General features: G+C 64.3%; 54 protein-coding genes and 1 pseudogene (1 of these 55 running past the window's edge). 34 read left to right on the plus strand and 21 right to left on the minus strand.

Translation table 11 applies throughout. The features are described from left to right. The coding region (locus F3J20_RS03880; protein ID WP_205299211.1) for a dihydroxy-acid dehydratase at positions 1-309 on the plus strand (309 nt) is incomplete at its 5' end. A 243-nt stretch (positions 310-552) separates the two neighbouring features. Continuing rightward, positions 553-933: a c-type cytochrome gene (locus tag F3J20_RS03885; protein ID WP_167036542.1), complete on the plus strand. Its 381-nt coding sequence runs from the start codon at positions 553-555 to the stop codon at positions 931-933. Positions 934-1,020: 87 nt separating this feature from the next. Here F3J20_RS03885 and F3J20_RS03890 read toward each other — a convergent pair. From F3J20_RS03890 to F3J20_RS03900, 3 genes and pseudogenes are all read right to left on the minus strand, one after another. After that, positions 1,021-1,398 (minus strand): annotated as a pseudogene (locus F3J20_RS03890) (DUF2486 family protein); the annotation flags it as partial. Between the two features lie 134 nt (positions 1,399-1,532). Next, positions 1,533-1,949 carry a DNA polymerase III subunit chi gene (locus F3J20_RS03895; RefSeq protein ID WP_167036539.1) on the minus strand — a complete coding sequence of 139 codons (417 nt, stop codon included), beginning with the start codon at positions 1,947-1,949 and terminating at the stop codon, positions 1,533-1,535. Positions 1,950-2,001: 52 nt separating this feature from the next. Then, a complete protein-coding gene (locus F3J20_RS03900; protein ID WP_167036537.1) occupies positions 2,002-3,513 on the minus strand; it encodes a leucyl aminopeptidase in 1,512 nt (503 codons plus the stop codon). Between the two features lie 136 nt (positions 3,514-3,649). On the opposite strand from F3J20_RS03900, the gene lptF reads away from it, so the two are divergent. Genes lptF through F3J20_RS03915 form a run of 3 tightly spaced genes read left to right on the plus strand, consistent with a single transcriptional unit; the run spans position 3,650 to position 6,327 of the window. Continuing rightward, the gene (gene lptF / locus F3J20_RS03905; RefSeq protein ID WP_167036534.1) at positions 3,650-4,747 is read left to right on the plus strand and encodes an LPS export ABC transporter permease LptF; all 1,098 of its coding nucleotides are present in this window, start codon (positions 3,650-3,652) and stop codon (positions 4,745-4,747) included. 3 nt (positions 4,748-4,750) lie between these two features. After that, entirely contained in the window at positions 4,751-5,899 is a 1,149-nt protein-coding gene (lptG, locus tag F3J20_RS03910) for an LPS export ABC transporter permease LptG (protein ID WP_167282067.1), read from the plus strand. Positions 5,900-5,946: 47 nt separating this feature from the next. Next, entirely contained in the window at positions 5,947-6,327 is a 381-nt protein-coding gene (locus F3J20_RS03915; RefSeq protein ID WP_167282069.1) for a CbiX/SirB N-terminal domain-containing protein, read from the plus strand. 164 nt (positions 6,328-6,491) lie between these two features. On the opposite strand, the gene cobA is transcribed toward F3J20_RS03915, so the two are convergent. The 6 genes from cobA to F3J20_RS03945 all read right to left on the minus strand — a co-directional run bounded on the left by cobA (position 6,492) and on the right by F3J20_RS03945 (position 12,818). Continuing rightward, complete coding sequence (gene cobA / locus F3J20_RS03920; protein ID WP_167036952.1) at positions 6,492-7,253, minus strand: uroporphyrinogen-III C-methyltransferase; 762 nt, start codon at positions 7,251-7,253, stop codon at positions 6,492-6,494. 114 nt (positions 7,254-7,367) lie between these two features. Beyond that, entirely contained in the window at positions 7,368-8,684 is a 1,317-nt protein-coding gene (locus tag F3J20_RS03925) for a GTP-binding protein (protein WP_167036525.1), read from the minus strand. 66 nt (positions 8,685-8,750) lie between these two features. Then, positions 8,751-9,713 (minus strand): sulfate adenylyltransferase subunit CysD, encoded by a 963-nt coding sequence (gene cysD / locus F3J20_RS03930; protein ID WP_167036522.1) that lies wholly within the window; start codon positions 9,711-9,713, stop codon positions 8,751-8,753. A gap of 112 nt (positions 9,714-9,825) precedes the next feature. Further along, positions 9,826-10,575: a phosphoadenylyl-sulfate reductase gene (locus tag F3J20_RS03935; protein WP_167282071.1), complete on the minus strand. Its 750-nt coding sequence runs from the start codon at positions 10,573-10,575 to the stop codon at positions 9,826-9,828. Then, on the minus strand, positions 10,572-11,117 hold the full coding sequence (locus F3J20_RS03940; protein ID WP_167282073.1) for a DUF934 domain-containing protein: 546 nt from the start codon (positions 11,115-11,117) through the stop codon (positions 10,572-10,574). Before F3J20_RS03940 ends, F3J20_RS03935 begins: the two co-directional genes overlap by 4 nt. 21 nt (positions 11,118-11,138) lie before the next feature. Next, positions 11,139-12,818, minus strand: coding sequence for a nitrite/sulfite reductase (locus F3J20_RS03945; RefSeq protein WP_167282075.1), 1,680 nt, complete (start codon positions 12,816-12,818; stop codon positions 11,139-11,141). Between the two features lie 228 nt (positions 12,819-13,046). On the opposite strand from F3J20_RS03945, the gene F3J20_RS03950 reads away from it, so the two are divergent. Further along, positions 13,047-13,988, plus strand: coding sequence for a CysB family HTH-type transcriptional regulator (locus tag F3J20_RS03950; protein ID WP_167036511.1), 942 nt, complete (start codon positions 13,047-13,049; stop codon positions 13,986-13,988). 124 nt (positions 13,989-14,112) lie between these two features. After that, entirely contained in the window at positions 14,113-15,285 is a 1,173-nt protein-coding gene (locus F3J20_RS03955) for an ABC transporter substrate-binding protein (RefSeq protein WP_167036508.1), read from the plus strand. A 201-nt stretch (positions 15,286-15,486) separates the two neighbouring features. Here F3J20_RS03955 and F3J20_RS03960 read toward each other — a convergent pair whose 3' ends face one another. Next, positions 15,487-16,170: a methyltransferase domain-containing protein gene (locus F3J20_RS03960; protein ID WP_167282077.1), complete on the minus strand. Its 684-nt coding sequence runs from the start codon at positions 16,168-16,170 to the stop codon at positions 15,487-15,489. 302 nt (positions 16,171-16,472) lie between these two features. Between F3J20_RS03960 and F3J20_RS03965 the strand changes: the two genes are divergently transcribed. From F3J20_RS03965 to F3J20_RS03990, 6 genes are all read left to right on the plus strand, one after another. Continuing rightward, complete coding sequence (locus F3J20_RS03965; RefSeq protein WP_167282079.1) at positions 16,473-16,676, plus strand: hypothetical protein; 204 nt, start codon at positions 16,473-16,475, stop codon at positions 16,674-16,676. Positions 16,677-16,705: 29 nt separating this feature from the next. Continuing rightward, positions 16,706-17,218, plus strand: coding sequence for a hypothetical protein (locus F3J20_RS03970; protein ID WP_167282081.1), 513 nt, complete (start codon positions 16,706-16,708; stop codon positions 17,216-17,218). Between the two features lies 1 nt (position 17,219). Beyond that, positions 17,220-17,537, plus strand: coding sequence for a hypothetical protein (locus tag F3J20_RS03975; protein ID WP_167282083.1), 318 nt, complete (start codon positions 17,220-17,222; stop codon positions 17,535-17,537). Positions 17,538-17,666: 129 nt separating this feature from the next. Beyond that, positions 17,667-17,942 (plus strand): hypothetical protein, encoded by a 276-nt coding sequence (locus F3J20_RS03980; RefSeq protein ID WP_167036496.1) that lies wholly within the window; start codon positions 17,667-17,669, stop codon positions 17,940-17,942. Between the two features lie 152 nt (positions 17,943-18,094). Continuing rightward, a complete protein-coding gene (locus F3J20_RS03985) occupies positions 18,095-18,460 on the plus strand; it encodes a hypothetical protein (protein ID WP_167282085.1) in 366 nt (121 codons plus the stop codon). A 111-nt stretch (positions 18,461-18,571) separates the two neighbouring features. Next, positions 18,572-18,832 carry a hypothetical protein gene (locus F3J20_RS03990; RefSeq protein WP_167036493.1) on the plus strand — a complete coding sequence of 87 codons (261 nt, stop codon included), beginning with the start codon at positions 18,572-18,574 and terminating at the stop codon, positions 18,830-18,832. A gap of 165 nt (positions 18,833-18,997) precedes the next feature. Here the strand turns inward: F3J20_RS03990 and F3J20_RS03995 are convergent, their stop codons facing one another. From F3J20_RS03995 to F3J20_RS04020, 6 genes are all read right to left on the minus strand, one after another. Continuing rightward, positions 18,998-20,149, minus strand: coding sequence for a Gfo/Idh/MocA family oxidoreductase (locus tag F3J20_RS03995; protein ID WP_167282087.1), 1,152 nt, complete (start codon positions 20,147-20,149; stop codon positions 18,998-19,000). A gap of 251 nt (positions 20,150-20,400) precedes the next feature. Next, the gene (locus F3J20_RS04000) at positions 20,401-21,450 is read right to left on the minus strand and encodes a sugar phosphate isomerase/epimerase family protein (RefSeq protein ID WP_167282089.1); all 1,050 of its coding nucleotides are present in this window, start codon (positions 21,448-21,450) and stop codon (positions 20,401-20,403) included. A 158-nt stretch (positions 21,451-21,608) separates the two neighbouring features. Then, positions 21,609-22,571 (minus strand): substrate-binding domain-containing protein, encoded by a 963-nt coding sequence (locus F3J20_RS04005; RefSeq protein WP_167282091.1) that lies wholly within the window; start codon positions 22,569-22,571, stop codon positions 21,609-21,611. A gap of 249 nt (positions 22,572-22,820) precedes the next feature. Further along, positions 22,821-23,834 (minus strand): ABC transporter permease, encoded by a 1,014-nt coding sequence (locus tag F3J20_RS04010; RefSeq protein WP_167282093.1) that lies wholly within the window; start codon positions 23,832-23,834, stop codon positions 22,821-22,823. Then, positions 23,815-25,302 carry a sugar ABC transporter ATP-binding protein gene (locus tag F3J20_RS04015; RefSeq protein WP_167282094.1) on the minus strand — a complete coding sequence of 496 codons (1,488 nt, stop codon included), beginning with the start codon at positions 25,300-25,302 and terminating at the stop codon, positions 23,815-23,817. Before F3J20_RS04015 ends, F3J20_RS04010 begins: the two co-directional genes overlap by 20 nt. 3 nt (positions 25,303-25,305) lie before the next feature. Next, on the minus strand, positions 25,306-26,391 hold the full coding sequence (locus F3J20_RS04020; protein ID WP_167036475.1) for a LacI family DNA-binding transcriptional regulator: 1,086 nt from the start codon (positions 26,389-26,391) through the stop codon (positions 25,306-25,308). A 381-nt stretch (positions 26,392-26,772) separates the two neighbouring features. Here F3J20_RS04020 and F3J20_RS04025 point away from each other — a divergent pair, with 381 nt between their 5' ends. The 14 genes from F3J20_RS04025 (at position 26,773) to ureG (ending at position 40,416) form a co-directional block, all read left to right on the plus strand. Continuing rightward, complete coding sequence (locus F3J20_RS04025) at positions 26,773-27,426, plus strand: protein-L-isoaspartate O-methyltransferase (RefSeq protein ID WP_167036472.1); 654 nt, start codon at positions 26,773-26,775, stop codon at positions 27,424-27,426. 75 nt (positions 27,427-27,501) lie between these two features. Then, a complete protein-coding gene (locus tag F3J20_RS04030; protein WP_013088667.1) occupies positions 27,502-27,825 on the plus strand; it encodes a rhodanese-like domain-containing protein in 324 nt (107 codons plus the stop codon). A gap of 607 nt (positions 27,826-28,432) precedes the next feature. After that, a complete protein-coding gene (urtA, locus tag F3J20_RS04035; RefSeq protein ID WP_167282096.1) occupies positions 28,433-29,731 on the plus strand; it encodes an urea ABC transporter substrate-binding protein in 1,299 nt (432 codons plus the stop codon). A 147-nt stretch (positions 29,732-29,878) separates the two neighbouring features. Continuing rightward, complete coding sequence (gene urtB, locus F3J20_RS04040) at positions 29,879-31,558, plus strand: urea ABC transporter permease subunit UrtB (protein ID WP_167036949.1); 1,680 nt, start codon at positions 29,879-29,881, stop codon at positions 31,556-31,558. 1 nt (position 31,559) lies between these two features. Then, entirely contained in the window at positions 31,560-32,840 is a 1,281-nt protein-coding gene (urtC, locus tag F3J20_RS04045) for an urea ABC transporter permease subunit UrtC (RefSeq protein ID WP_167282098.1), read from the plus strand. After that, complete coding sequence (urtD, locus tag F3J20_RS04050; protein ID WP_167036946.1) at positions 32,840-33,703, plus strand: urea ABC transporter ATP-binding protein UrtD; 864 nt, start codon at positions 32,840-32,842, stop codon at positions 33,701-33,703. The genes urtC and urtD overlap by 1 nt, the downstream gene beginning before the upstream one ends. 27 nt (positions 33,704-33,730) lie before the next feature. Beyond that, the gene (gene urtE, locus F3J20_RS04055; RefSeq protein WP_167282100.1) at positions 33,731-34,423 is read left to right on the plus strand and encodes an urea ABC transporter ATP-binding subunit UrtE; all 693 of its coding nucleotides are present in this window, start codon (positions 33,731-33,733) and stop codon (positions 34,421-34,423) included. A 55-nt stretch (positions 34,424-34,478) separates the two neighbouring features. Continuing rightward, complete coding sequence (locus F3J20_RS04060) at positions 34,479-35,396, plus strand: urease accessory protein UreD (RefSeq protein ID WP_167282102.1); 918 nt, start codon at positions 34,479-34,481, stop codon at positions 35,394-35,396. A 381-nt stretch (positions 35,397-35,777) separates the two neighbouring features. Then, on the plus strand, positions 35,778-36,080 hold the full coding sequence (ureA, locus tag F3J20_RS04065; RefSeq protein ID WP_167036458.1) for an urease subunit gamma: 303 nt from the start codon (positions 35,778-35,780) through the stop codon (positions 36,078-36,080). 37 nt (positions 36,081-36,117) lie between these two features. Further along, a complete protein-coding gene (locus tag F3J20_RS04070; RefSeq protein ID WP_167036942.1) occupies positions 36,118-36,423 on the plus strand; it encodes an urease subunit beta in 306 nt (101 codons plus the stop codon). A gap of 203 nt (positions 36,424-36,626) precedes the next feature. Further along, positions 36,627-38,333, plus strand: a complete 1,707-nt coding sequence (gene ureC, locus F3J20_RS04075) for an urease subunit alpha (protein WP_167036455.1) — start codon at positions 36,627-36,629, stop codon at positions 38,331-38,333. A 2-nt stretch (positions 38,334-38,335) separates the two neighbouring features. Further along, on the plus strand, positions 38,336-39,073 hold the full coding sequence (ureE, locus tag F3J20_RS04080) for an urease accessory protein UreE (protein WP_167282104.1): 738 nt from the start codon (positions 38,336-38,338) through the stop codon (positions 39,071-39,073). Further along, the gene (locus tag F3J20_RS04085) at positions 39,060-39,740 is read left to right on the plus strand and encodes an urease accessory UreF family protein (RefSeq protein WP_167036450.1); all 681 of its coding nucleotides are present in this window, start codon (positions 39,060-39,062) and stop codon (positions 39,738-39,740) included. The genes ureE and F3J20_RS04085 overlap by 14 nt, the downstream gene beginning before the upstream one ends. A gap of 19 nt (positions 39,741-39,759) precedes the next feature. Further along, entirely contained in the window at positions 39,760-40,416 is a 657-nt protein-coding gene (ureG, locus tag F3J20_RS04090) for an urease accessory protein UreG (protein ID WP_167036447.1), read from the plus strand. 2 nt (positions 40,417-40,418) lie between these two features. Here the strand turns inward: ureG and F3J20_RS04095 are convergent, their stop codons facing one another. The 5 genes from F3J20_RS04095 to F3J20_RS04115 form a co-directional block, all read right to left on the minus strand. After that, a complete protein-coding gene (locus F3J20_RS04095) occupies positions 40,419-40,790 on the minus strand; it encodes a hypothetical protein (protein ID WP_167036444.1) in 372 nt (123 codons plus the stop codon). Beyond that, positions 40,787-42,100: a lipid IV(A) 3-deoxy-D-manno-octulosonic acid transferase gene (gene waaA, locus F3J20_RS04100; RefSeq protein ID WP_167036442.1), complete on the minus strand. Its 1,314-nt coding sequence runs from the start codon at positions 42,098-42,100 to the stop codon at positions 40,787-40,789. Before waaA ends, F3J20_RS04095 begins: the two co-directional genes overlap by 4 nt. A 232-nt stretch (positions 42,101-42,332) precedes the next feature. Continuing rightward, positions 42,333-43,217, minus strand: coding sequence for a Kdo hydroxylase family protein (locus F3J20_RS04105; protein WP_167036439.1), 885 nt, complete (start codon positions 43,215-43,217; stop codon positions 42,333-42,335). A gap of 88 nt (positions 43,218-43,305) precedes the next feature. Then, positions 43,306-44,307, minus strand: a complete 1,002-nt coding sequence (waaC, locus tag F3J20_RS04110) for a lipopolysaccharide heptosyltransferase I (protein ID WP_167036437.1) — start codon at positions 44,305-44,307, stop codon at positions 43,306-43,308. A 266-nt stretch (positions 44,308-44,573) separates the two neighbouring features. Continuing rightward, positions 44,574-45,968, minus strand: coding sequence for a phosphomannomutase/phosphoglucomutase (locus F3J20_RS04115; protein ID WP_167036434.1), 1,395 nt, complete (start codon positions 45,966-45,968; stop codon positions 44,574-44,576). Between the two features lie 293 nt (positions 45,969-46,261). Between F3J20_RS04115 and F3J20_RS04120 the strand changes: the two genes are divergently transcribed. The 7 genes from F3J20_RS04120 to F3J20_RS04150 form a co-directional block, all read left to right on the plus strand. Next, the gene (locus tag F3J20_RS04120) at positions 46,262-47,524 is read left to right on the plus strand and encodes an oligosaccharide flippase family protein (RefSeq protein ID WP_167036431.1); all 1,263 of its coding nucleotides are present in this window, start codon (positions 46,262-46,264) and stop codon (positions 47,522-47,524) included. Further along, positions 47,521-48,351 (plus strand): glycosyltransferase, encoded by an 831-nt coding sequence (locus tag F3J20_RS04125; protein ID WP_167036428.1) that lies wholly within the window; start codon positions 47,521-47,523, stop codon positions 48,349-48,351. The genes F3J20_RS04120 and F3J20_RS04125 overlap by 4 nt, the downstream gene beginning before the upstream one ends. An 87-nt stretch (positions 48,352-48,438) precedes the next feature. Then, the gene (locus F3J20_RS04130) at positions 48,439-49,587 is read left to right on the plus strand and encodes a glycosyltransferase family 4 protein (RefSeq protein WP_167036425.1); all 1,149 of its coding nucleotides are present in this window, start codon (positions 48,439-48,441) and stop codon (positions 49,585-49,587) included. A 12-nt stretch (positions 49,588-49,599) separates the two neighbouring features. Beyond that, positions 49,600-50,622, plus strand: coding sequence for a UDP-glucose 4-epimerase GalE (gene galE, locus F3J20_RS04135; RefSeq protein WP_167036422.1), 1,023 nt, complete (start codon positions 49,600-49,602; stop codon positions 50,620-50,622). 1,843 nt (positions 50,623-52,465) lie between these two features. Further along, positions 52,466-53,656, plus strand: coding sequence for a hypothetical protein (locus F3J20_RS04140; RefSeq protein ID WP_167036419.1), 1,191 nt, complete (start codon positions 52,466-52,468; stop codon positions 53,654-53,656). A gap of 634 nt (positions 53,657-54,290) precedes the next feature. Then, the gene (locus F3J20_RS04145; protein ID WP_167282106.1) at positions 54,291-55,673 is read left to right on the plus strand and encodes a hypothetical protein; all 1,383 of its coding nucleotides are present in this window, start codon (positions 54,291-54,293) and stop codon (positions 55,671-55,673) included. A 679-nt stretch (positions 55,674-56,352) separates the two neighbouring features. Further along, on the plus strand, positions 56,353-56,414 hold the start of the coding sequence (locus tag F3J20_RS04150; protein ID WP_167282107.1) for a glycosyltransferase. 1,147 nt of this gene lie beyond the right edge of the window; only the first 62 of its 1,209 coding nucleotides appear in the window; the start codon lies at positions 56,353-56,355; its stop codon lies off the right edge, out of view.

Consider the following 56,414-nt stretch of genomic DNA (forward strand, 5'->3'; position numbering starts at 1 on the left):
ATCGGCAAGGGGCTCGGCGAATCGGTCGGGCTCATCACCGACGGCCGCTTCTCGGGCGGCACGTGGGGCATGGTAGTCGGGCACGTTGCGCCAGAAGCGTTCGTCGGCGGCACGATCGCGCTCGTGCGGGAAGGCGATTCGATCACGATCGACGCGCACCAGCTGCTGCTGCAACTGAACATCGACGACGCCGAACTGGCGCGCCGCCGCGCCGCATGGCAGGCGCCGAAGCCGCGCTACACACGCGGCGTGATGGCGAAGTATTTCGCGCTGGCACAGCCGGCGAATCGCGGTGCGGTGACGGGGTGACGGAGTAACGATGGCCGCGCGTTGCTGAGCGGCCGCGCGCGTGAGCACGTATAAGTGCGTATGAAGGGCGTAATTCGACGCCCAAGCCACGCGCTACCGCCCGCTTCGCCATGCCGCACACGACAGGCCCGGCCCGCCGCCGCACGGCGCAAAAAATGCCAAGGGGCGCACGGAAAATCGTGCGCCCCTTGCTCTTATAATGCGTGCACCACAAGCCGGGCATCCGAACCGGCGGAGACCACCATGAAATCAATGTCGTATGCAGCCGTAGCAGCCGCTGTTGCGCTCGCCGTCACATTGAGCAGCGCCAGTCCGGCCGCGCATGCCGAAGCTGCGACGGGCCTCGCGCTGGCCCAACAGCAGAACTGCATGAGCTGTCACTCGGTCACGCGCACCTTCATGGGCCCGGCGCTGCGCGACGTCGCGGCAAAGTATGCGGAACGCGCCGACGCGGCGACCTATCTGAAGCACAAGATTCTCGACGGCAGCACCGGCATATGGGGACCCGTGCCGATGCCCGCGAACACCCAGCTCACGCCCGATCAGGCCGCCGCGCTCGCGACCTGGGTGCTGACGCTCAAAGATGAGCCGCCGCTCAAGCCGGCACCTCATTCGACGCCATGAACGAAACATGCCCGCTATGCGTGGCGCCTGATCTGAATACGGCGCACTATCGCCTCACGCCATCGCAATAGACGTGACGCCGTAGCCTCACGCGCGGCCCGAGCGCCGCGCCAGCTCCTCTTGCACCGCCTCGCGTACCCAGCCGGTCATTTCGGCTTCGAGCGTCCGCGCGACTTCGCGCGTGATCTGAGTGACGAGCAGACTCGCGTGCTGCTGCAACGCATCGCGGCAACGCGCCTCGATCACGCTGCGCCCCTCTCCCGACAGAAAGCCCGCGAAGCGTCCGCGCAGACGCTCGGCGATCAGATCGGCATCGGGTTGCGAAGACTGTGCGGCGGCTTCGTGCCCGAGATCCGGCGGCACGGTCGCGCCGGCCTCGGCAGGCGGCAACGGCTCGACGCGGTCGAACACGCCCGGCGCCGCGGATTCAGACGCCGGCTGGACGGCCGGCGCCTCGTGCGGCCGCGGCGCGCGGCCCGGCATCAGTATTTCGTGCAGGACCGGAATCGAATTGTCGTTGGGATCGGACACGTGCACTCTCCGCGTTGAACGCCCGGGAAGCGACGCGCGCCATGCGCGCGAAGCGGACGGAATGAAACCTAGCTGCCTTGCTTGTAGTTGTTCAAAGCATAGCCGCGATCGCGATAGAAACGATAGCGTTCGCGGCCGGCAACGAGTTCGTCGTGTGCGTTACCGACCACTTCGAGCAATCTTTCGAAGCGCGCGAACTGGGCAGGCACCGTCGCGCCGAGATTGAGCAGCACCTGGTGATGCGGCGCGTCGTCGAGATTCGCGGCCAGCACGACAGGCGTCTGGGCCGCAAGCGGCGTGCCCGCCATGCAGTGCGGCACGAAGTCGAGCGGCGAGAACGTCCAGAGCTTTTCGTCGAAGGCCCGCAGGCGCGCGGGCTCGGCCAGCACCACGAGCGGCTGGCCGGCCAGATACGCCTTGCGCACGAGCCGGCATGCGTACAGCAGCGAATCGCCGACGTTCGAGTGAAAGTCGATTCTCGTCATCGGCCGCTCCGCCCTGCTCGCGGCGCGGCCGCCGCGCGCTTGCCGCAATGCGTCATTGCGCGGCGCGGTCGATCAGGAACTGCGCGAGCAGCGGCACCGGACGGCCCGTTGCGCCCTTCGCCGCGCCGCTCTTCCACGCAGTGCCCGCGATGTCGAGATGCGCCCACGGATAGGCGTCGGTGAAGCGCGACAGGAAGCACGCGGCCGTCACGCTGCCGGCCGGACGTCCGCCGATGTTCGCGACGTCGGCGAAATTCGACTTCAGCTGGTCCTGATACTCGTCGTCGAGCGGCAGGCGCCATGCCGGGTCGGAGGCTTCGCGCGAGGCGTCGAGCAGTTCACCCGCGAGCGCGTCGTCCTTCGAGAACAGGCCGCTGTTGTGATGGCCGAGCGCGATGATGCAGGCGCCCGTCAGCGTGGCGATGTCGATCACGGCGGCCGGCTTGAAGCGCTCGGCGTAGGTGAGCGCGTCGCACAGGATCAGGCGGCCCTCGGCGTCGGTGTTGAGCACCTCGATCGTGAGGCCCTTCATGCTCGTGACGATGTCGCCCGGCTTGGTGGCCGTGCCCGACGGCATGTTCTCGACGGCCGGGATAATGCCGACCACGTTGATCTTCAGGCCCATCTCGGCGACCGCGCGCAGCGTGCCCAATACCGAGCCCGCGCCGCACATGTCGTACTTCATCTCGTCCATGCCCTCGCCCGGCTTCAGCGAGATGCCGCCCGTGTCGAACGTGACGCCCTTGCCGACCAGCACCACCGGCGCGGCCTTGGCGCCGCCGCCCTGGTACTGCAGCACGATGAACTGTGCCGGTTCGACCGCGCCCGCCGTGACCGACAGGAACGAGCCCATCTTGAGCGCCTCGCACTGCTTCTCGCCGAGCACTTCGACCTTCAGCTTCCAGTCTTTCGCGAGCTTCTTCGCGGTGTTGGCGAGATAGGTCGGCGTGCAGACGTTGCTCGGCAGATTGCCGAGGTCACGCGTGAGGTCCATGCCGTTGGCGAGCGCGGCGCCCTGCTTCGCGGCAAGCTTGGTGGCCTTCTCGTCGCCGGTAGCGACGCTGAAGACAATGCGTTTCAGCGCGCGCGGCGTGTTGTCCGGCTTGCTCTTCATCTGCGTGAAGCGGTAGGTCAGCTCGCGCAGCGCGAGGATCGCGGCGCGCACGCACCAGTCGGACGTGCGTTCGAGCACCGGCAGTTGTGCGAGCGTGAACGTTACCTGCACGATCTTCGTGCCGAGCAGTGCGCGCCACGCGGCGCGCACGGCTTCGCCGTAGGCCTTCTGGCCGAAAGCGTCCTGCTTGCCGAGTCCGACGAGCAGGACACGCGAGGCGCCGATGCCCGATACTTCGTGCAGAAACAGCGTCGTGCCCGCCTTGCCGTCCATGTCGCCGGCCTTGATGATGCGCGTCAGCAGGCCCCGCGTGGCTTCATCGATCTCAAGCGCAGCGCCCGAGAGCGTTTGCGACTCGAACACGCCGATTACGATGCAGTCGGATTTCCCGGTCAGGAAACCGTTTGACGAGCCTTTGGTCCAATCACAGGCTTTTATGCTAAAGTCCATCGCGCTTGTCCTCGGATAAAATCTGGGCTTAGGATGAAAGCCGCAATTATCCGCTATTTTTCCCGCGGCGGCTGCACCGGAGGCGTGACGGAACGAACCCGCGCGTTGCCGTGAGCGCCCCCTCTCGTCATCACTAATGATCTTCGAACGCTCCCTTCAGCGCGAACTCGCGTACACGGCGGGTGCCGTGTTCATGGTTCTCCTCACGCTCGTGCTGACGACGATGATGATCCGCATCGTCGGCTTCGCGGCGTCGGGCGAGATCGACCCGCGCGACGTGCTGGTCCTGATCGGCCTCACCGTGATCGGCTATCTGGCCATCATGCTCGTCGCCACGCTGTTCGTCTCGATCCTGTTCGTGCTCACGCGCTGGTACAAGGACTCCGAGATGGTCGTGTGGCTGTCCTCGGGCGTGAGCCTCACGCAGTTCATCAAGCCGATCGGCCTGTTCGCCACGCCGATCATCATTCTCATCATGTTCTTCGTGTTCGTCGGCTGGCCGTGGTCGAACCAGCAGAGCAAGCTGATCCGCGCGCGCTTCCAGCAGCGCGACGAAGTCTCGCTGCTCGCGCCGGGCCAGTTCCGCGAATCGCCGACCACGCACCGCGTGTTCTTCATCGAGAAGATGTCGCCCGACCAGGGTCATGTCGAAAACGTGTTCGTGACAAGCACCGAAGGCGGCAAGGTCAACGTGGTGGTGTCGAAGAACGGCCACGTCGAGACGCACAAGAACGGCGACCGCTTCGTCGTGCTCGAAAACGGCCGCCGCTACGACGGCGAGCCGGGCCACCCCGATTTCCGCATCATGGAGTTCGAGCGCTACGGCGTGAAGATCCAGAGCCAGCCGGTCGTCAATACGCCGACCACTACCGGCTTGCCGACGCTTACGCTGCTGCGCAATCCGAGCAACGACAACCTCGCCGAATTCGCATGGCGCGCGGGGCTGCCGCTGATCGCGATCAACCTGATGCTGCTCGCGATCCCTCTCGCGCACCAGAACCCGCGGCGCAGCCGCACGATCAACCTCGTGATGGCCGTGCTGATCTATCTCACGTACTCGAATCTGCTGAACGTGGTGCAGTCGTGGATCGAGCAGGGCAAGATGTCGTTCGGCGTGGGACTCGTGATCCTGCATGTCATCGTAGCGGCAATCGTCGCGTTCATCTTCTGGCTGCGCGTGCGCAACCGGCCGCTCTTCACGTGGGCGATGTTCAGCCGTTCGAAGGGAGCCTGACCGATGCGCATCTATGAACGGTATTTCGCGCGTCAGATCTATCTCACGTTCGTCTTCATCCTGTTTGCGTTTTCGGGTCTGTTCTTCTTTTTCGACCTGATCAACGAACTGAATTCGGTCGGCCACGGCAACTACAAATTCCAGTACGCGGTGCTGCGCGTCGCGCTGCAAACGCCGTCGCGCTTCTACGAAATCATTCCGGTCGCGGCGCTGATCAGCGCGATCTACGTGTTCGCGCAGATGGCCGCGAATTCCGAATACACGATCTTCCGCGTGTCGGGTCTCGCGACCAACCGGGCGCTGCGCTCGCTGCTGAAGATCGGCATTCCGCTCGTGATCGTCACCTATCTGATCGGCGAAGTGGTCGGCCCGTACACGGATCAGCTCTCCGAGCGCGTGCGGCTCGAAGCGCTCGGCTCCTCGGTGTCGAGCAACTTCCAGTCGGGCGTGTGGGTCAAGGACACGCTCACCGAGCGCGCCGACGGCGAGCAGGTCACGCGCTTCGTCAACGTCGGCGAGCTGATGCCCGACGCGACGATCAGCAACGTGCGCATCTACGAGTTCGATTCGAAGTTCCGGCTCTCGAACGTGCGTATCGCGCAAAGCGGCCGCTATCAGCCGCCCGGCCACTGGCTGCTGACCGGCGTGACCGACACGCAGCTGATCGACGTGCCGCCCGCGCCGGGCACGCCGGCCGATGCGCTCAATCCGGTCTATCGCGCGAACCAGGTCTCGCTGCCCGAGTACTCGCTGCGCTCGGAGCTGACGCCGCAGATTCTGTCGGTGCTGCTGGTGTCGCCCGACCGCATGTCGATGTTCAATCTGTTCCGTTATATCCAGCATCTGACCGAGAATCATCAGGACACGCAACGTTATGAAATCGCGCTGTGGCGCAAGATTCTGTACCCGTTCGCGGTGTTCGTGATGCTCGTGCTGTCGCTGCCGTTCGCGTATCTGCATACGCGCGCCGGCGTGGTCGGCGTGAAGGTGTTCGGCGGCATCATGCTCGGCATGAGCTTCCAGTTGTTCAACACGCTGTTCTCGCATATCGGCACGCTCAATACGTGGCCCGCGCCGCTCACGGCGGCGACGCCGGGGCTCGTGTACCTCGTGCTCGGCCTCGTCGGCCTGAAGTGGGTCGACCGGCACTAGTGCCGGTGCGGCCGGTGCGCTGAGAGACATCGTCGGGAGTCGACGCGATGGCGATGCATGGACTGATTCTGTTTGGCCACGGCGCGCGCGATGCGCGCTGGCGCGAGCCGTTCGAACGGCTCGCTGGCAAGCTGCGCGCGGCGCGTGCCGCAACGGGCGGCGCACAGGCCGTCACGCTCGCGTTTCTGGAATTGATGGAGCCCGATCTGCCGACGGCGGTGACGCAACTCGTCGGCGAGGGGTGCGACGCGATCACGGTCGTGCCGGTGTTCTTCGGCCAGGGCGGCCACGTCAGACAGGACCTGCCCGCGCTGATCGACCGGTGCCGCGCCGCTCATCCGGCCGTCGAGATTCGCTGCGCGGTCGCGGTCGGCGAGGATGAAGCGGTACTGGATGCGCTCGCGCAGTACTGTTTGCAACAGATTTGAGGCTCGCCCGGCAGCGTGCGCTGCGCTGGCGTAGATGGGCCTGACTCGGGGCCATGATTCGGGCCCATGACGCGAGCCTGATCTGAACCTGGCCAGAAAATGAAATCGGCCGACGCATCACGCGACGGCCGACCGGAAAAACCTCGCAGCGAAGACCGAAAACCTCAGGCGGCGACCCGAATACCCTTAGCAGACTGCCCCGCATCGGTTTGCCGCTCCCGCTCCGCGAACGCCTCGCCGATCATCAGCAGACTCGGCTGCGAAGCATCGACCCAGCGCTGCGCGTCACCGGCGGCCAACTCCTCGAGAGTCAGCGTCAGCATGCGCTCGCGCGGCGTGCTGCATGCTTCGACGATCGCAACCGGCGTCGTCGCCGGCTTGCCTGCATCGATCAACTGCTGCGCGATCTCGACGCCGCTGTCGCGCCCCATGTAGAACACGAGCGAATCGGCATTGACCTGCTCGCGGATTTCCTCGGAGCCCGGCGCGCGGCTGAACGTCGCCAGCGCGACGCTGCGTGATACGCCGCGCAAGGTCAGCGAGCGTTGCAGCGATGCCGCGCTCGCGAGCGCGGCGGTAATGCCCGGCACCACTTCATACTCGATGCCGGCCGCTTCGAGCGCGCGCATTTCCTCGTCCGCGCGGCCGAACAGCATCGGATCGCCGCCCTTCAGACGCACGACCACGTCGTGCTCCAAAGCCGCGTCGACGATCTGCTTGTTGATGAACTGCTGGGCCGTCGAGAGCTGTCCGCAGCGCTTGCCGACCGCAATGCGCTTCGCGCTGGCGGGTGCGTAGTCGAGCATCGCCGGCTCGACGAGCGCGTCGTGCAGCACCACGTCGGCGGTGCCGAGCAGCCGCGCGCCGCGCACCGTAATCAGGTCCGCGGCACCGGGTCCCGCGCCGATCAGATAAACCTTACCCATGGACATCAACCTGTTCGTTGCAGCGTAGGCAGGCGGCGCCGTGCACCGCCCGCGTAGCCCTTTTGCGTCGCTCCTGCCGCGTCATCGCGCATATCGCGCGTTCAGGCGTCTCGCTCAGGCCGAAAATGCCCGGATCATACCAGCCGCGACGGTATGGTTCGTCGCTTCGTCGATCAGCACGAACGCGCCCGTGCCTTGATGCGAATCGTACGCGTCGCACACGAGCGGCTTCTGCAAGGTCAGTGCGACACGGCCGATGTCGTTCATCGCGAGTTCCTTGCGATCGATGGCTTGCGACAGCGTATGCACGTCGAGCACTTCCTGGATCGCGCCGATCTTCGCGAACACCGTGTTGGTGGTTTGCTTGAGCAGATACTTGCGCTGCGTCGAGAGCGGCGTGTCGTCGAACCAGCAAAGGTCCGCTTCGAGCTTCTTCGCCGGCTCCGGCGCCGCTGCGCGCAGCACGAAGGTATCGCCGCGCGACACGTCGACGTCTTCCGCGAGACGGATCGTGACCGTTTGACCCGCGAACGCGCGATCCACCTGCGCGGTGCCGCCGACCACCGGCGCGATGATCTCGGCCACGGTCGCTTCGCGATTGGCCGGCAGCACGACGATCGTGTCGCCGAGCTTCACTTCGCCCGATTCGATACGGCCCATGTAGCCGCGGAAATCGTCGGCCTGGCTGCCGTCCTGGCGCGCGACCCACTGCACCGGGAAGCGCAGCGCCTCGCCGCTCGCGGTTTCGACCGGCAGCGCTTCGAGCACGTCGAGCAGCGGCTCGCCCGCGTACCACGGCATGCGCTCGCTTGCCGTGACGATGTTGTCGCCCTTCAGCGCCGACACCGGCACGAAGCGCACGTCTTCGAGACCGAGGTGGCGCGCGAGTTCGACGTAGGCGTCGCGAATCTCGTTGAAGCGCGCTTCGCTGTAGTCGACGAGGTCCATCTTGTTGATCGCGACGATCGCGTGCTGCAGGCCGAGCAGCTTGACGATCGCGCTATGGCGCTTGGTTTGCGGCAGCAGTTGCGCAACGCCGTTCTCGAACGTGACGCGCGTCGCGTCGACGAGGATGATCGCCGCGTGCGCGGTCGAGGCACCCGTCACCATGTTGCGCGTGTACTGCTCGTGGCCCGGCGTATCGGCGATGATGAACTTGCGCTTGGCGGTCGCGAAGTAGCGGTACGCGACGTCGATCGTGATGCCCTGCTCGCGTTCGGCTTCGAGGCCGTCGGTCAGGAGCGACAGATCGATTTCGTCGCCCACGGTGCGCTTGTTTTTCGCGCGCGACAGCGCCGAAAGCTGGTCGCTCAAGACCGCCTTGCTGTCGTACAGCAGGCGGCCGATCAGCGTGCTCTTGCCGTCGTCGACGCTGCCCGCGGTGATGAAACGCAGCACGCCGAGGTCTTCTGGTTGATGAATACTGCTCATGATTTTCCTTGTCCCTCTGTCGACCGGAGTTCGCGCTTTAGCGCGCTACGCCGGTCCCATGTGTGCTTAGAAATAACCCTGCTTCTTGCGCTGTTCCATCGCGGCTTCCGACACCTGATCGTCCATCCGCGTCGCGCCGCGCTCCGTGATTTCGGTCACGGCCGTCTCGGCGATGATCTTCTCGATATCGTCCGCGTCGCTTTCGACCGGGCACGTGCAGCTGATGTCGCCCACGGTACGGAAGCGCACGAGCGTCTGTTCGCTGGTCTCGCCCTCGCGCATCGGCGTGAGCGGCGTGACCGGCACGAGCAGGCCGTTGCGGCGCACGATCTCGCGCTGGTGCGCGTAATAGATCGACGGCAGTTCGAGCTGTTCGCGCGCGATGTACTGCCACACGTCGAGTTCGGTCCAGTTCGAGATCGGGAACACGCGCAGGTGTTCTCCGTTGTGCAGACGCGCGTTGTAGAGGCTCCACAGTTCCGGGCGCTGCGCCTTCGGGTCCCACTGGCCGAATTCGTCGCGGAACGAGAAGATGCGCTCTTTCGCGCGGGCCTTTTCTTCGTCGCGGCGCGCGCCGCCGATCATCGCGGTATAGCCGTATTGCTCGATCGTTTCGAGCAGCGTGACCGCCTGCGCGGCGTTGCGCGAATCCGTTTCGCGGCGCAGACGCACGGTGCCGCGCTTGATCGAATCTTCAACGTGGCCAACCACGAGTTCGGCGCCGATTTCCTGTGCGCGGCGATCGCGGAAGTCGATCACTTCGTCGTAGTTGTGTCCCGTGTCGATATGCACGAGCGGGAACGGCAGCTGCGTCTTGCGGTTCGCACCGAGGCCAAAGGCCTTCAGGGCGAGCGCGAGCACCACGACGGAATCCTTGCCGCCCGAAAACAGCAGCGCCGGCTTGCTGCATTCGGCGACCAGTTCGCGCAGGATGTGGATCGACTCGGCTTCGAGCCAATCGAGGTGATCCATACGGTTCGCCGTGTTGATAAGCGGAGCGTTCACAGTGGAATCGAGCGTGGTGCTCATGTTGGGTCCTTCGTTGATTGGCCCGGCGAGCGGTCGCCCGCCCGAGCACAAGTATTCAGTTCGATTGATGCGGCGCTCGGACCGGGAGCCAGGCTCCCAGTGTAGCGAGATATCAGGCCGATGCGTTTTCGCTCGGCTCGACCGCGATCGGCGTAATCGCCGTGATGTGCAAGCCGCATTCCTTCGTGTCGCGCGACTCCCACCACCAGCGCCCCGCCCGGCTGTCCTCGCCGGGGCGGATCGCGCGCGTACAGGGCTCGCAGCCGATGCTCGGATACCCGCGCGCGTGCAGCGGATTGACCGGCACGTCGAACGCCTTCAGGTAATCCCACACTTCGGCCTCGCTCCAGTCCGCGAGCGGATTGAACTTGGCGATGCCGCGCGCGCCGTCGTGCTCTTCCTCGTGCAGCTCGGCCCGCGTGACCGACTGCTCGCGGCGCTGCCCGGTCACCCAGGCGCTGACGTCGGCGAGCGCGCGATTGAGCGGCTCGACCTTGCGGATCTCGCAGCAGCGCTTGCGCAGCTCGACGCTTTCGTAAAACGCGTTCAGGCCGTGCTCGCTCGCGTACTGCTCGACCGCGGCCACCTGCGGATGAAACTGCTCGATGTCGTAGCCGTAGCGCTCTTTCACGCGCTCGAGCATGCCGAGCGTTTCCGCGTGCAGACGGCCCGTGTTCAGCGAGAAGATGCCGATCTTCACGCCGCGCGAGAGGATCGCGTGCGTGAGCAGCATGTCTTCGGCCGCGAGGCTGCTCGCGAGCTTCACGTTGGCGTGACGCGCGGCGATCGAATCGAGCAGCGTGTCGAGGCGCTCAACTTTCGCGGCAAGCTCCGGGCCCAGCGTTTGCGCGGCGGTGTTCATGCCGGCACCTTGCCGGCGCCGGCCTGTGCCGCGCGGCGGCGGAACAGCGGCGACGGGTTATCGACGGCGCCCTGGTACTGCACGCTGAATTCGTCGAACGCCTTCAGCGCGTCGTCGAAGTCCTTGTCGGCGCGCAGCGCGTAGGCGTCGAAGCCACAGCGGAACATGAACGTAATCTGGTCGCGCAGCACGTCGCCGATCGCACGCAGCTCGCCCTTGTAGCCATAGCGCTCGCGCAGCAGGCGGCCGATGCTGTAGCCGCGGCCGTCGCGGAACACCGGGAAGTCCACCGCGATCAATGCCAGCTTGTCGAAATCGCCGACGATATCCGCCGGTTCGCTGTCCGGCGCGAGCCACACGCCGAGTTCCGCCATGCCGCGCGCGGCGACGAGCGCGTCGCGCCCGGCCTGCCACAGCGCCAGCGGCACGATCACCTTGCCGGCCGGCAGTTCGCTCGCCGCCGGCAAAGCGCCGTCTTCCGCGGGGCGCACGACCGTCCAGTCGTCGTTGACGATCGCGCGGTTCTTGATGATAGAAGCCATCTGTTCAGTATCCTTTCGCGATTACGCGTGAGCCGGTTGACGCGCGGCATACACGCGCTCCTTGAACGGGGTGATGCCGATACGGCTGTACGTATCGATGAAACGCTCGCCTTCCTGGCGGTTTTCCACGAAGGTGTCGATCACCTTCGTCATCACGTCCGGCATTTCCTCAGCCGAGAACGACGGGCCGATCACGCGGCCAAGGTGAGCGCCGGTCGCGCCCGTGCCCTGCTCGCCGCCGAGCGTCACCTGGTACCACTCCGAGCCGTCCTTGTCGACGCCCAGAATGCCGATGTTGCCGACGTGGTGATGCCCGCACGCGTTGATGCAGCCCGAGATGTTCAGCGACACGTCGCCGAGGTCGTACACGTAGTCGAGATCGCTGAAGCGTTCCTGGATCGCGAGCGCGATCGGGATCGACTTCGCATTCGCGAGCGAGCAGAAGTCGCCGCCCGGGCACGCGATGATGTCGGTCAAGAGACCGACGTTCGGCGTCGCGAAGCCTTGCGCCTTGGCCTTTTCCCAGACCGCGAACAGGTCGCGCTTCTTGACGTCGGCGAGAATCAGGTTCTGTTCGTGCGACACGCGAATCTTGCCGAACGAGTATTCGTCGGCCCAATCGGCGACCGCTTCCATCTGCGCGTCGGTCGCGTCGCCCGGGGCGATCGTGGTCGGCTTCAGCGACAGCGTCACCGAGGCGTAGCCCGCCACCTTGTGCGGACGCACGTTACGCTCGACCCAGCGCGCGAACGCGCGGTTTTCGAGCAGATGCTTCTCGAACGATGCGTCGGTGTCGGCCAGCTTCTCGTAGGCGGGCGGTACGAAGTATTGCGCCACGCGATCCACTTCGGCCTGCGTCAGCGTCGACGGACCGTCCTTCAGGTGCTGCCATTCTTCCTCGACCTGCGCCGAGAATTTCTCCGGCGAGAGCGCCTTCACGAGAATCTTGATGCGCGCCTTGTACATGTTGTCGCGGCGGCCGTAGCGGTTGTAGACGCGCAGCACGGCTTCGCAGTAGGTCAGCAGATGCTGCCACGGCAGGTCGCGGCGGATGATCGCGCCGACGATCGGCGTACGGCCCAGGCCGCCACCGGCCAGAATATCGGCCACCACGTCGCCCTGCTCGTTCTTCTTCAGATACACGCCCATGTCGTGAATCTGCACGGCCGCGCGGTCTTCCTTCGAACCCGACACGGCGATCTTGAACTTGCGCGGCAGCCACGCGAATTCGGGGTGGAACGTCGACCATTGACGCAGGATTTCGGCCCACGGACGCGGGTCGATCACTTCGTCGGGCGCGACGCCGGCGAATTGATCGGCGGTGATGTTGCGAATGCAGTTGCCCGAGGTCTGGATGCCGTGCATCTGCACGCTGGCGAGCTTGCGCAGGATTTCCGGCGTTTCCTCGAGCTTGATCCAGTTGTACTGGATGTTCGAGCGCGTCGAGAAATGGCCGTAGCCGCGGTCGTGTTCGCGCGCGATCTGCGCGAGCACGCGCATCTGGTCGCTGCGCAGGTTGCCGTACGGAATCGCGATACGGTGCATGTACGCGTGGCGCTGGTAGTACAGGCCGTTCTGCAGGCGCAGCGGACGGAACTCCTCTTCGCTCAATTCGCCCGACAAGCGGCGGCGAACCTGATCGGCGTATTGCGCGACCCGTTCATCGACGATGGTCTGGTCGTACTGATCGTATTGGTACATTCGGGGACCCCAATTTTTCGAAACTTTGCGTGACACACGGCGGTCCGGTTTCCGCCGCGGCTCGAATACCGGTGTTTGTCAGCTGCCGCAAGCAAGGGTTTAGACCCATCGCTTATTTGCTTATGACAAATACAGATATCCATATTGAAAAAGTTGGACAGATCGTAATAAACTCGCCTTATATTTCAAACGACTAAAAAATTCTTTTTATATGCGCAGGGGTTATATATGAATCTGCACCAATTCCGCTTCGTCCGCGAGGCAGTGCGGCAGAACTTCAACCTCACCGAAGCCGCCAAGGCGCTGTTCACAAGCCAGCCGGGCGTCTCGAAGGCGATCATCGAGCTCGAAGACGAGCTCGGCGTCGAAATCTTCACGCGCCACGGCAAACGCGTGCGCTCGTTGACCGAGCCGGGCCGCATCATATTGCAATCGATCGAAAAAATCCTCCAGGAAGTGGAAAGCCTCAAGCGCGTCGGCAAGGATTACGCGGCGCAGGACCAGGGCAACCTGACGATCGCCGCGACCCACACCCAGGCGCGCTACTCGCTGCCGGGCGCGATCGCCGAGTTCAAGCGGCGCTTCCCGAAGGTCCACCTTTCGATTCTGCAAGGCAGCCCGACCCAGGTCGCCGAGATGGTGCTGCACGACCAGGCCGACCTCGCGATCGCGACCGAGGCGATCTCCAACTACAAGGATCTGGTCTCGCTGCCGTGCTTCCAGTGGCACCACCTCGCGGTGATGCAGCCGGACCATCCGCTGATCGAGCGCAAGCTGCTCTCGCTCGACGATCTGACCCAGTACCCGCTGATTACCTACGACAACGCGTTCGCCGGCCGCTCGAAGATCAACGAGGCGTTCCGCCTGCGCGGGCTGCATCCCGACATCGTGCTCGAAGCGATCGACGCCGACGTGATCAAGACCTACGTCGAACTCGGGCTCGGCGTCGGCATCATGGCCGACATCGCGTTCAACGCCGAGCGCGACCGCCATCTGCGCGCGATGCCGGTCGGCCATCTGTTCGGCAGCAACGTGACGCGCGTCGCGCTGAAACAGGGCGCGTATCTGCGCAGCTACGTGTACACGCTCGTCGAACTGCTGTCGCCGAGCCTGAACCGCAAGCTGATCGAGCAGGCGCTCAAGGGCGAGCACGAAACCTACGAACTTTGATGGCGGCGGGAACCGCGCTGATTGCGCCCTGCTTTCCGGTTCCCGCTTTCTAATTTCCGCTTCTATCTGATTCCCGCTTCCCGATTCCGTTTGAATCCCGCTTTCCGCTACGGAGACCTTTCTCATGACGTTGCATAACAACACGCTTCGAAACATGTTGCGCGGCCTCGCCGCCGCCGGTGCGCTGCTCGCCGCGAGCGCCGCGCACGCCGACCTCAAGGTCGGCATCGACCTGTCGAACACGGGGCCGGCCGCCGTGATCGGCATCACGAGCAAGGACGCGATGCTGATGTGGCCGCAGACGATCGCCGGCCAGAAAGCCGACTACATCTTCCTCGACGACGCCTCCGACCCCGGCGTCGCCGTGCGCAACATCCGCAAGCTCATCAACGAGGACCACGTCGACGTGATCGTCGGGCCGAACATCACGCCGGCCGCGATGGCCGCGCTCGATCCGGTCGCCGAAAGCCAGACGCCGATGATTACGCTGATCGGCTCGGCCAGCGTGGTCGAGCCGCAGGAAGGCAAGAAGGTCTGGGCCTACAAGATGGCGCAGACCGACAGCGCGATGGCCGACGTGATGACGCGCTACATGTCGAACCACAACGTGAAGACAGTCGGCTTCATCGGGTTCGCCGATGCCTACGGCGAAAGCTGGCTCAACGAGTTCAGCAAGTTCGCGGCGCTGCGCCATATTCAACTGGTCGCGACCGAGCGCTACAACCGTACCGACGCGAGCGTGACCGGCCAGATTCTCAAGCTGATGGCCGCGAAGCCCGACGCGATCCTGATCGCCGGCGCGGGCACGCCGACCGTGCTGCCGCAGCGCACGCTGATCGAGCGCGGCTACAAGGGGCCGATCTATCAGACGCACGGCATCGCCACGCCCGAATTCATCAAGCTCGGCGGCAAGGACGTGGAAGGCACGCTGTTCCCGACGCAGCCGGTCGTGGTCGCGCGCTCGCTGCCGGCCGATCATCCGTCGAAGAAAGCGGCGCTCGCGTTCGTCGACGCGTACGAGGCGAAGTACGGCCCGGGCAGCGTGACGCAGTTCGCCGGCGATGCGGCCGGTGTGTATCCGCGCTTGCAGGATGCGGTCGCGCGCGCGTTGAAGACCGCGCAGCCGGGCACGCCGGCGTTTCGCGTCGCGCTGCGCGAGGAACTCGAACACGCGCATGAACTCGTGGTGCCGAACGGCGTCGTCAATACGAGCCCGCAGGACCACGTCGGGCTCGATCAGCGCGCGAGCGTGATGGGCATCATCAGGGACGGCAAGTTCGTTTATCTGAGCCAGTGACCGCGCGGCTTATGTGTTGAGGGGTGTGCGGTTGATGGGGGCTATGGTCTGTCCGGATGCCGCCGCCCCGCCTGGTACTGTTCGGTGCTATTGGGTGCGCTTCCCGCCATCGTCAAACGTGAAGACATCGAACGGCCCGGGCTTGCTCGCAAGCGGGAGCGCCTTGCAGCCGCGCCCTACCCTACGCCCGGCACTCGCCAGCTATTCCCGCACCTGAGCGCGAAAAATCACCGAGGCCGGCTTGCCGGTGCGCGGATGCACCGGCTCCCGCATCTCCCGCAGCAACAGCCCGCTCGCCGCCATCAGTTCGAGCCACGTCTGCAAGGTCCGGAAATACCACGGCGGCGCGTCGGTGAATGCGTCGCCGAACCCCGCCCACGAACCCGGCCGCCAGCCGTCGACGTACGGCAAGTCGCCGCATGCGACGAGCGGATGCAGCGTCTGCACGATCAGGCTTGCGCCGGGAGCGAGCAGCATCGGCACGGCGCGCAGCAGCCCGTCGACCGATTCCTTGCCGAGCAGCGAAAAATTGCAGACCACGACGTCGGCACGCATGGCGAGCCGGCCCGCCGCGATCTCTTCGTACGACAGGATTCTGCCGTCGAGCACGCCGGCGGCGGTCGCGGCATGCACCAGTCCGGCGATCGCATCCACCGCCGTCACGCCGATTCCGCGGCGTTGCAGCGCAAGCGCGAGCCAGCCTTCGCCGCAGCCCAGATCGAGGACGGTGGCCGGTTCGCACGCCAGTACGGCATCGAGCACGGCCTGATCGGTGACAAGGCGCCGGCTTTCGATTTCGCCCGCGCGCACCGCATTCATCCACGGCGACGCGTTGCGCTGCCAGGAAGCGATGATCTTGTCGTCGCTGAGAGGGTCGAGGTTCATCGCCGGTTTCGCTCCATGGTGCGCCGCGACCTCGGGCGTCTCGGGCCTCGGTCGTCGGCAATGCCGCCGATTGTCGGCGATTCGAACCTTCCGGTCGAGCGCGGCGGGCTGATCTCGGTCTGCTTTCGTTGACAGTTGTCCACGATGTTGCGAGATGCTCTCACTCGCGGCATAGCGTGTTCCTGCGGCTGCCAGCCAGTATTGCGGGGTGCGCAGTGGTTTCAGGGATTCATTCTTTTGTCATACGTGATTCGACGCCATGATAGGTTTGCCCGCTGATCTGACTTGGGTATGGACGGCGGATGGCGATCGAATTCAAGGTTGGAACTCATCGAAGCTGCACGCTTTATACGCGGCACGAATATCGCGGCAATACTTTCAGCGATGAGGCACGTGCCGGCCGCCAGCTCATTACTTCGGCAAGCTCAGGGAAACTGACGCACGACACGCACCAATTGGCACGGCTCGTCGCGTTCATGCGCAAAGCGCCCGCTGCGCATACGTGAGCGGTGCTGCACCGGCTCAACTCGCCCGGATGCTGCAGACCGCCGTCGAGCGCGGCGATGTGATTGCCGTCGCGGCGAAGCCGCATGCCTCGGGTGGACGCAGTGTGCGTATCGAACAGCCGCCCCGGCCATCGCATGAAACCTTCTCGCCGTCGCAACTATTCCGGCCCGAGCAACGCCTGGCGCGTACCGCTCGTTCATTCGAGCGCCCGCGATTGCCACGGCTAGCATCCGATGATGACCTCGCGATCTGGTTTTCCCGCCCCGGCGACGTACTGCCCGATGGAACCATCGCCGTACCGGTATCGACGCCACTCGGCAATGCGCAGCCGTTCGAATACAAAGAGGATGCTTCGCTCGGCGATCTACAGGAGTTAGCTGCGCGTGGCGTCAGTGAGGCCAACGAAGAAGAGTGTCACGTGATATACGAAACCGAAATGGAAGAATGCTCTTTTGCTCGCGCCATGTACCGGGACAACCGAACCTATGCCCTTTGCTCTCAGCGAGCTTTCGTCAACTATCAAACTTGCAGAGGCTATTAACATGAAAAAACCACCACGCGCCAGCATCATTTTTTATGACGAAGACGCGCAGCAACTCATGATATGCAACGTGTTCCGGCGGGACGTGCAAGGTGTCATTGATAACGCACTGGCACGCACAGGCGGGATGCGAGTTCCTCCCGACGAAGCCGATCACAGCATGCGCCCACTCACCGACGAAGACGCGCGTAAGCTCGGCGGCCTGGCGATACTCGTACAGGCTGGCGTCCACCCGGAATTGCGTGAGCGTTTGCAGATAACGACAGCAGAGCCCGTCAACTGGAAAAACGATGGCTTAGCAACCAGGACCGGGGAGTAAGCGTCCAAGGGGAATGCTCAGAAATGCCATCATCGTTCCCGCGTTGCGCCGTGCCATAGGCAACGCTCGCGGCCAGGTTCTGTGCGAGCAGAATGCGTTTGATCGTTACCAACAATGCAGGGGATATTGATGGCCAGCCACACGCCATATTCAGTGATATTGACTTGCGCCGAAGATCAACAAAGATTCATCGTTCATGCCGTCGATCAAACCAGGATCGCCACGGTAACTGCCGGTCAACTCGAAATGCCCATCCTTCTGGACAGTTTCGATTACCGGCTCGATGATGAATTTGCTCGCCGGCTTGGCGTCGCCATGCTCAACCTGATTGCTCTCGGGCAACCCGACATCAGGCAGTACATCCCGGTTACGCAAGAGCCCATCGACAAGCCGTTACAGACATAACCTGCCGCTCACGCACCGCGCGTCATGGCCCATGACGATGGGGTCACCCGTCCGCCTCTGCGACGTGCTGCCCGATGGAACCATCGCCATGCCGGGACGGCAAGGTCCGAGACCTCGGCAACCCTGTACCGATCCTTCCGTGGTGACAACGCATGGACAAGCTGAACGCCTTCAATCACTTCCACGACTGGTATATGGACACCCTCCATGTGTCGACGGAGCGCGAAACGCTCACACTGAGCCTGTATTTGCAGAATCGGCGTGCGTCGCTTTCATTCGTCGGAATGAGTCGGTGCATTGTCGAGAATCTCGGTCTTCAAAACATCGTTTACGCAATCGACATGCTGGAAGAGGGAACAGAGCGTTACGAGAAAGCACAACGAAGGTTAGCCACAGCCGAACGATGGACCGATAACCAACCCGGCAAACTCGCGCAACTTTTCTCGACATGCGTGGCGGAGCTTATCGTCGAGTTTGACTCGCTTGAAATTGAGACCTCTTCGGAATCGTTAGATTGACATCGTCACCTTCACGCAGCCACCCAGCGCCCTATCCGCACAAACGCGCACAAACGCGGAAGGTCCGCGAAATTGTTAAAGTAGCAGTCTTTTCCCACTCAGCAGTCCATCATGCGCACCACCCGAGCCATCCATGCCGTCGAGCGGCTGAAAACGCGCAGCGGCAATCCCCGCTTTGCCGCGATCAGCCTGTCTGGCGGCCTGTTCTATCTGGTCGATAAAGCGAGCGGCGTCGATAAAAAGGTCTCCGAGCCGCTCGCGCTCGACGACTTCGTCAAATTCGTCGACGCGTTCGGTCCGCAGAAACCGCGCAAGGCCAGCAAGCTCGACGTCGCGTTCGAAGCGCAGATCAAAAAGAGCAAGGGCGAGTAACGCGGCAGCGGTGTCACGCAGGCGCCGCGCAACGCATTGGCGACATCACGCGACATCACAAAGCATCGCGCCACATCGCGGCCTTGCGGCCCAATGCCAGCGCCATCGCCAGCGACGAGGCAAGGCAAGCCAACCCACCCCACTCGCCCCCAACCACCACCCCACTCACCCCGCCGCGATCTCCTGCCACTGCCCATCCGCCGCGCTGCTCGCGAGCACGGCCTCGATAAAGCGCAAACCGGCCACGCCATCGTCGACCGTCGTCAGCAGCCGGCTTTCGGGCGGCGGCTCGCGGCCCTCGTTCAACGCGTCGATCTGCAAGGCCGCGTCCTTGTACAACTGCGCAAACGCTTCGAGATACCCTTCCGGATGCCCCTGCGGCACGCGCGTCGCATGCGCGGCCACCGCGCTGTTCACGCGCCCGCGCGTCAGTCGCTCGGCCGTGCCGCCGAGCGGCGTGAACCACAATTCGTTAGGCTGCTCCTGATCGAACGCAAGACCCGCCTTCGTGCCATAGACACGCAACCGCAACGCGTTCTCCGCGCCGCTCGCCACCTGGCTCGCCCACAGCATGCCGCGCGCGCCGTTCGCGTAGCGCAGCAGCGCCTGCACATGATCGTCGACACGGCGACCCGGCACGAAGGTATGCAGCTCGGCGGAAAGTTCGCGCGGCAGCATCCTCGTGACGAAGACGGCGAGGTGATACGCGTGCGTGCCGATGTCGCCGAGACAGCCCGCCGGTCCCGCGAGCGCCGGGTCCGTGCGCCAGCCGGCCTGCCTGTTCGTGCCGGTCGCCTCGATCGGTTCGGCGAGCCAGTCCTGCGCGTATTCGACCTGCACGACGCGTATCTCGCCCAACTCGCCGCGCTCGACCAGTTCGCGCGCATGGCGCACGAGCGGATAGCCCGAATACGTATGCGTGAGCGCGAACAGCCGCTGCCTCGCGCGCGCGAGTTGCGCGAGGGCCTCGCCTTCGGCGAGCGACACCGCGAGCGGCTTGTCGCATATCACGTGGATGCCCGCTTCGAGAAACGCCGTCGCGACTGGCGCATGTAGATGATTCGGCGTGACGATCGCCACCGCGTCAATGCCGTCATCGCGCGCGGCTTCGGCGCGCGCCATCTCGCGCCAGTCCGCATAGCTGCGCGCGATGCCGGCTTCGAGTGCGCTCGTCCGCGCGCGCTCGGGATCGGACGACAACACGCCCGCAACGAGTTCGAAGCGATCGTCGAGCCGCGCGGCGATCCGGTGCACCGCGCCGATGAACGCGCCCTGCCCGCCGCCGACCATGCCGAGCCTGAGCTTTTTTTGTGGCATCGGATTTCCTCTCCTTCCTTTGTCTTTGTGTTTGGACGGCGCGACGCGTGCGTAGGTGGGTGTAGCACGCGGCCACGCACGGTGCGCGCCACCGCGCCTTCTGTCCTTCCTTCGCGCGGGCCCTCTGTCACTGCGCGCTGCTGTCACCCGTTCCTTGTCACCCGCTCTCTATCACCGCGCTCACGGACCGCCGCCGCGCCTGCCAATCTCCGAATAACCCTACCGTGCAACCCGCGCGGCACAAACGGCCATCAAATCCCAAGCACGCTTTTCAACCGTACGGCATCGACGCCACTGCCCGCGAAATCGTCGAACGCATGCTCGGCCACGCGGATGATATGCCGCCGGATAAACTCCGCGCCCTCTCGCGCGCCGTCGTGCGGATGCTTCAATGCGCACTCCCATTCGAGCACGGCCCAGCCCGGAAAATCGTATTGCGCCATCTTCGAGAAGATCGCGCCGAAGTCGATCTGTCCATCGCCGAGAGAGCGGAAGCGTCCCGCGCGCTCGACCCAGCCGCTATAGCCGCCGTACACGCCCTGCCTGCCGGTCGGCCGGAACTCGGCGTCCTTCACATGAAACGCCTTGATGCGCTCGTGATAGATGTCGATGAACGCAAGGTAATCGAGCTGTTGCAGCATGAAGTGGCTCGGGTCGTAGAGAATGTTCGCGCGCGCGTGCTGCTTCACCGCGTCGAGAAAGCGCTCGAAGCTCACGCCGTCGTGCAGGTCCTCGCCCGGATGCAGTTCGTAGCAGACGTCGACGCCGGCTGCATCGAACGCATCGAGAATCGGCGTCCAGCGGCGCGCGAGTTCGTCGAATGCGGCCTCGACGAGACCGGCCGGACGCTGCGGCCACGGATACAGATACGGCCACGCGAGCGCGCCGGAAAACGACACGTGCGTGCTCAATCCCAGGCGGCGCGATGCTTGCGCGGCGAGCTTCATCTGCGCGATCGCCCATTGCGTGCGCGCGGCCGGATCGCCGCGCACGTGCGGCGCGGCAAAGCCGTCGAACAGCGCGTCGTAGGCGGGATGCACGGCGACCAGTTGTCCTTGCAGATGCGTCGACAGCTCGGTAATCTCCACGCCCACGTCATCGACGGTCTCGCGCAACTCATCGCAATACGCGTCGCTCGTGGCCGCTTTCTCGAGATCGATCAGGCGCGGATCGCACGGCACCTGCACGCCCTTGAAGCCGAGACCAGCGGCCCAGTTCGCAAGATGCGCGAGATTGTCGAACGGCACTTCGTCGCCCATGAACTGCGCGAGAAAGATCGCCGGACCTTTGATGGTTTTCATCGTACGGTTCCTCGAACCTGGCGCGCGCGGGTCGCGTTCCCTTCAGGATGAACGGGACGCTCCCGCGCGCGTTAAACGATCAGCGCCGCGATGCTCCGGGTGGAACGCAAGATGGCACCCAACGTGCCGCTCGCAGCGTCGCCCGAGCGCCGCCTAACTTAAAACGGCGAGTCCGGGAAATAGAACTGCTGCGCGTTTTCCTTCGTAATCAGCACCGACGGAATGATCGTCGTGGCCGGCAGCTTCTCGCCTTTTAACCGCGCCTCGGCCGTGAGCTTGATCGCGTCGTAGATGAATTTCGGCGAGTACGACACGTCGGCCTGGATCATCGGCGCACCATCCATCACGTTCTTCACCATGCCTTTCGAGCCCGCGCCGCCGAACACGATCTTGATGTCGTTGCGCTTCGCCTGATCGATCGCCTTGACGACGCCGACCGCCATGTCGTCGTCGGCGGCCCACACGGCGTCGATATGCTTGAAGCGCGTCAGGTAGTCCTGCATCACCTTGAACGCATCGTCGCGATTCCAGTTCGCGTACTTCGCGTCGAGAATCTTGAGGTCCGGATAGTTCTTGATCACGTTCGTGAACGCGGTCCAGCGCTCGTTGTCGAGCGTGGTCGGAATGCCGCGCAGCGCAACGATATTGCCCTTGCCGCCGAGCGACTTCGCCAGATACTCGGCGGGAATCCGGCCGAACGCGGTGTTGTCGCCGGCCACATAGGCATCCTGTGCGCTCGTGTTCGTGAGGCCGCGATCGACCACGGTCACGTACACGCCTTTCTTCTTGACCTGCTCGACCGGTTGCGTGAGCGAAGCCGATTCATACGGAAAGATCACTAGCGCGTTGATCTTGTTGACGGTCACGAGGTCCTGCAACTGGTTCGCCTGCTCGGGCGAGTTGGCCGCGGTCTTCACGATCACCTTCAGATCGGGATGCGCTTTCTCGAGATCGGCCTTCGCCTTGTTGGCCCACCAGACGATGCCGCCCGTGAAGCCGTGATCGGCCGTCGGAATCGCGACGCCTAGCGTGACCTTGTCGTCGGCGCGCGCCGCGCCCGCCGTGCCCAGTATTCCCAACGCCAGCATGCCGGCGCCGATCGCTCGAATGACCTGCTTCATGGTGTGTCTCCAATGTTGAGGCGCTCGGGGCGCCCCGTTTTTCGGACCTGCGTTCAGATTGCCGTCGTTGCGTTTGCTGCTTTTTTGCTGCTTTCTTTTGCTGCTTTTCGCTGCGTCCGCACTGCCGTTGCTTCATCACCGTGGCCGCACTGCGGTTGCTTGGCGGCTGCCTGGCTAGGGCTTCATTGCTGCCTCATGGCTGCTTCACTACGGCCCCTGCCCGCCGCGCTTTCAACCGGCAGCGCCCCACTACCGCCTTCCACGCTGCACGAACGCGACGAAAATAATCACGACGCCCTGCACCGCCGCATTCAGATACACGCTGATGATGCTGGTCAGGTTCAGGATGTTCGCGATCACCGAAAGCAGGATCGCGCCGATCACGGTGCCGATCACGCGCCCCTCGCCGCCCTTGAGCGCGGTGCCGCCGACCACCACCGAAGCAATCGCTTCGAGCTCCCACAACAGGCCGGTGGTCGGCGTCGCGGAGCCGAGGCGCGGCACATACAGCACCGTCGCCACGCCCACGCACATCCCGAGCAGCACATACGTGACGATCTTCACGGTATCGACGCGAATCGCCGCATAGCGCGCAACCTGTTCGTTCGAGCCGATCGCCTGCACATGGCGGCCGAACGCGGTGCGATTGAGGATCAGCGCGCCGCCTGCCGCGACCACGAGAAACACCCAGATCGGCACCGGCACGCCGAACAGGCTCGCGTAATAGACCGGGCCATACAGATCGGATAACGAATCATTGAGTGTCAACGCCCCGCCGTCGGCGAGCCACGTCAGCACCGCGCGAAAAATCCCGAGCGTGCCGAGCGTGACGATGAACGGCTCGATGCGCCCTTTTGTAATCAGCAAGCCGTGCGCGCAACCAAACAGCGCACCGAGCACGAGCGCCGCGACGATGCCGATCGTCACGATCAGCAACGGCGGCAACGCATGGCCTGCTGCGCCCGCCGCCAGCGCGTTCATGAGCCAGATCATGCTGCCCGCGATCAGTGCGGCCATCGAGCCGACCGACAGATCGATGCCGCCCGAAATGATCACAAAGGTCATGCCGACCGCGATGATGCCGATGAACGACGTGCGCGTGAGCACGTTCACGAGGTTGTCGAGCGTCGCGAAATCGCGATTGAGCAGCGTGCCGACGATGCACAGCGCGATCAGCCCGACGAGCGGCCCGAGCGTATAGAGCCGCTGCGCGACGCGCAGCGCGCTGCGTGATGGCACGGCTTCAGTGGGTGCCGGTCGCATGGGCGATCAACTCCTCTTCGGTCAGATGGTCGAGCGCGAGCGTCGCTTGCAGGCGTCCCGCGCGCATCACGGCGACGCGATGGCACAAGCCGATCAGCTCGATCAGTTCGGATGAAATGACGATCACCGCGCGACCCTGCGCGGCGAGACGATGAATCAGAAAGTAGATGTCACGCTTCGCGCCGACGTCGACGCCGCGCGTCGGCTCGTCGAGCACGATCACGCTCGGGGCCGGTTGCAGAAACTTCGCGAGCGCGAGCTTCTGCTGGTTGCCGCCCGAGAGCATGCGCGCGCGGCTCGACAGGTCGCCCGTGCGAATGCCGAATTCGCCGACCGCTTTCTGCAAGGCCGCGCGGCCCGCCTTCAGGTCGAGCAGCGGATGCGCGTAGCGTTCGAGCGTCATCAGCGTGAGGTTGTCCTGCAGGTTCAGATCGACGTGCAGGCCTTTGCCCTTGCGGTCCTCGCTCAGATACGTGAGGCCGTGGCGCATCGCCTCGCGCGGGCTTTTCAGATCGACGGGCCGGCCCGCGATGTCGAGGCGGCCGCCCGTGCGTTTGCGCAAGCCGATGAGCGCCTCGAACGCCTCGGTGCGGCCTGCGCCGACCAGCCCCGCGAAGCCGAGCACTTCGCCGGCGCGCACCTCGAAGCTCAGGTCCTCGACCCAGTCGGGCACCGTGAGGCCGTTCACGCGCAACGCAACCGGCGCATCGGCGGGCGCGGTCGCCTTGTCGGGGAACATATCGGACAGCTCGCGCCCGACCATCAGGTTCGCCATCTGCTGACGCGCAAGCCCCGCGGTCTCGCCGCGCGCGACGAAGCGGCCGTCGCGCATCACGATCACCTCGTCGGTGATGCGCTCGACTTCGTCGAGCTTGTGCGAGATGTAGACGATCGTCACGCCGTCGGCCTTGAGCTTCGCCATCAGCGCGAAGAGCCGTTCGGTTTCGGCGGGCGTCAAGGTCGCGGTCGGCTCGTCCATGATGAGCAGACGCGCGCGCCGCGACAGCGCCTTCGCGATCTCGACCATCTGCTTTTCCGCGACGATCAGCTCGCGCACCTTCGTGTCGGGCGCGCGCTCAAGCCCGACCTGCGCGAGATAGCGCGCGGCGTCGGCGCGCATCGCGGCATCGTCGACGAACCAGCCGCGCCGCTTCTCGTGGCCGAGGTACATGTTCTGCGCGATCGTCAGGTGCTCGGCGAGATTGAACTCCTGATGGATCAGCACGATGCCTTGCGCCTCGGCGTCGCGCGAACCGCTAAAGCGCCGCGCGTGACCGTCCACCAGCACGCTGCCCGACGTGGCCGTTTCGTAACCGGCGAGGATTTTCATCAGCGTCGACTTGCCCGCGCCGTTCTCGCCGAGCAAGCCGTAGATGCGCCCCGGCGCCAGCTCGAAGCTCACGCCGTGCAGCACGCGCACGGGGCCGAAGTCCTTGCGGATGTCGTCGAAGCGGATCGCGAGGCTCATGGCTCAGGCACTCCCGCGAATCACGAGGCGATGCGGCAGCAGCACGCCCGGCACGCTAGCCTGCGGATTCGCGAGTCGTTGCAGCAGCAGGCGCGCGGCCGTTTCGCCGAGTTCGCGCATCGGCTGCGCGATCGTCGTGAGCGGCGGATCGATCTGCGCGGCGAGCGAAATATCGTCGAAGCCGACCACGGCGACGTCGTCGGGCACGCGCTTGCCGACGCTGCGCAAACCGTGGATCACGCCGATCGCGAGCGTATCCGACACCGCGAAGATCGCGCTCGGCGCGGCGGGCTGCTGCATCAGCGTGACCGCGGCCGAGGCGCCCGCTTCGTAGTCGAGGCTGTTCAGGTTCATGCGCCAGCGCGGGTCCGGCGCGATGCCGGCCTCGGCGAGCGCATCGAGATAGCCCTGCTGGCGCTGCCGCGCATACAGATAGCCGACGTCGGAATTGATGAGCCCGATGCGCCGATGGCCGCGCGCGAGCAGATGCCGAACCGCGTCGCCGGCCGCGCGGTAGTTGTCGATGCCGGCATACGGCACGCCCACCGCCGGGTCGAACTCGCAGCAGGCGACCCACGGCAGCGCCTGCGAGGCCTCGCCGAGCGCCTGCTGGATCGTGTCCGGATCGAGGCAGATCGCGCCGTCGGCGCGGCGGCGGCGCAGCATGTCGAAATAGCTGCGCTCGCGGCCCGGGTCCGCGCCGGTGTCGCACAACAGCATGAAGTAGCCGTGCTGACGCGCGACGCTGTCGATGCCGCGCACGATCTCGGCGTAGAACGGATTGCCGAAGTCGGGGACCATCGTCAGCAGCAGGCGGCTTTCCGCCGTGCGCAGATTGCGCGCGAGTTCGTTGACGCGATAGCCGCTCGCGTCGATCGCGGCGAGCACCTTGTCGCGCGTCGCGGCCCGCACGTTCTCGTGGCCGTTCAAGACGCGCGAGACCGTCGCGACCGAGACGCCCGCCTGCTGCGCGACGCCCGCAATCGAGATGTCGCCGGCCGCGCGCAGCGACGCGCCGGCGACCTCGGAAGCCGCCCCGCTCGCGGTGGCCGGCGCGGCCGGAGACGACTTCGACGAAGTTCTGGACACAGGGGCTCGCGCAAAAATGTAATCGATTACATTTTTGCGCGATGACGCGGCGAATCGCAAGAACCGATCGCTAGGGATTAACACGGGGGGCGCCGCGCACGGCCGGCCCCGGGCGGGCGGACGACTGACCGCTTACCGGCCGCCCGCGTGCCGCCTGCTCGCCGATTGGCTGCCGATTGGCTGCCGATTGGCTGCCGATTAGCCGCCGAAGTCCGGCGAACTGCCGCCATTTGGTACAATCGCGCCGCTACCCTGACGCGGCCCGCAACTCCGAAGGCTTTCCCGCGAAGCCGCGCCCGCCGGCAACCAAGCCGCGGCACAGTCAGGTCAACAGTCCGCGGCTCCCCGCCCGCGCGCCAAACCAAAACCGCCGAATCCACCATGAACATCGAGCAAGCGCGTTTCAACATGATCGAACAGCAGATCCGCCCCTGGGAAGTGCTCGACCAGGACGTGCTGAATCTGCTCTCGATCGTCAAACGTGAGAATTTCGTCCCCGCCGCCTACCGCGACCTCGCTTTCGCCGACCTCGAAGTGCCGCTGCCGGCCGGTCAGCACATGCTGGCGCCGCGCGTCGAGGCGCGCGTGCTGCAGGAACTGGCGGTGAAGAAGCACGAAAGCGTGCTCGAAATCGGCGCGGGCTCGGGTTACATGGCGGCGCTGCTCGCGCATCGCGCGCAGCACGTGCTGAGCGTCGAGATCGAGCCGGAACTGGCCGAACTCGCGAAGAGCAACCTGATCGCCAACGGCGTGCTGAACGCCGAAGTCGCAACCGGCGACGCCGCGCGCGGCTGGGCCGGCGCGGCGCCGTACGACGTGATCTGCGTGTCGGGCGGCCTGCCGGTGCTGCCGCAGGAAATCCTCGAACAGTTGAAGGTGGGCGGCCGTCTCGCCGCGTTCGTCGGCACCGCCCCCGTCATGAAGGCGCAAATCATCACGCGCATCGACGAGAAGCAGTACCGCATCGCCGACGTGTTCGAAACCTACATCGAGCCGCTCGCCAACGCGGTGCAACCGCCGCGCTTCAAGTTCTGAAGCGGGTTTTAGCTGCATTTTTTTACCGGACGGACGGCGCACATGCCGCCGTCCCCTGAACTGGATGTCCCGCTGATGCAAAACCTGACCGCTCCGGCACTCGCCGAATGGCTCGCCGACACCTCGCGTCCCGCGCCCGTGCTGCTCGACGTGCGCGAGCCGTGGGAACTGCAAACGGCGTCGATGGCCGGCATCGTGTCGATTCCGATGCGCGAGATTCCCGCGCGCAGCGAAGAACTCGACGACGACGCGCAGATCGTCTGCATCTGCCATCACGGCGCGCGCAGCGCCCAGGTCGCGATGTTCCTCGAATCGCGCGGCCATACGAACGTGTTCAATCTGCAAGGCGGCATCGATGCGTGGTCGCGCCAGGTCGATCCGTCGGTTCCCACGTATTGAGGCGGAGCTATTGAGTTTGAACGCGCGGTAACCAGCGCGTTGCGACGGCGCAAGGGCGGGCAGTCCTTGCGCCGTTTGTTTTTTGTACCTTTGCTGTTGTCGTTACTCTTCCGCCTCTGCCCGTCCGTCACCTCGCCTCACATCACGTCGCGCAGCTTGTGAAGCGCGCGCTCGAACAGCGGCGCCATGCGCGCAGCTCGCTTGAATAGCTGCTTGCGAATAGCGACTCGCGCTCGCACGATGCGATCGTCGCCCCTCACCGAACACACATCCCCCACACACGCCGGCTGCGCATGCACCCGCACACACGCCGCTTGCGCCCGCTCCCGGCCACTGACGCTTATCCACGCTTCGTTACAGCGCGGCGCGCACTCGAACGAGGCACAGCGCGTGCGCCTGCACCAGATTCGCGCCGCTATCCGCCCGCGAATGCGCGATACCCGCGCCGCCGCCGGCCGCGCCACCACAAGCATCGCGCGCGCCCCGCACCCGATGCGTCACATGGCATATGCCTTGCAGTAGACGAGCGGCTAGTCGTACGGTCCAGGTCCCGCTGGCTGAAACCGACGCTTATAAACAGTGACCATCAATGGCAAGGGGAAAGCACATGAAACGTCGCAGTCTGTTGAAGTATGGCTCCATGGCCGGCGCGCTCGCGCTTGCGGGCCGCGTGCCGTTCGCACACGCGCAGTCCGATGGCGGTCCGATCAAGGTCGGCATCCTGCATTCGCTGTCGGGCACGATGGCGATCTCCGAAACCTCGCTGAAGGACACCGCGCTGATGACGATCGCGGACATCAACCGGAACGGAGGCGTGATGGGCCGGCAGATTCAGCCCGTGGTGGTGGACCCGGCATCGAACTGGCCGCTCTTCGCCGAGAAAGCGCGCCAGCTTCTGACGCAGGAGAAGTGCGCGGCCGTGTTCGGCTGCTGGACCTCGGTGTCGCGCAAATCGGTGCTGCCGGTGTTCGAGGAATTGAACGGCCTGCTGTTCTATCCCGTGCAGTACGAAGGCGAGGAGATGTCGCGCAACGTGTTCTATACGGGCGCGGCGCCGAATCAGCAGGCGATTCCCGCGACCGAGTATCTGATGAGCGCCGAAGGCGGCGGCGCGAAGCGCTTCTTCCTGCTCGGCACCGACTACGTCTATCCGCGCACGACCAACAAGATCCTGCGCGCGTTCCTCAAGTCGAAAGGCGTGCAGGAAGCCGATATTCAGGAGGTCTATACGCCGTTCGGCCATAGCGACTATCAGACCATCGTCGCGAACATCAAGACCTTCTCACAGGGCGGCAAGACCGCGGTGATCTCGACCGTCAACGGCGATTCGAACGTGCCGTTCTACAAGGAACTCGGCAACCAGGGGCTCAAGGCCTCGGACGTGCCGGTCGTCGCGTTCTCGGTCGGCGAGGAAGAGTTGCGCGGCATCGATACGAAGCCGCTCGTCGGCAATCTGGCGGCGTGGAACTACTTCATGTCGCTGCGCAATCCGGCCAACGAGAAGTTCAAGAAGCAATGGGCCGCGTGGGTCAAGGACAACAACCTGCCGGGCGGCACGAAGCGCGTGACCAACGATCCGATGGAAGCGACCTTCGTCGGCATTCATATGTGGAAGCAGGCGGTCGAGAAAGCGAAGAGCACCGAGGTCGACAAGGTGCGCGTCGCGATGGTCGGGCAGACCTTCGCCGCGCCCTCGGGCTTCACGCTCGAGATGGACGGCAACCACCATCTGCACAAGCCGGTGATGATCGGCGAGGTACGCGCGGACGGCCAGTTCAACGTCGTGTGGCACACCAAGGGACCGGTTCGCGCGCAGCCGTGGAGCCCGTTCATCGCCGGCAATGCGGGCAAGCCGGATGTGGTCAGCTCGATCCCGGCGTTTTTGCGGCGCTCGCGGGTTGCGTGACGCGTGACGTATCCGCGAAAGCGAGTGTGTGACGTTGCGGCGCACGCCGATGTGCCGCAACGCCTTGCGTCTAAAAGCGCGGCGGCTACCGCGCCGCCCTCGCCGGCTTTATCGGCTTATCGAATCCCCCTCGTGCAAAAGGCCATCATGGCGTTTTCCTTTCCGACTTTCCCACGACGACGCTTCACGCCACGCATCGTACGTTGCGTCGCATTCCGTACGATCGGCAATGCCTCGCTCGCATTGCTGCTCGTGCTGTGCCTCACCGGCGCACCGTCCGCCGCATTCGCGTTGACGCAAGCCGACCTCGCGCCGCTTGCCGGCGACGACTTCGAAGCGAAGTCCGCGGCCATCGACAAGCTGATCGCAACGCACGATGCCGCCTCGCTCGCGGTGCTCAAGGCACTCGCCGACGACAGCGCGCTCGCCACCGACGCGGGCGCCCTGCTGCTGCAGGACAGCGACACCGCACGCGACGCGCTGACGGGCCAGGCCGTCGCCGCGAACGACGCGCAGCCGGTCACGCTGAACAATCTGCTGCGCGCGAAAGTCTCGGGCGCGCTCTCGGGCCTGCAACTCGCCTCGCCCGACCAGGCCACGCGCGCGGCGGCCATCGACGCGCTGCTGCAAAACCCCGACCCGTCGCTCAAGCCGCTCGTCGACGCGGCCCGCGCGAAGGAAACCGACCCGGTGCTGAAGCAACGCCTCGACACGCTATGGGCGATGAGCGCGCTGCACGACGCCGATCCCGTCAGGCGCCTCGAAGCGGTGCAGCTGGTTGCCGCGCGCCATGACCTCGACATGAACGAACTGCTGCGCCCGCTCGTCGCGAAGAAAGCGGACGGCTCGTTCGCGGAAAGCGACGAACGCGTGCGCGCGGCCGCGCAAAGCGGCATCGACGAACTCGAGGCGATCCAGCGCCGCAGCCAGATCGCGGGCACGCTGTTCGCGGGGCTGTCGCTCGGCAGCGTGCTGCTGCTCGCGGCACTCGGCCTCGCGATCACGTACGGGCTGATCGGCGTCATCAACATGGCGCATGGCGAATTCCTGATGATCGGCGCGTATGCGAGCTATGTCGTGCAGAACCTGTTTCAGCGCTTCGCGCCCGGCGCGTTCGACTGGTATCCGCTCTTCGCGATACCGGCCGCGTTCGTCGCGGCGGGGCTCGTCGGCATTGTGCTCGAACGGCTCGTGCTCAGGCATTTGTATGGGCGGCCGCTCGAAACGCTGCTGACCACCTTCGGCGTGAGCCTGATCCTGATTCAGGCAACCCGCATGCTGTTCGGCGCGCAGAACGTGCAGGTCGTCAATCCGTCGTGGATGAGCGGTGGCGTGACCGTGCTGCCGAACCTGATCCTGCCGTACAACCGGCTCGCGATTCTCGCGTTCTCGCTGATCGTCGTCGCAATCGCGTGGGCCGTGCTCACGCGCACGCGGCTCGGCCTGTTCGTGCGCGCGGTCACGCAGAACCGCCGCATGGCCGCCTGCGTCGGCGTGAAAACCGCGCGCGTCGATTCGTATGCGTTCGCGTTCGGCGCGGGCATCGCGGGGCTCGGCGGCTGCGCGCTGTCGCAGATCGGCAATGTCGGGCCCGACCTCGGCCAGAGCTACATCATCGATTCGTTCATGGCGGTCGTGCTCGGCGGCGTCGGCCAGCTTGCGGGCACCGTGCTCGGCGGCTTCGGCCTCGGGCTCGTCAGCAAGGCGATCGAGCCGTTCTGGGGCGCGGTGCTCGCGAAGATCGCGGTGCTCGTCCTGATCGTGCTGTTCATCCAGAAGCGTCCGCAAGGCATGTTCGCCTTGAAGGGCCGCAGCGCGGAGGCTTGAGATGACATCGGCAATTTCCTCTACTACGTCGTCGGCCGCCTCGGAGGCGACCTCAGCGACGCATTCGCCGGCAAGTCCATCTTCCGTCGCACCGTCGCGCGTCGGTCGCGACGGTCATGCGCCTGGCGCCACGGCAGGCAGCGGCGCGGGCAACGCACGCGATGCCAACGCCGGCTTCGCGCTCGGCCTGCCGCCGCGTCCCGCCTTGCTGTCGCGTCGCGCGTGGCTCGCGCTGATCGCGCTCGTCATCGTGTTCGGCCTCGGCGTGCCGTTCGCCGCGCTCGTGATTCCCGAAACGAGCGCGCTGCATCTGTCCGCCTACGCGATGACGCTGACCGGCAAGTTCATGTGCTACGCGATCGCGGCGCTCGCGCTCGATCTCGTCTGGGGCTACTGCGGCATCCTGAGCCTCGGCCATGCGCTGTTCTTCGCGCTCGGCGGCTACGCGATCGGCATGTACCTGATGCGCGCGATCGGCCACGACGGCAAGTACGGCAGCGATCTGCCCGACTTCATGGTGTTTCTCGACTGGCACCGGTTGCCGTGGTACTGGCAGGGCACGCAGCATCTCGGCTATGCGCTGCTGCTCGTCGTGCTGGTGCCGGCCGTGGTCGCGTGGGTGTTCGGCTTCTTCACGTTCCGCTCGCGCGTGAAAGGCGTGTACCTGTCGATCATCACGCAGGCCATGACCTTCGCCGCGATGCTGCTGTTCTATCGCAACGAAACGGGCTTCGGTGGCAACAACGGCTTCACCGACTTCAAGCGCATCGGCGGTTTTCCGATCACGCATCCGGGCACGCGCGCCGCCTTGCTGCTAATCACGTTCGCGGTGCTGGTCGCGGCGTTCCTCGGCGCGCGCGCGATCGTCACCTCGAAGCTCGGCCGCGTCGTCACCGCGGTGCGTGACGGCGAAACGCGGCTGATGTTTCTCGGCTATAGCCCGCTTGCCTACAAGCTCTTCGTGTGGACCGTGTCGGCCGTGCTGTGCGGCATCGCGGGCGCGCTCTACGTGCCGCAGGTCGGCATCATCAATCCGGGCGAGATGTCGCCGGGCAATTCGATCGAAATGGCGATCTGGGTCGCGGTCGGCGGACGCGGCACGCTGATCGGACCGATCATCGGCGCGTTCGCGGTGAACGGCGCGAAGAGCTTTTTCACGGCGAACTTTCCGGAGTACTGGCTGTTCTTTCTCGGCCTGATTTTCGTGCTGGTGCCGCTGTTGTTGCCGAACGGCATCATGGGGCTCGCCGAGCTGCTGACGCGCAAAAGGAACCGCGCATGATGAACGAAAACCCGCTGGTGGCCGATCTGGCCTTGCCTGAAGCACCCGCCGAAACGTCGCTGAGCGGCGTCGCGAACATGGGGCACGCGGTCGTACCGGGCGAGATCGACGTCTCGCACGGCACGATCCTCTACCTCGAAGACGTGACCGTGAGCTTCGACGGCTTTCGCGCACTCAACGCATTGTCGCTCGCGATCGACGCGGGCGAACTGCGCTGCGTCATCGGCCCGAACGGCGCGGGCAAGACCACGATGATGGACGTCATCACCGGCAAGACCGCGCCCGACGACGGCAAGGTGTTTCTCGGCCAGTCGATCGACCTCACGCGCATGAACGAGCCCGCGATCGCGCGCGCGGGCATCGGCCGCAAGTTCCAGAAGCCGACCGTGTTCGAACAGCATCCCGTATGGGAAAACCTCGAACTCGCGATGCAGGCCGACAAGGGCTGGTGGGCCTCGCTGCGCGCACGGCTCGATCGCGAGGCGCAGGCGCGCATCGAGCAAACGCTCGCGCTGATCGGGCTCGAAAGCGAAGCGCGGCGGCTCGCGGGCGAGCTTTCGCATGGACAGAAACAGCGCCTCGAAATCGGCATGCTGCTGATGCAACGCCCGGCACTGCTGCTGCTCGACGAACCCGCGGCCGGCATGACTGACGACGAAACCATGCAGCTTGCCGAACTGCTCGACCGGCTGCGCGGCACCTGCTCGATGATGGTCGTCGAGCACGACATGGAGTTCGTCGCGGCGCTCGCGGGAGAAACCGGCAAGGTAACGGTCATGGCCGAGGGGCGCGTGCTCGCGCACGGCACGCTCGACGAGGTGCAGCAGAACGAGACCGTCATAGAGTCTTATCTGGGCCGCTGAACGACGATTCGACAGGACATCAGGAACATGCTCGAAGTAGACCGACTGAACCAGTACTACGGCGGCAGCCACATTCTGCGCGACGTGCAGCTCAGCGTGCCCGACGGCAAGCTCACGGTGCTGCTCGGCCGCAACGGCGTCGGCAAGACCACGCTACTGCGCTGCCTGATGGGCGTCGTGCCCGCGAAGAGCGGTGCGATCGCATGGCGCGGCATGCCGCTCACGAAGCTGCCGACCCATGCGCGCGTCGCGCAGGGTCTCGCTTACGTGCCGCAGGGCCGCGATATCTTTCCGCGTTTGACCGTCGAGGAAAATCTGCTGGTGGGCGCGGCGAGCCGCAAGGCGCCGAAGCAGATCCCCGAGCGCATCTACGAACTGTTTCCCGTGCTTAAGGACATGCGCGGACGGCGCGGCGGCGATCTCTCGGGCGGTCAGCAGCAACAGCTCGCGATCGGCCGCGCGCTGATGAGCGAGCCGCAACTGCTGATTCTCGACGAGCCGACCGAAGGCATCCAGCCGTCGATCATTCAGGACATCGGCCGCACGCTGCGGCAACTGGTCGAGGACATGGGCCTGACGGTGCTGCTCGTCGAGCAGTATTACGACTTCGCCAAAGCGATCGCCGATCATTACTGGGTGATGAGCCGAGGGGAGATCGTCGCGGGCGGCGCAGGCGCGAATATGGAAGCGGATGGCGTGCGCGGGTTGATTGCGGTTTAACATGGCACTCGTTTGACCCGCTCCGTTCCACGCCGTCGCCCACCCATCCACTCGCATGTCGCTTCACGAAAACCGCGCCACGCTCGTCACCGCGCAACCGGCTGCTCATGACGCTACCCCTGAGGCCGCTCATGACGCCACCCATGCGCCGTGGCATGCGCGCCTCGAACTCGGCTTCACCCACGGCGACGCACGCACGACGCTCGCGCACCGGCGGCACGCTGGGCCATTGCGCGTGCAACGTCCGCTCTACCCCGAAGGCCAGGCGATCTGCCATGCGGTGATCGTGCATCCGCCCGGCGGCATCGCGGGTGGCGACCGGCTCGACATCGACGTCGCGCTCGGCATGCACAGCCATGCCGTGCTGACGACGCCGGGCGCGACCAAGTGGTACAAGTCGAACGGCCGCGCGGCGCGGCAGCGCATTGCGGTGCGCGTCGGCGAACACGCGAAGCTCGACTGGCTGCCGCAGAACAACATCGTGTTCGATCATGCGCATGCGCAACTCGATTTTTCGCTGACGCTCGCCGACGGCGCGAGCGCGATCGGCTGGGACGCGACGCAGCTCGGACGCCAGGCGGCCGGCGAACGCTGGTCGGCGGGCAGCCTGAGTGCGGTGTCGCGCATCGTCGGCGCGCGCGGCGAATTGCTGTGGTTCGAGCGCGCGAGCCTCGCCGCGAACGATCCGCTGCGCGATGCACCGCAAGGGCTGGCCGGCTTTCCTGCCTACGGCGCGCTATGGGCCGTCGGCGCCGCGTGCGACGACGCGCTCGCCGAGTCGCTCTCGGCGCAACTGCCGTTCGACGATACGCTGCGCGCCGCCGCCTCGTGCGTGACGAACGGCGTGCTGATCGTGCGCGCGGTGTCGCGCTCGATGGAGACGCTGCAACAGGCACTGACGCGCTGCTGGCTGCAATTGCGGCCGGTCGTGCATGGCGTCGCGGCGGTGCCGTTGCGAATCTGGTCGACCTGAGCACCTGAGCAGCGCGGAAGACCCGCACGCTTGCACCTGGCCGACCCGGCAAGCCGCCCGCCTCGGTTTTCACCTTCAGAACGCCGAACGCGCACCAACGTGGCGCGCACGCATGCCCCAAACCCGTGCGCAAGCGCGTCGCGCGCGCTGTGCACCGAGGCCGCGACGCGATGGCATACGGCTTGCGTTGCATTGCGCCGCCGCACACTGTGCTGCCGCGTGGCACCACGACCCGACGGCCGCCCCCTGTCTGTAAGCCCACCGTTAGCAGGACTTGATACCGTGACCAGTTGATCCGGCATGGCCGCATTGTCCGCAACGCGACAGGCCACGCCACCACGACCGACCTCACCGCAAGCCCTATTTGCAAGCCCATATCCGATGAAGCTGACACCTCGCGAGAAGGACAAGCTGCTGATCTTCACCGCCGCGCTGCTCGCCGAACGGCGCCGCGCGCGCGGCCTCAAACTGAACTATCCGGAAGCGGTCGCCTTCATCAGCGCGGCGCTGATGGAAGCGGCGCGCGACGGCAGGAGCGTTGCCGAGGTCATGCACTACGGCACCACGCTGCTTACGCGCGCCGACGTGATGGAAGGCGTGCCCGAGATGATCCCCGACATCCAGGTCGAGGCGACGTTCCCCGACGGCACCAAGCTCGTCACGGTGCATCATCCGATTCCCTGAACTTCTTACCGTCAAGGCAGGCTCCATGGCAGGTTCCATGATTCCCGGCGAACTCCTCATCGACGACGGCGAGCACGAACTGAACGCGGGCCGCGCGACGCTCACGGTGGTCGTGTCGAATACCGGCGATCGGCCGGTGCAGATCGGCTCGCACTACCACTTCTACGAGGTGAACGAAGCGCTGTCGTTCGATCGCGACGCGGCGCGCGGCTTTCGCCTGAACATCGCGGCCGGCACCGCCGTGCGCTTCGAGCCCGGCCAGGAGCGCACGGTCGAGCTCGTCGAACTGGCGGGCGAGCGGGTCGTCTACGGCTTCAACGGCAAGGTGATGGGCAAGCTGTGAGGTACGCGAGCCGCGCCCGTTCGCTTCGGCCGCGCTGTGCCGCTTCTGGTCTTGCTTCATAGCCTTGCTTCATAGCCTTGCTTCATAGCCTTGCTTCATAGCCTTGCTTCATAGCCTTGCTTCACGGCCTTGCTTTATAGCTTCCCATCGCAACCACGCTCCGCAGCCTCGCTTCGCTTAGCCGCCCATTCCGGACCCACACCATGACACTACGCATTGGCCGCCGCGCATACGCGGAGATGTTCGGCCCCACCACCGGCGACCGCGTGCGCCTCGCCGACACCGACCTGCTGATCGAGATCGAACGCGACTTCACGACCTACGGCGAAGAGGTCAAGTTCGGCGGCGGCAAGGTGATTCGCGACGGCATGGGCCAGTCGCAGCGCGTGCATGCCGAGGTCGTCGATACGGTCGTGACGAACGCGGTGATTCTCGATCACTGGGGCATCGTGAAGGCCGACATCGGCATCAAGGACGGGCGCATCGCGGCGATCGGCAAGGCCGGCAACCCCGACATCCAGCCGAACGTGACGATCGCGATCGGTGCGTCCACCGAAGTGATCGCGGGCGAAGGGCTGATCGTGACGGCGGGCGGCATCGACACGCATATCCACTTCATCAGCCCGCAGCAGATCGAGGAAGCCCTCGCGAGCGGCGTGACGACGATGCTCGGCGGCGGCACCGGCCCCGCGACCGGTACCAATGCGACGACCTGCACGCCGGGGCCGTGGCATCTCGAACGCATGCTGCAGGCGGCCGACGGGTATCCGATGAACCTCGGCTTTCTCGGCAAGGGCAACGCGAGCCGGCCGCAGCCGCTCGTCGAGCAGATCGCCGCCGGCGCGATCGGCCTGAAGCTGCACGAGGACTGGGGCACGACGCCGGCCGCGATCGACAACTGCCTTGCCGTCGCCGACGACACCGACACGCAGGTCGCGATCCACACCGACACGCTCAACGAAGCGGGCTTCGTCGAAGCGACCGTGGCCGCGTTCAGGGGCCGCACGATCCACACGTATCACACCGAAGGCGCGGGCGGCGGCCACGCGCCCGACATCATCAAGGTATGCGGCGAGGCGAACGTGCTGCCCTCGTCGACGAATCCGACACGCCCCTATACGGTCAACACGCTCGAAGAACATCTCGACATGCTGATGGTGTGTCATCACCTCGACCCGTCGATTGCCGAAGACATCGCCTTTGCCGAATCGCGGATTCGCCGCGAGACGATCGCGGCCGAGGACATCCTGCACGACCTCGGCGCGCTGTCGATGCTGTCTTCCGATTCGCAGGCGATGGGGCGTGTCGGCGAGGTCATCATTCGCACGTGGCAGACCGCGCACAAGATGAAGGTGCAACGCGGCGCGCTGCCCGAGGACAACGCGCGTCACGACAATTTCCGTGCGAAGCGCTACGTCGCGAAGTACACGATCAACCCGGCGATCACGCACGGCATCGCGCATGAAGTCGGTTCGATCGAACCGGGCAAGTGGGCCGACCTCGTGTTCTGGGAGCCGGCGTTTTTCGGCATCAAGCCGTCGCTGATCCTCAAGGGCGGCATGATCGCGATGGCGCAGATGGGCGACCCCAACGCATCGATTCCGACACCGCAGCCCGTGCACTATCGCGAGATGTTCGCGACGCGCGGCGGCGCGCTCGGCCGAACGTCGCTGACCTTCGTCTCGCGGATGGCCGCCGAGGCGAACGTCGCCGAACGCTATGGTTTGCAAAAGCGCATCGTCGCGGTGAAGAACTGCCGCAACATCACGAAGGCCGACATGATTCACAACGCGTGGCGCCCGAACATCAGCGTCGATCCCGAAACGTATCAGGTGATCGCCGACGGCCAGTTGCTCACCTGCGAGCCGGCCGCCGTGCTGCCGATGGCGCAACGTTATTTCCTCTTCTAGACATGCGTACTCTCGACAAACTTCTCGCACCGCATCTGAAACTCGCGCCCGTCTTGATCCGGCGCGCCCCGACATTGACGCTCGCCTTCGACGAGCGCCGCAAAAGCCGTCTGGCGGCGACGCTCGACAACGGCGAGGAAGTCGCATTGCTGTTACCGCGCGGCACCGTGCTGCACGACGGCGACGTGCTCATCGCCGACGATGGCGGTCTCGTGCGTGTCGTTGCCGCGCATGAAGCCGTGCTTTACGTACGCGCTTCGGATGCGCTGACGCTCACGCGCGCCGCGTATCACCTCGGCAATCGTCATACGCCGGTGGAAGTCGGCGCCGATTATCTGAAGCTCGAATACGATCCGGTGCTTGCCGATATGCTCGTGCGCATCGGCGCGACGGTCGAGCAGGTATCGCTGCCGTTCCAGCCCGAAGCGGGCGCGTATGGCGGCGGACACAAGCATGGTCACGACGAGACCTTCGCCGAAGACTATGCGCTCGCGCAGCAGGTGTTCGGTGAGCATCATGGGCATGCGCATGCCCATGAGGGTTGCGCGCATTCGCATGGGCACTTGCATGAGCACCCACATGCGCACTCGCAAGCGCGTGAGCACGAGCACGAGCACGAGCACGGCCATGAGCGTGGCCACGATCACGATCATCAGCATGGCCAGGCATGTGACCATGACCACGCGCACGACGACACATGCGGCCACTCGCATCACTCACACCCGCATGCGCATCGCTGAACTCACCGCACTGCTGCATCTCGCGTCGCCGGCGCTGCCGATCGGCGCGTTCAGCTATTCGCAGGGCCTCGAAGCAGCCATCGAAGCGCAATTGATCACCGACGCAGATTCCGCGCGCGACTGGATCGCAAGCGGCCTGACCGACGTGCTCGCACGCTGCGAGCTGCCGTTTCTCGCGCAGCAGATGGAGCGCTGGCGCACGCACGACGCGGCCGGCCTCGCCGATGCCAACGGCGAATTTCTCGCGAGCCGCGAATCGGCCGAACTGCGGCGCGAAACGGAGCAGATGGGCTGGTCGCTGCGGCAGTTGTGCGTGTCGCTCGAATGGGGCGATGCGTCACGACGCGCGACGCTCGCCACGCTCACGCCGCTCGCGCAGCCGACCGCGTTCGCCTTCGCCGCCTATGCGCACGACGCCGCCGCCGATGCCGCGCTGGCCGCCTACGCGTTCAGCTGGGTCGAGAACCAGGCCGCCGCCGCCCTGAAGGCGGTGCCGCTCGGACAGCTCGCGGGCCAGCGCATCCTCGTCGCGCTGCGCGGGCCGATCGATGCGGCCGTCGCGCGGGCGCTCGCGACCTCGCGCGAGGACATCAACACGTTCGCGCCGCAACTCGGCATTCTCTCGGCGCGCCACGAGTCGCAGTATTCGCGGCTCTTCCGCTCGTAACACGCTCACACGATCCATCATGAACGCACCTCATCATTCCGCTTTCCCCGCCCGACCCCGCACGAAGAAACTGCCGCCGCTGCGCGTGGGCGTCGGCGGTCCGGTCGGCTCGGGCAAGACCACGTTGCTCGAAATGCTGTGCAAGGCGATGCGCGACCGGTACGACCTCGTCGCGATCACGAACGACATCTACACGAAAGAGGACCAGCGTCTGCTGACGGTGGCGGGCGCGTTGCCGGCCGAGCGAATCATGGGCGTCGAGACGGGCGGCTGCCCGCATACGGCGATCCGCGAGGATGCGTCGATCAACCTCGAAGCGGTCGAGCGCATGCTCACACGTTTTCCCGACGCGGACATCGTGTTCATCGAATCGGGCGGCGACAATCTCGCGGCGACCTTCAGCCCGGAACTGTCGGACCTGACGATCTACGTAATCGACGTCGCGGGCGGCGAGAAGATTCCGCGCAAGGGCGGCCCCGGTATCACCAAGTCGGATCTGCTCGTCATCAACAAGACGGACCTCGCGCCGCTGGTCGGCGCGAACCTCGACGTGATGGCGTCCGATGCGACCAGGATGCGCGGCGAGCGGCCATTTGTGATGTGCAATCTGAAGGCGCTCGCGGGCCTGGACGAGGTGGTCGCGTTTATTGAAAAGAAGGGGTTGTTGAGGGTGTGAGACTACCGCTTCAAGCGAAGACACATGTAGCGATAAGCAACGTCATCTGGATTAACGGCTCCCCCACCAACCAGCTGGATAGACGACGTGAGCTGAGCCATTCGCATATCGGCCAGTTTTCTGGCGGAATCGATCTGCGAATACTGAACATCACATTGCGTGTGATGCAATTCCGTATTGCTTTGCATCAGACTTTCATTTTGCTGCTTGAGCAATGCAACTTGCTCCTGAAGCAGAGAAATCCGGCCACCGTAAAAATGGTCCACCACTGCGTGATACATACCCAAGACGGTCCCCATCACGATCAACGGCGGCCCCCATCGATTGATTAAAGTCCGAAGAAGAATTAACCGCCCATCGGCTTTTTTCCTCATCCCGGCAACACCGCCGTCAACACATCCACCGTCCGCGCCGTCGCTCCGCTGTGCCGTGCGGCGAACGCCGCCGCCGCGCCACCCATCGCCAGCCGCCGCGCCCTGTCGCCAAACAGCTCGCGCAACGCGCGCGCCAGATCGGCCGGGTCCTGCACCTGCACGGCGGCGCCGGCCGCGACCGCGTCGGCAGTGGCCTGGGTGAAGTTGAACACGTGCGGGCCGATCAGCACCGGCACGCCGACCGCGCACGCTTCGATCAGATTCTGTCCGCCGAGCGGCAACAGACTGCCGCCGATAAACGCAAGGTCCGACGCCGCATAGTAAGCACCCAGTTCGCCCATCGAATCGCCGAGCAGCACCTTCACGTCCGCAGACAACGGCGGCACGCCGTCGTCCACGCTTCGCGCCGCCGACGCGAGCTTCGCATCGGGCGCCCAGTTCGAGCGGCGTTCGAGCCGCAAGCCCGCCTTCTCGACAAGCCCCGCGACCTCGTTGAAGCGCTGCGGATGACGCGGCACCAGAATCAGCAGCGCATCGTCGACGCCAAGCGCCGCAAACGCTTCGAGCACGAGCGCCTCTTCGCCCTCGCGCGTGCTGGCCGCGACCCACACGGGCCGCGTGCCGATCGCGGCGCGCCACGCATGACCGCGCGCCACGAGTTCGGGCGGCGTGCTCATATCGAACTTCAGATTGCCGAGCACCGCGACGTTGCGCGCGCCGAGCGCGGTCAGCCGTTCGGCATCGGACGGGCTCTGCGCGAGCACGCGCGCGAAACCACCGAACACGTCCTTCGTCGCGCTGCCGAACTTCGCCGCGCGCTTGTACGAACGCGCCGACATCCGCGCATTGGTCAATATGAGCGGTACGTCGGCGCGGCGGCATTCGTCGATCAGCGTCGGCCACACTTCGGTCTCCATCACGAGACCGAGCGACGGCCGCCACGCGCGCAGAAAACGCCGCACCGCGTGAGGCATGTCGTAGGGCAGATAACAGCGCAGCACGCGGTCGCCGAAAATCCCGGTGCCGGTCGCGCGGCCGCTCGGCGTCATGTGCGTGAGCAGAATGCGTGCGTCGGGACGCGCCTTCATCAATGCATCGATGAGCGGCTGCGCAGCGCGCGTTTCGCCAACCGACACCGCATGCACCCAGATCAACGGCGCGCTGTCCTCGGGCAGGCGGCCGCGCGCATAGCCGAAGCGCTCGCCGATATGCTCGCGATATCCGCGCTCCTTGCGCGAACGGATCAACAGACGCAGCACGGCCAGCGGCGCGACGAGCCACCAGAGCGCGCGATAAATCGCTCTTAGCATCGGCGCTCCGCATCGTTCGCATGGCTCGGGCGGCTCGAATGATCCGCGCGGCGCGTGGGGTGCACGGGATGCACGTAGTTCGTGTGGTTCGGACGCTTTAGGTGAATCGCGCCGATCGCCGCGCCCGCGCGAATCACACCGCCCACGCAACTCGCGCGACTCGCATCGATCTCACCCCACGACAAACAAGCGGCCGGCGCGCCCCGCCAGGCCATCAGGCCAACCGCGGCGCTCAAACCAGCGCCCTGCCCTTCAGGCGCTCGAGAATGCCGAGCGGCGCGCACTCGGGCTGCGCCATCGCCTTCACCGGCAGGAAGAACGTCTGTTCGAGCATGAACTGGCCGGACATCACCGCATGCGAGGCCTGATCGGAGAAGCACACCCACACGCAGCCCGGCGGAAACCGCATGGTCTCCTGCGGGCTCGTCTTCTGATAGTCGAGGTCGGCCTTCATGCCGTCGTGCAGATTGAGCATTAGATGGTCGTACTCGCTGCGCGGCGACTTGGTGACGTGCAGCAGATTCAGCAGCCATGCCGAGCCCGGCATCTGCGGCTTGATGCGCGGCAGGAAGCGTTGCGCGATGTCCTCGAACGGTTCGCCGACGCGCCACACGCGCGGCTCGCCATGCGGATTGACGTTCGTAAACACGCGCAGGATACGCTCGCCGTAATTGGGCCGCGACGGAAACGCGTCGATGTGCAGACGGCTATCGTCCTTGCGCCACGAGCTTTGGCGCGTGGCGACCTGATGCAGCCGCAGGCTCGTGGGCGCGACGCGCAGCTTGCCGTCGTATTCGGGGAACAGCCCGTCGACGAGCGTGCGCGCGTTGGCCTGGTAGCGCGCCACCAGCGCGCGCACGGCCGACTGCGTGACCGCGTCGCCGGCCACGCCGTGCAGCGCGCCGCCGTTCGGTTCGAGGCTGATGTTCTTGCGGTTCGGATCGGCGAGCGCCGGGTCGAGCAGCGCCTGCTCGCCGCCTTCGATCGCGAAGCGCAGGTTCGGGAAGTACAGCACCTTGCCGCGCTCGACGCCGGCGAGCAGCGTCTCGCGCGGCACGGACAGGTTGCGGCCGTGCCAATCGGCGCTCGCTACTTCGATGATCTGGGTTTCGTTCATGGTCGCCCTTGGGAACGGAAGGTGCGGAAGGTGCTCAAGGCGCAGCGCACCGGCGGATTGCAGTGGACGCGGGGGATGGCGGCCCCGGCTATAGAAGACCGAAGCCCGCCAGCGCCGACTTGACCTGTTGCAGCGTCGGCGGCTGCCCGGCCGCGCCGAGATTGACGACGTTCGGCGACCAGTAGCCGCCGGTGCGCCACGCAGTGGAGAAATTGTACAACTCGACCGTGGGCCGCTTCAGCGCCGCGGCGATGTGCACCAGCCCCGTGTCGACCCCGACCGTCGCAGCCGCGCCCTCGATCAGGCCGACCACCGCCGGCAGCGACAGCTTCGGCGGCACGATCGCGGCCGCGCCGAATTCCTTCGCGAGCCGCTCGCTGGTCGCGCGCTCGGCCTCGCTGCCCCACGGCAGCACGAGCGACGCGCCGCGCCGCACGAGCGACTGCCCGAGTTCGATCCACGCGGTATCGGGCCACTGCTTGTCGGCGCGCGAGGTCGCGTGCACGAACACGACGTACGGCACCGGCAGGTTCAGATTCGCCTGCGACAGCGCGAGCGCCGCACGGCGCGTATCGAGGCCGAAGTCGATCTCGTCGGTCGGTTGCGGCGCGGGGTCGCCGAGCGCCGCCGCCACCAGTTGCCGCGTGCGCTCGACTACGTGCGTGCGCGGCTCGATCGGCACGCGCCGGTCGTAGAAGAAGCGCACCGGCCATTCGAAGCCCGCGCCCTCGGTGCGGTTCGCGAGACCGGTCACCGGTCCGCGCGCCATGCTCGACACCCAGGCGGTCTTGATGAGCCCCTGGCAGTCGATCACGAGATCGTAGTGCTCGGCCGCGAGCGCGCGGCGAAACGCGCCGATCTCGCGCCAGTTGCCGACCGACAGGATGCGCTTGCGCCAGCGCCGCAGCGACACCGGAATCGCGCGCCGCACGCCGCCGACGAGTTCCACGAGCCCGACGAAGCTCTCTTCGACGAGCCAGTCGATCTGCGCATCGGGATGGCGGCGCCGGATGTCGGCGATCACCGGCATGTTGTGAACGACGTCGCCCAGCGACGACACCCTCACGATCAGTATCTTTTGCGCGCTCAAGAGTGGGAAAACCGGCTGTCCGGCTCGAAGATGCGTTGATAAAGCCCCGAACCCGGCGACGCGCGCCAAGCCCCCGACAGGGCAGAGGACGGCAATTCTAGCGCGCCGCGTGGGCCGCGCATCAAAACGTCACATAAGAATGCGAGAGAGGCCCCGCCTTGGCGCGACATGAAAAATGCGGCGCGGGCAATACCGCCCGCGCCGCGTTCGATGGCGGCGGTGCTTCGACCTGTTGCGACCAGGACCGCGGCACCGCCGCGCCGCCGTCAGAACGGCAGTTTCGCGTCGGCTTTCTCCGCGAGAATCACGCGGCGGAAATCGTCCTGGATGCGCTTCAACGCCGCGTCGTTGTCGGCCTCGAAACGCATCACGACGACTGGCGTCGTGTTCGACGAACGCGCGAGACCGAAGCCGTCCGGATACTCGACGCGCAGGCCGTCGATCTTCACGACGTCGTCCGCGCCGGTGAACTGCGCGTTCTTCTGCAAGCGCGCGATCAGTTCGAAGTTCTCGCCCTCTTCGAGCTTCAGTTGCAGCTCGGGCGTGGCGTGCGAGTTCGGCAGCGAGTTCAGCAGCTGGCTCGGATCGGCGACGCGCGTGAGGATTTCGAGCAGACGCGCGCCCGTGTACAGGCCGTCGTCGAAACCGTACCAGCGGTCCTTGAAGAACACGTGGCCGCTCATTTCGCCCGCGAGCGGCGCGCCGGTTTCGCGCAGCTTCGCCTTCACGAGCGAGTGGCCGGTCTTCCACATCAGCGGCTCACCGCCCTTGTCCTTGACCCACTTCGCGAGATTGCGCGTGCACTTCACGTCGTAGATGATCTGCGCGCCCTTGTTGCGCGACAGGACTTCTTCGGCGAACAGCATCAGCTGACGGTCCGGATAGATGATCTGGCCGTCTTTCGTGACGACGCCCAGGCGGTCGCCGTCGCCGTCGAACGCGAAGCCGATTTCGGCATCGGTTTCCTTCAGCGCGCGAATCACGTCTTCGAGATTTTCGGGGTGCGCCGGGTCCGGGTGATGGTTCGGGAAGTTGCCGTCGACTTCGGTGAAGAGTTCGACGAGTTCGCAGCCGAGCTTTTTGAACAGCTTCGGCGCGAGGCCGCCGGCCACGCCGTTGCCGGTATCGACGACGATCTTGATCGGGCGCGCGAGCTTCACGTCGCTCGCGATGCGCTCGAGATACTCGTCGGCGATGTCGTACTCGGCGTACGAGCCACTGCCTTGCGCGAAGTTTTCGTCGACGATGCGCTGATGCAGCGCGAGAATCTGCTCGCCGTAAATGGCCGCGCCGCGCAGGACCATCTTGAAGCCGTTGTAGTCGGGCGGATTGTGGCTGCCGGTCACGACGATGCACGAATCGACGCGGCGCTCGCCGCCCGCGAGCTTGAGCGGCACGCTTGCCGCGAAGTAGCCGACCGGCGTGGGCACCATGCCGACGTTGACGACGTCGACACCTGCCGCGCGCAAACCGTCGGACAACGCCTGGATCAGTTCGGGACCCGACAGGCGGCCGTCGCGCGCGACCACGACCGCGTCGCCGCCCTGCGCACGCACTTCGCTGCCGAACGCGCGGCCGATGGAACGCGCGGTCTCGGCATCGAGCGTCTTGCCGACGACGCCACGAATGTCATACGCCTTGAAAATGGATTTGGAGATCATGTTGGCTCACTTGCGTGCAATGGAAAATTTTGACCTGCGCACCGTCGGTGACCGGTAAAAATCGCGGTAAAAACCACGCTAAAACCGGGCCTTGCCTCGCCGCGACGCGCCCTTGCCGGAAGCGATCCGGTTCCAACTTATAATTGCGTTCTTCTGACCAGCCTGAATAACGCCATTCTAATGCTTAGACGCCCTCCTTTTGTAAAGTTGCCGCGGCTGCCGGCCGGGCGGGCGAACATGCGGGGCGCCGCGCAATGCGGCCGCGCCGGCGCGCAACGGCGGGCGGCCAACGGATGCTGACGCTCAAACGTTTCGCCAATCCCGACGTCACGCGCGCGTTCACGAACATCATCTGGCTCGGACTCGAACGGCTCACGCAGATCGGCGTCGCGATCGCGATCAGCGGCATGCTCGCGCGTTACTTCGGGCCCGACACGTTCGGCAAGTGGCAATACGCGAACACGCTGCTGCTCGTGCTGTCGCCGATCACCTGGGTGTGCGGCGCGGAAATCCTCGTGCCGACCATCGTCAATCGCGCGCCCGCACAACTCGGCACCGTGCTCGGCAGCGCCTTTGCGTTGCGCTTTTCCGTGTCGGCCATCGCGCTGCTGCTCACGTGGCTCGGCATCGCGCTGCATCTGTTCGAACCGCTCGTCGGCGCGATGCTCGCGGGCCTCGCGGTGACCATGCTGTTTCGCGAACCGTTCGTCGGCATCATCAACGCGTGGCTGCAAAGCATGACCTACAGCAAGCCGCAGTTGCTGACCAGCATGAGCACGGCGGTGCTCAAGGCCGGCCTCGTCTATCTGCTGGTGCGCGCGATGGCCGCGCCCGCGCGCTTCGGCTGGCTGTGGGCGCTCGAATCCGCGGCGATCGGCGCGGTGCTGGTGCTCTACTTCATGCGCCGGCATGGCGGCAAGCTCGGCTGGCATGTCGACCGGACGCTGTTCAAACACTTCGCGAGCGCGGGCACGGTGTTCTGGCTCGGGCTCATCTGTATGTATCTGTTCCTGAAACTGGACCGGCTCATGCTCGAGCGCGCGATTTCGTTCGCCGACCTCGGACGCTATTCGGCCGCGCAGCAGTTGAACGAAAACTGGATCACGCTCGCGCTGATGCTCGCGCAGACCATCGCGCCGGCCTTTGTCTATCGCGTGCAGGGCATCGCGCAACTGCGCCGCAACATGCTGCGCCTGACCGCCTTGACCGCCGTGCTGATGGTGGCCGGCGCGCTCGTGCTCGACCTGCTCGCGGGCTTTATCATTCGCCGCGTGTTCGGGCCGGACTTCGAAGGCGCGATCGAGATTTTCCGCTGGGCCGTGTGGTTGTCCGTGCCGGCCGGTATCGAGGCAATCGGCAATCTGGTCGTGCTCAAGTATCAGGCCAAGTTCGTACTGCTCGCGAAATGGCTGCTTGCGCTCGCGGTGGCGTTCGCGGTCAATCTGCTCGCGATTGCGCGGCTCGGCGCGTATGGCGCGCTCGTGGGTCTCGCGGCCGGTTATCTCGCGGCCGCGTCGGTCAATCTTTATTACATCCGTTTCAAACTGCGCCCATGACGAATTCATCCGCCACCGCGCAAATCCCGCTCGACGACGTCGCGGTGCTGATCCCCGCGTACAACGGCCAGGCGGACCTCGATGCCACGCTCGCCTCGTTCGAGGAAAATGCGCCGGTGCACGTGCTGATCGTCGACGACGGCAGCACGCCGCCGATCGTCGCGCCGACACTGCCGAACCTGCATATCGAAGTGCTGCGCATGGCGCAGAACGGCGGCATCGAACGCGCGTTGCAAACCGGCATCGACGCGCTCGCGCAGCGCGGCTTTCGCTACGCCGCGCGTATCGACACGGGCGACCGCGCGGTGCCGCAACGGCTCGCGAAGCAGCGCGCGTTCATGGAACGGCATCCGAACGTGGCGGGCCTCGGCATGTGGACCCAGGTCGTCACGCGCGCGGGCGAACCACTCTTCATGCTGACGCCGCCCACCGAGCCGGACGCGATCCGGCGTCAGCGGTTTTTCCGCTCGTGCCTCGCGCATCCGTCGATGATGCTGCGCATCGATGCCGTGCGCACGGCCGGCAACTATCGCGCCGAGTATCGTTCGGCGGAAGACCTCGATCTGTTCGTACGTCTGATGGATCGCTACGACTGCGCGAACCTGCCCGAACTCGGTCTCTACTACGAACTGAACGAAGGCGGCATCAGCGCGACGAAGCGGCGCCGCCAGATCGGCTCGACGCTGCGTTTGCAGTTACGCTATTTCAACGCGGGCAATCCGTACGACTGGCTCGGTCTCGCGAAGAATCTGCTGCATCTCGCGCTGCCTTATCGCACGCTGCAGCGGGTCAAGCGCGCGCTGCTCGCGCCGCGCGTGAGTCGTTGAACATGTTGCGCGCGAGGGTCGCGGTTTTGTTCGCGATTTTATTCGCTACCTCGCTCATCAGATAACCCCACGCCCCGCCTTACACGCATGAAGCCCTCTTTCAAGTCGACGCCCGCGCTGCGCATTACACTCGTCTGCAACACGGCCTGGGCAATCTATACGTATCGGCAAGGGCTGATCCGCATGCTGATCGGACGCGGCGTCGACGTCACGGTGCTCGCGCCGCGCGACCGCACGTTCGAATTGCTCACGGCGATGGGCTGCCGCTGCATCGAGCTGCCGGTCGCCTCGAAAGGCACGAGTCCGCGCGAGGATCTGCGCATGCTGCTGGCGCTGTACCGGCAATACCGGACAATTCGTCCGCACGTCGTGTTTCACTACACGATCAAACCAAACATCTACGGCTCGATCGCGGCGAAGCTCGCCGGCGTGCAGTCGATCGCGGTCACGACGGGGCTCGGCTACGTGTTCATCCAGCAGAGCCGTGCCGCGCAGATCGCCAAAAAGCTGTATCGTTTTGCGTTCCGTTTCCCGCGCGAAGTGTGGTTCCTCAATCGCGACGATCAGGCCGCGTTCATCGACGGCAAGCTGCTCGTGCATCCCGAACGCGCGCGGCTGCTGCATGGCGAAGGCGTCGATCTCGAACAGTTCGCGCTGAGCCCGCTGCCCGAAGGCGCGGAGTTTCGCTTCGTGCTGATCGGACGGCTGCTGTGGGACAAGGGTGTCGGCGAATTCGTCGAGGCCGCGCGGCAGTTGCGCGAACGCTACCCGCATGCGCGCTTCCAGTTGCTCGGGCCGGTCGGCGTCGACAATCCGAGTGCGATCACGCGCGCCGAGGTCGCCGCGTGGGAACAGGAAGGCGTGATCGAGTATCTGGGCGAAGCGCACGACGTGCGGCCGTTTATCGCTGCGGCCGATTGCGTCGTGCTGCCGTCGTATCGCGAAGGCGTGCCGCGCACGCTGATGGAAGCGTCGTCGATGGGCCGGCCGATCGTCACGACCGACGTGCCCGGCTGCCGCGAAGTGGTGGCCGACGGTGTCAACGGCTTGCTGTGCGAAGTGCGCAATGCCGCGAGCCTCGCCGCGAGCCTCGCGCGCATGCTCGACATGAGCGCCGCCGGGCGTCGCGCGATGGCCGAACGCGGCCGGCAGAAAGTCGCAACCGAATTCGACGAACGCATGGTCGTCGAAACCTATAAAGACCTGGTACAGAAAATCACAGGCGTTTTACTTTAAGGGAGCAACAGCATGACCACGAAGGGCACGATTCTGGTAACGGGCGGCGCGGGCTTCATCGGCTCGCACACCTGCGTCGAACTGCTGAACGGCGGCTACGACGTCGTGGTGATCGACAACCTCGTGAACAGCAGGCGCGAATCGCTGCGGCGCGTGGAGCAGATCACCGGCCGCGCCGTGACCTTCTACGACGACGACGCCTGCGACGAAACGGCACTGCGGCGGATTTTCGACGCGCACCCGATCACCGGCGCGATCCACTTCGCGGCGCTGAAAGCGGTCGGCGAATCGGTCGCGAAGCCGATCGAGTACTACCGCAATAACGTCGGCAGTCTGCTCGCGCTGCTCGGCGTGATGCGCGATCGCAACGTGAAGCAGTTCGTGTTCAGCTCGTCGGCGACCGTGTACGGCGTGCCGAAAAGCTCGCCGATCGACGAATCGTTCCCGCTCTCGGCAACCAACCCGTATGGTCAATCGAAGCTGATCGCCGAGCAGGTGCTGCGCGATCTCGAAGTGTCTGACCCGTCGTGGCGCATCGCGACGCTGCGCTATTTCAACCCGGTCGGCGCGCACGAGAGCGGCCTGATCGGCGAAGACCCGGCCGGCATTCCCAACAACCTGATGCCATACGTCGCGCAGGTCGCGGTCGGCAAGCTCGAGAAACTGCGCGTGTTCGGCGGCGATTATGAAACGCCCGACGGCACCGGTGTGCGCGATTACATCCACGTGGTCGATCTGGCGCGCGGGCATCTCGCCGCGCTCGATGCGCTCGTCAAACGCGATGCGAGCTTTGTCGTCAATCTCGGCACGGGTCAGGGCTATAGCGTGCTCGACGTCGTGCGCGCGTTCGAGAAGGCGTCCGGCAAGCCGGTGCCGTATGAGATCGTCGCGCGCCGGCCCGGCGATGTTGCGCAATGTTTCGCAGATCCGGCGGCGGCCGAGCGGATTCTCGGCTGGCGCGCGCAGTTCGGCATCGAGCGCATGTGCGCCGATCATTGGCGCTGGCAGTCGATGAATCCGCGAGGGTTTGCCTGAAGCGGCCGAGGCCGGTTCAATAACGGCAGAAGCGGCCTGAGTGCCGCTGCAGATCGACCGCGGACCCGGTGAGTCGCGATGCACGGGCTCCGCCGCGGTTGGTCTTTGTGAGGCAGATACCTCGATTACGACAGTCGACGTAGCCGCACGGCAACGTCCTTCCCTCTTTGTAAGCGAGTACTTCCCTTCGGTTCCCCATGGAAAGCATGGCGACGAGTACGCTTGCTTTCTCGCACCCCCACATTCCCACAAGAGTACTTTCGGTTTTCTCGCGCCCCTTTATTCCCCGATAATTCGCGTTTCATGCACTCGCGAATTCAATAAATAATTCAAAAAAACACCATCGGATAAGACCACTTCAACAGCACTTTTCTTTCATTGAATTCACGATACGCGAATAATTCCCGGCATGTATTCGACTAACGAATACCGTAAACCACAGTAAGGGACGCTTCGCATTTCGCTGCTATTTTCCAGTCCAAAACCACATTGGCGGAAAATACCTAGATTCCCTCCTTAGGTATTTTATTCGGAATACTATTTATATGAAGAATTTCAAAATACCGACGCGCTCTCTTTGGTATGAATGAAGTAAGGAGGCCAAGTATTTCATTGTTCCTTTTCGATTCCGGAAGAAGAGTTGTTGCATATGATGCGAAATTCAAGGAAAAACCAACTCCTCGAAAACGGGAGCGGGGAGCTATCGCTTTTTTTGCCTGAACTTTGCCTGCGTTACAAAACTGAAACGTTTTTTGGGGGATAATTCGTGCACTTGAGTTGCGCGGGAAAACCCTATCGCGCAATTCTCTCTCGCTCCATTTGCATCTGCCAGCAGCAATACTTCGCGCCCGGCGAATTCGAAAGATTTCGCTTCGCGGGTGGTGGACTGCAAGTGGCTATCGCGATCAAGACGCTCGCACCGCTGCAATCAACGGAATCGACGCATACATCCTCGATCAGGAAGGGCCGTGCCATTCATATCGAGCGGCTCTGTTCTGATGTTATGACCCTGTCAGTACGTAACGGTCCTTATTTTTCCCGATCAGAGCGTGGGTATGAGTCCGCCACGATCGAGCGAATTTGCCAGTGTGCGTGCCACGAAAGCGGTCGTGCGTGAGATGTAAGGCAGTTACATTTTTATACATTTTAATTCGCATTGCAAATTAACTATTCTGGTCATTTTATGTTATAGCGCCACTTTCTCGAAAACACTTCAATCGACACAGACTTCGCTCTAGTTGTCTTTCTGGACGAAAGTTCGTTCCCTTCTCCAGTCCTGATTCACCCACCGTCGGATGGCGTGTGGATGGCGAGTCGCGTCGAGATGATGTTGCCGCGAGGTGACCAACCGATAAGAGGAGGAATCGCAATACTCGATATCGAACAGCCTGAGTTAATCAGTCATGCTTATCAATATGTCACTCCTATGAAGTGACCTGGTAAGAACGAATCCGCTTTCTCCAGCCTGATCGCAGGGCACTGCCGCTGCGATCGGCGTCATGGCCTCGTCATCTTTTGTCGACGCCTGGGGCACAGCCGAGGCGCCTTCGGCGCAGGCAGCCCTTTTTTTCGTGAAGTCCGAGGTACAGGGGCTTTGAGTCTTCAAATAAAATTCGAGAGGATCCTGCTAGTGTCATCGAAATTAAAAAACGTTCTTTCCCGCGCCATGCTCGCGGCTTGTACGACTTCTTTTGTCGCGTGTTCGGCGCAAGCACACGGACATTATTCGCACTCGCAAAGCACCCAACCGTCGACATCGAGTGCATCGTCACCCGCAACTCCGGCAACTCCAGCGGCTTCGACCGGCTCGACCAGTTCGGCCGCATCGACCGCATCGGCAGCCGTGCAATCGACACTGATGCCGGCCGACACCTCGGCAAGCGTGTCCTTTGCAGGTCTGTCGAACGGCACGCTGTCGGGCGCGACCGACGTCTCGAAGATCAACGTTCACTCGCTGCTCTACCCGGGTAACACCACGAAGGTGCTGGTGCACTATCTGCCGTGGTTCGACGGCGGCATGGACACGGGTATCAACGTCAACTACTCGAACGCCAATCCGACTTATATCAACTCATTCTTCGCCGATATCGTCAGTCGCGGTGTCGACGGCGTGATGGTGGACTGGCAAGGTCAGACCGATATCAGCGACAAGGACTGGCTCGTTTCGCAGCCGCTCATTCACAATTACACGACGCTGTCGGGCGACAAGCTGACGTTTGCAATCATGCTCGACGCGAACCTGCTGAACAACGCGAGCGGCACCAACCAGGCCAAGGTGCTGGCGGCGATGAACTACATCAATGCGCAGTACCTCAAAGACCCGTCGTATCTGACCTATAACGGCAAGCCCGTTGTCGGCGATTTCGGCCTGACGGCAGCAAGCGGTATCGACTGGACAGCGATTCAGAACGCGTATCCGAATGTCCAGTTCGTGCACCTGGACAACGCGACGTCGCCGGATGGATTCAACATCCCCAAGAGCGGCGGCTCGTTCCTCTGGGTCAACCCGACCTCTCAAGACGTGGTGCCGCCCGATCTGTCGAGCATGGACGACTTCTACACCCGCGCCAATCTGCACCCGACGGAAATCACGATGGGAGGCGCCTACAAGGGCTTCAACTCGCAATATGCGTCGTGGGATGGTCAGCAGTACGTCGATCAGCAGTGCGGTCAGACGTGGCTCAACAGCTTCACCAAGATCAACCAGTACTACAACTCGGCGAAGCAGCTTCCTTTCCTGCAACTGGTGACATGGGATGACTACTACGAAGGCACGCCGCTGGAAACGGGTGTCGATAACTGTCTGACGCTGAATACGTCGGCGAGCGGCCGCACGATTACGGTTTCCCCGTCGAATACGAGTACCCTCGACCATCTGGAGTTGTGGAGCTTCAACAATTCCGCGTGGAGCCAGGTGAGCTACCCGGCCAACACGACCACGATCCCGGTAACCGCCGCGGGCACATACTACGTCAAGGCAGTGGGCAAGCCGTTTATCAAGAACACGCTTTCTTCGGCCATCACGGTCAATTAAGCGGTCGCGTCCGCGTCGCATGACATCGAATGATGTCACGTGGCGCCTCGCGTTCAGAGCAGGAAGTACGCTGTGCGATACGGCGTACTTCCTTGTTCTCCTCTTCGATCATTCAATGAGCGGCAAAGCATTCGTACCCCAGCCAATGCGCGCGCTCATCACTTCATAGCGATCCCTGACTCACGGCGCGGCCATTCAACTCGCCAACACACTCAGCACGTGTTCCTCGCCACCTGTTTGATCGCGCCTCGTCCCCGCCCATAGCAGATCGAACCCGATCACGCGCGCCGCAGGCAATTGCCTCAGTCAGTACTCACAGAAAAAAATCGCCAAATCCGCTCTTCTTTGTCCGATTCGGCCGCATCCCCTCCGCAGCACCCGATCCACCGGGCGAGATTGTCAAACCAGCCGCGGTGATCTAGCTGGTTGAATACATCTCGGTCGCCTACATCGCAGTTCGGTGCGGCAGCGAACAGAGCGGAAATCTCCTTTCATACGACATTAGCGTCGTAATGCCCGCGCTAAGGAGAAAACAAACGTGAATCACACATTACACGTGCCATCCGTCGGGCGGATTGCACGGACAAAATTCTCTTGCGCCATTTGCGGAGCTGGTCCGTCGGGGATGGGATTTTTGTTCCATGCTTTCAAAACGGGCAATCTGCCGGAGATCGCGAGAAATGGTCTGTTGATTATCGACAAACGCACCGAACTCGGTGCTGGCAGGCTGGGCGAGTACGTGAATGTCACCGGGAATACCGTGGGAAACACGTTTCTCGCCTGCCTCGAACACGCCAACTTCGAAGAGGTGTTTGCCGACCTTAGGGAAAACTCGCCGCTGCACAAACGGATGGTCGAGGTGGCCGATGGGCCGCCGAGCCTTACCGACGCGGGTGCGTTGCTCGCGCTGGCAACCGAGCAGCTGCTCGCTTACCTGACCGCGCGCTACGACGTGACGGTATTGCGTGGCCGCGAGATCGACAAGATCCGATACCTCGACAGCGGTGGTTTCGAAATCGATTATCACGATGTCAGCGATCCGACCGAGGTCTGCACGGTATCGAGCGACACCGTTGTGATGAATCTCGGCGGACAGCAGCACGTGAGCGAAATCGACGAGCTGTGTCGCGGGTTGCGGTTGCCGCCGCCGGACGAGAATCTGCGCAGCTATGTGTCCGATGATCTGCTCAGCCTGACGACTCCGCAATTGATCGACGAGTTCGCGCGCGACCTCTCGCAACGAGAAACGCGCCGCCCGAAACGGATTACGGTTATCGGCGGATCGCATAGTGCTTTCACCGTTGTCGATCGTCTCGCCATGGAACTGGGCAGCGAAGGCCTCGATGAAATTGCCGTGATTCACCGATCTCAGGTTCGCCTGTTCTTCGAAACGGTCGACGAAGCGCACGCCAATAGCTACGAGGTCGACGAAGAGAACGACGTCTGCCCCGTCACCAAGCGGGTCAACCGGGCCGGCGGTCTGCGTTATCGGGCTTTCGATATTGCGCGCTCGATCATGGCAAGCGGCTATATACCCGGCGCAAAACCACGCATCGAGCTGATCGAGGCGGATTCGAGCGACGCGGCCCGGTCGCGCGCGCGCGAGTGTCTGGAAGAGTCGATCGCGGTCGTTCACGGCGCCGGATACGGGCCCAACATGTCGATACTCGTCGATCGTTGGGACCTGCCGATTTCGCTGCAACTCGGCCAGGGCGGAGTGGTCTCCGACAGGTATGGATGCCCCTTCGATGTCAACGGCAATCTGGTGCAAGGGCTGTTCTCGTTCGGACTCGGCTCGGGGTTCCGTCCCGACGAACAGATCCGCCGCGAGACCGGATTCGAAGCCGCGTTCCGTGGACGCATTTACGGCGTGTGGGCGTTTCACCATGACTTCGGCGGACGGGTCATGAATGGCGTCCTCGAAGCGCTATCGACCGTGCCGTTCGAACGCGACACGGACATTGTGCTGGACGAGAACGAGGTGATTCCGGATACGTCATCCGCCAGCAGCCTGTGACGGAACCGATCCCGTCATGTCGTCGTAAAGCGGGGAGTTGCCTCTGTTGTTGATCGATGAATGTGCCACGCCGCCCTTGTTGCCAAACAGATGGCAAGGGTCCGTGGCACATTCGCATTCGACGACGCATTGTTTAACCGGATAACGCGACTCTCCTCCGCTCCTCTGCGTCATTACATTCCTGTTCAATTCGCCCGACGTCGCGCCAACAGGTCGCGTCTCGCGTTGCGGCAAATCTGAAACCGCAACGGCTCCACGAACCCAACGGCGTATCCCTGTTTCGGCCTCAATCGGCCTCGAGCCCCCCCGCCAGCAACACGTTCCGGATTCATGCTTCGCGCAAATCATTGTGGTCTAGCGCACTGAGAATGACGGCAACGGCGCTCAGTATCTGTCTGAGGGTTCACATGATGGCTCCATCGAGCAACACGAAGCCTGCATGCGAGGAATCCGTCGAGTGCCGTCGCAAGCGGACCGAATGGCCTCGAACGGACGGCCTCGTGTTTCAGGAAAATACGAGAAGTTCGACAGCATCCCGTTCAACGGACCGGCTCGCGTTTCTCCATTCAGGACGCCGCTCGAACACCTCCAGATAAACGCCGGCCGAACGAAGATTCAGGCAGCTATACGCCGATATTCGCTCAGCGGCCCGTCAACCTTGTTTTCGCCAGAACTATCCATGAAATTATTTTCCATGCTGTCCGGACGCGATGCAGCAGAACTGCATAAACCGGTCTCGCA

It is taken from the genome of Paraburkholderia sp. Cy-641 (genome assembly GCF_011752945.1).
GTDB lineage: Bacteria > Pseudomonadota > Gammaproteobacteria > Burkholderiales > Burkholderiaceae > Paraburkholderia.

What these genes read in the sequence shown, in the direction of transcription:
- F3J20_RS03885 (WP_167036542.1), top strand. Translation starts at nt 553, where the DNA reads ATGAAATCAATGTCGTATGCAGCCGTAGCAGCCGCTGTTGCGCTCGCC.
- F3J20_RS03895 (WP_167036539.1), bottom strand. Translation starts at nt 1,949, where the DNA reads ATGACGAGAATCGACTTTCACTCGAACGTCGGCGATTCGCTGCTGTAC.
- F3J20_RS03900 (WP_167036537.1), bottom strand. Translation starts at nt 3,513, where the DNA reads ATGGACTTTAGCATAAAAGCCTGTGATTGGACCAAAGGCTCGTCAAAC.
- lptF (WP_167036534.1), top strand. Translation starts at nt 3,650, where the DNA reads ATGATCTTCGAACGCTCCCTTCAGCGCGAACTCGCGTACACGGCGGGT.
- lptG (WP_167282067.1), top strand. Translation starts at nt 4,751, where the DNA reads ATGCGCATCTATGAACGGTATTTCGCGCGTCAGATCTATCTCACGTTC.
- F3J20_RS03915 (WP_167282069.1), top strand. Translation starts at nt 5,947, where the DNA reads ATGGCGATGCATGGACTGATTCTGTTTGGCCACGGCGCGCGCGATGCG.
- cobA (WP_167036952.1), bottom strand. Translation starts at nt 7,253, where the DNA reads ATGGGTAAGGTTTATCTGATCGGCGCGGGACCCGGTGCCGCGGACCTG.
- F3J20_RS03925 (WP_167036525.1), bottom strand. Translation starts at nt 8,684, where the DNA reads ATGAGCAGTATTCATCAACCAGAAGACCTCGGCGTGCTGCGTTTCATC.
- cysD (WP_167036522.1), bottom strand. Translation starts at nt 9,713, where the DNA reads ATGAGCACCACGCTCGATTCCACTGTGAACGCTCCGCTTATCAACACG.
- F3J20_RS03935 (WP_167282071.1), bottom strand. Translation starts at nt 10,575, where the DNA reads ATGAACACCGCCGCGCAAACGCTGGGCCCGGAGCTTGCCGCGAAAGTT.
- F3J20_RS03940 (WP_167282073.1), bottom strand. Translation starts at nt 11,117, where the DNA reads ATGGCTTCTATCATCAAGAACCGCGCGATCGTCAACGACGACTGGACG.
- F3J20_RS03945 (WP_167282075.1), bottom strand. Translation starts at nt 12,818, where the DNA reads ATGTACCAATACGATCAGTACGACCAGACCATCGTCGATGAACGGGTC.
- F3J20_RS03950 (WP_167036511.1), top strand. Translation starts at nt 13,047, where the DNA reads ATGAATCTGCACCAATTCCGCTTCGTCCGCGAGGCAGTGCGGCAGAAC.
- F3J20_RS03955 (WP_167036508.1), top strand. Translation starts at nt 14,113, where the DNA reads ATGACGTTGCATAACAACACGCTTCGAAACATGTTGCGCGGCCTCGCC.
- F3J20_RS03960 (WP_167282077.1), bottom strand. Translation starts at nt 16,170, where the DNA reads ATGAACCTCGACCCTCTCAGCGACGACAAGATCATCGCTTCCTGGCAG.
- F3J20_RS03965 (WP_167282079.1), top strand. Translation starts at nt 16,473, where the DNA reads ATGGCGATCGAATTCAAGGTTGGAACTCATCGAAGCTGCACGCTTTAT.
- F3J20_RS03970 (WP_167282081.1), top strand. Translation starts at nt 16,706, where the DNA reads ATGCTGCAGACCGCCGTCGAGCGCGGCGATGTGATTGCCGTCGCGGCG.
- F3J20_RS03975 (WP_167282083.1), top strand. Translation starts at nt 17,220, where the DNA reads ATGAAAAAACCACCACGCGCCAGCATCATTTTTTATGACGAAGACGCG.
- F3J20_RS03980 (WP_167036496.1), top strand. Translation starts at nt 17,667, where the DNA reads ATGGCCAGCCACACGCCATATTCAGTGATATTGACTTGCGCCGAAGAT.
- F3J20_RS03985 (WP_167282085.1), top strand. Translation starts at nt 18,095, where the DNA reads ATGGACAAGCTGAACGCCTTCAATCACTTCCACGACTGGTATATGGAC.
- F3J20_RS03990 (WP_167036493.1), top strand. Translation starts at nt 18,572, where the DNA reads ATGCGCACCACCCGAGCCATCCATGCCGTCGAGCGGCTGAAAACGCGC.
- F3J20_RS03995 (WP_167282087.1), bottom strand. Translation starts at nt 20,149, where the DNA reads ATGCCACAAAAAAAGCTCAGGCTCGGCATGGTCGGCGGCGGGCAGGGC.
- F3J20_RS04000 (WP_167282089.1), bottom strand. Translation starts at nt 21,450, where the DNA reads ATGAAAACCATCAAAGGTCCGGCGATCTTTCTCGCGCAGTTCATGGGC.
- F3J20_RS04005 (WP_167282091.1), bottom strand. Translation starts at nt 22,571, where the DNA reads ATGAAGCAGGTCATTCGAGCGATCGGCGCCGGCATGCTGGCGTTGGGA.
- F3J20_RS04010 (WP_167282093.1), bottom strand. Translation starts at nt 23,834, where the DNA reads ATGCGACCGGCACCCACTGAAGCCGTGCCATCACGCAGCGCGCTGCGC.
- F3J20_RS04015 (WP_167282094.1), bottom strand. Translation starts at nt 25,302, where the DNA reads ATGAGCCTCGCGATCCGCTTCGACGACATCCGCAAGGACTTCGGCCCC.
- F3J20_RS04025 (WP_167036472.1), top strand. Translation starts at nt 26,773, where the DNA reads ATGAACATCGAGCAAGCGCGTTTCAACATGATCGAACAGCAGATCCGC.
- F3J20_RS04030 (WP_013088667.1), top strand. Translation starts at nt 27,502, where the DNA reads ATGCAAAACCTGACCGCTCCGGCACTCGCCGAATGGCTCGCCGACACC.
- urtA (WP_167282096.1), top strand. Translation starts at nt 28,433, where the DNA reads ATGAAACGTCGCAGTCTGTTGAAGTATGGCTCCATGGCCGGCGCGCTC.
- urtB (WP_167036949.1), top strand. Translation starts at nt 29,879, where the DNA reads ATGGCGTTTTCCTTTCCGACTTTCCCACGACGACGCTTCACGCCACGC.
- urtC (WP_167282098.1), top strand. Translation starts at nt 31,560, where the DNA reads ATGACATCGGCAATTTCCTCTACTACGTCGTCGGCCGCCTCGGAGGCG.
- urtD (WP_167036946.1), top strand. Translation starts at nt 32,840, where the DNA reads ATGAACGAAAACCCGCTGGTGGCCGATCTGGCCTTGCCTGAAGCACCC.
- urtE (WP_167282100.1), top strand. Translation starts at nt 33,731, where the DNA reads ATGCTCGAAGTAGACCGACTGAACCAGTACTACGGCGGCAGCCACATT.
- F3J20_RS04060 (WP_167282102.1), top strand. Translation starts at nt 34,479, where the DNA reads ATGTCGCTTCACGAAAACCGCGCCACGCTCGTCACCGCGCAACCGGCT.
- ureA (WP_167036458.1), top strand. Translation starts at nt 35,778, where the DNA reads ATGAAGCTGACACCTCGCGAGAAGGACAAGCTGCTGATCTTCACCGCC.
- F3J20_RS04070 (WP_167036942.1), top strand. Translation starts at nt 36,118, where the DNA reads ATGATTCCCGGCGAACTCCTCATCGACGACGGCGAGCACGAACTGAAC.
- ureC (WP_167036455.1), top strand. Translation starts at nt 36,627, where the DNA reads ATGACACTACGCATTGGCCGCCGCGCATACGCGGAGATGTTCGGCCCC.
- ureE (WP_167282104.1), top strand. Translation starts at nt 38,336, where the DNA reads ATGCGTACTCTCGACAAACTTCTCGCACCGCATCTGAAACTCGCGCCC.
- F3J20_RS04085 (WP_167036450.1), top strand. Translation starts at nt 39,060, where the DNA reads ATGCGCATCGCTGAACTCACCGCACTGCTGCATCTCGCGTCGCCGGCG.
- ureG (WP_167036447.1), top strand. Translation starts at nt 39,760, where the DNA reads ATGAACGCACCTCATCATTCCGCTTTCCCCGCCCGACCCCGCACGAAG.
- F3J20_RS04095 (WP_167036444.1), bottom strand. Translation starts at nt 40,790, where the DNA reads ATGAGGAAAAAAGCCGATGGGCGGTTAATTCTTCTTCGGACTTTAATC.
- waaA (WP_167036442.1), bottom strand. Translation starts at nt 42,100, where the DNA reads ATGCTAAGAGCGATTTATCGCGCGCTCTGGTGGCTCGTCGCGCCGCTG.
- F3J20_RS04105 (WP_167036439.1), bottom strand. Translation starts at nt 43,217, where the DNA reads ATGAACGAAACCCAGATCATCGAAGTAGCGAGCGCCGATTGGCACGGC.
- F3J20_RS04115 (WP_167036434.1), bottom strand. Translation starts at nt 45,968, where the DNA reads ATGATCTCCAAATCCATTTTCAAGGCGTATGACATTCGTGGCGTCGTC.
- F3J20_RS04120 (WP_167036431.1), top strand. Translation starts at nt 46,262, where the DNA reads ATGCTGACGCTCAAACGTTTCGCCAATCCCGACGTCACGCGCGCGTTC.
- F3J20_RS04125 (WP_167036428.1), top strand. Translation starts at nt 47,521, where the DNA reads ATGACGAATTCATCCGCCACCGCGCAAATCCCGCTCGACGACGTCGCG.
- F3J20_RS04130 (WP_167036425.1), top strand. Translation starts at nt 48,439, where the DNA reads ATGAAGCCCTCTTTCAAGTCGACGCCCGCGCTGCGCATTACACTCGTC.
- galE (WP_167036422.1), top strand. Translation starts at nt 49,600, where the DNA reads ATGACCACGAAGGGCACGATTCTGGTAACGGGCGGCGCGGGCTTCATC.